The sequence below is a fragment of the Actinoallomurus sp. NPDC052274 genome, from assembly GCF_040679475.1.
Lineage (GTDB): Bacteria > Actinomycetota > Actinomycetes > Streptosporangiales > Streptosporangiaceae > Actinoallomurus > Actinoallomurus liliacearum.
Window position 1 is genome coordinate 55,765 of the sequence record NZ_JBFAUT010000007.1, and the last position, 56,653, is coordinate 112,417.

Sequence of the window (56,653 nt, forward strand, 5' to 3'; positions counted from 1 at the left end):
CACCGTCCGTCCGTGAGGCCGGGGCGCACGAAGAAACCGACGCGCCCCGCCCTTCGTGCGTAAAGAAGCCCACAACCTGGGCGTGTACGGGGCATCCGAGCGGTGTGCCGTGCCCCACGATGGCTCGCGTCATGGTCCTCACTGAAGAAGAACACCGGCCGCTGTACTCCGTCGGGCAGGCCGCCGAGATGCTCGAGACGCGCCGCCGGTTCCTGCACCGCCTCGACCGGTACGGCGTCGTTCAACCCCGGCGCACGCCGGGCGGCCACCGGCGCTACTCGGCGTACGAGATCGGCCGGATCCGCCGCGTCATCGAACTGGCCGACGAAGGCGTCACACTGGTCGGCATCCGCCACATCATGGGATTGGAGAAACGCGTCCGGGAGCTGGAGGCCCAGCTCGACGCCGCCTGGGACCGCGTCTTCCAGGTGGAGAAGCGCCCGGTGATCCCGCGGATGCGCCGCGAGCGGATCCCGCCGCTCTGACGGCCCACCGGCGGAGACCCGACCTCGACGGTTCACCCGGAGCGATCTCGCCGGTTCACCCGGAGGACGCGGCGGGAACTCGGCCTCGACGGCTCAGCCGGCGGGACGCGGGGGCCCGGTCTCGGCGGCTCAGCCGGCGGACCAGGGGCGGACCTCGATGTCGCCGAGCCGGGCGAGGTCCGCGCGGTCCTCCTCGGCGAGGACGCGGATCAGGTCCTCGGCCTCGGCCGACGTGACGTGGCGGCCGCGCGAGCTCTGCGTCGCGACGTCCGGGCTCTCCAGCCAGAGCCGTGGCCCGTCCTCCCAGATCATCTGCACGATGGCGCCGGACCGGCCCTCGAACGTCGCGAAGTTGCCCTTCCGCGGCGGCAGGTCGAGCAGCACCTGACGGGCCGCGGCGAGCGGCATCGGAACCGCGTCGTCCTCCCCACGCCCTCGCGCGTAGTCGCGGTAGGTCACCTTGAGCGGGCCGGCGTCCTCCGGCTCGGGACCGCCGGGCCAGGCGGCGAGCCGCCCGAAGCGCCGCCGCCGCCACGTCAGGGGCACCGCGATCCGCCGGCCGGAATCGCCGTTCCAGTCCGGCGCGAGGCCGTGGCGGCGCAGCACGGCGACGGTCTCCTCACCGATCCGGACGGTCGCGGCCTCGTCCCCGCCGAAGGCGCCGTACGACAGGTACACCCCGTGGCCGTCGACGGCGGCCTGGACGTCCTGGTGGTGGCAGAAGACGTAGCCGCGGGGCTCGGCGCCCTCCGGCGCCTCTCCGCCGATCTCGGCGGTGCCGCAGCTCTGGCAGCACGTGAAGTTCTCGCGGGCGATGACCCCGGCCGTCTCCAGCTCCCGGAACGCCCGGATCAGCCGGTCGGATTCGAGGACGTCCGGCCAGGTCTCCTGGTCGGACCGGTAGGCGGCGAACTCCTCCGCCGCGATCTCGGTGGCCGCCGCGCGCACCGTGTCGGCCTCCGCGACCCCGTGGAGGTACTCGACGCACTCCTCGATGATCGCGTCGAAGTCGAGATCCCCGATGGCGAGGGCCTCGCGGATGGTGTTCCGGAGTTCGTCCTGGTCCGCTGTGTCGATCACGAGGGCGATCATCGCAGAGCGGGACGACATCTCCCGCGCTCAGGACCTCATGCGGTCGTAGTGCCGGCGGGCCTTGTTCCGGTTGCCGCAGCGCCGCATCGAGCACCACTGGCGGTTCCGGCCGGGGGAGCGGTCCACGAACCGTACGCCGCAGTCGGGCGCCGCGCAGACGCGGAGTAGGTCGTCGCCGGTCAGCAGGCCGATCGCGTCGACGGCGAGGCGGGCCGTCGCGGCCGCCGTCGACTCCTCGCGCGGCGCGGCGACGGGACGCCCGGCGTCGTCCAGGGCCAGCCGGGGGACCGGCGGCGCGACCGCGATGGCCGCGTTGACGACGTCGACCGCCTCCCGCGCGGTCCGGGGGAGCGCGTCGTCGGCCTCCGTCACGGCCCCCCGGCCGGCCGCGCTCACGTCCGGGAACGCGAGGAGGTCGATCGCCTCGCGCAGCCGCCGTACGGCCCGCAGGTCGGCGTCGTCCGGATCGCCGGGCAGGCCCGCCAACCGCAGCCAGGCGGCCAGGTCGGCGGGCGTGCGCAGGGTCTCGCGGCCGCCGAGCCTGCGGTCGCGGATCGTGTTGACCAGGTCGACGCTCGGCCGGCCGCCGTCCCAGAGCCATTCCCCCATAACCCCATCATATGGTTAGATCGGCTCTAACCGTATAAGGGGGTTAGAGATGGCGATCGCGACGGTCAACGGCATCCGCATGTACTACCGGCAGGCGGGCGACGGGCCCCTGCTCGTCCTGCTGCACGGCTGGCCGCAGACGGGGCACTGCTGGCGGCACCTCGCCGGGCCGCTCAGCGAGGCGTACACGGTCGTCGTTCCCGACCTGCGCGGCTACGGGCGCAGCGACCTGCCGAGGGACGGGCACGACAAGCGCACCCGCGCCGAGGACCTGCACCGGCTGATCCGCGCCCTCGGCCACGAGTCGGCCACGGTGATCGGCCACGACCGGGGCGCCCGGGTGGCGCACCGCTGGGCGCTCGACCATCCCGGCGACGTCGAGCGGCTCGTCCTCATGGACATCATCCCGACGCGCGAGATGTGGCGGCGGATGGACGCCGGCCTGGCCCGTGGCACCTGGCACTGGCTGTTCCACCTGCGGCCCGACCTGCCCGAACTGCTGGCCGGGGCGAACCCCGAGGCGTACCTGCGGTACCTCATCGACGACTGGGCGCACGTGCCGCTCCCGGAGGAGGACATCGCGGAGTACGTCCGGACGTTCTCCCGGCCGGGCGCGCTGCGGGCCGGGTTCGACGACTACCGCGCCGCCGACGAGGACGCCGAACACGACGAGGCCGACGCCGGCCGGCGGATCCCGATGCCGCTGCTGGCGCTGTGGGGCGAGCACAGCTTCCTGCAGACGATCGACACCGTGGCGGTCTGGCGCGACTACGCCGAGGACGTCACCGGCACGATGATCGAGGACTGCGGCCACTTCCTCGCCGAGGAACGCCCCGAGGCCGTCCTGGCGGAGCTCCGCGGGTTCCTGCCCGGGCTCTGACGCCCGCCGTGGCCACCTGCTCCACCCGCGACGGACCGCGAATCGATCAACGGCAGAGCTCCGTCACGGCAGCTCCTGCCGCGCTGCAGGTCCTCCAGGACGGCGCCCCCAGACCCGTACGCCCGGCAGGGCGGTCGGGGGCGCCCGGACGACTCAGCGCGGAGCGGAGTCCGTCCAGCCCATCTCGAGGAAGAGCTGCTCCGTGTAGACGGTGCCCGGCTTGATCCCCGCCGTCTCGGCACCCCGGCCCGCGACCAGCACGGTCTGGGTGCCCAGCACGCGGTAGGTGCCGGGCTGCAGCAGAAGCTGGGTGTCGAACATGCCACTCGAATCCGTGGCGCGTGCGGTGAGCGCGATCGCGGTCCGTCCCCGAAGGTCCGTCACCGACCCGGCGTTGCGGATGCCCGGCGTGTCCGCCAGGACGCGGAAGACGGCCGCGTTGAGCTTCGGCGAGCCGGGCTGGGCGAGGAAGTCACCGGCCTGGGTGAGGACGTTGCTCGGACCGCCCTTGCCCGAGGTGGTGAGCAGCCGCTGCCGCAGCGCCGCAGGGTCGTCGGCGAGCGCCTCCCGCTGGGCCTGGGTGAGCTGCTGCTGCGGGCAGCCCTGCGGGTGACCGGCGCACTGCTCGCGTACGCGGGCGACCAGCTTCTCGTAGCTCCTCTTCTGGGCGGGTGTCATCCGGACGAGATCCCACCGGTCCGGAGTGGCGGTCTGCTGGATGTACTGGCCGTTCGAGAGAACGCGCCAGGCCTTCGGCGACCCCGCCCGCCGCCAGGCCGCCCGGTCGGCCGCCGTCTGGGGGACCGCGCCGGCGAACCGGCTGCGGAAGACGTCGGAGTCCTCGGCGCTGCGCGCGGTCCACTGGTCGAGCTCGTGCCGGGCGCCGTCGATCACGTAGTCGCCCTTCGCGACGTGGTACGCCTGGCCGCTGATCACGTGAGTGTGCCAGTACCGTCCGACCGGCTCGCTCGCCGCCTTCTCCGCGGCCGCGAGGAGCACCTGCCGTGCGCTCATCGGCTTCGGCGGCGCCTGCTCCGGCGCGGGCGGCGGGCCGCCCGCGGTGACGGCGACCACGGCGGCCGCGGCGGCGGCCGCCAGGCCCAGCCCGGCGAGGCCGAGCCGGGGTGCCCGCCACCGCCGCCGGCGCGGCGGCTCGGTGTACAGCCGGCGCCGGCCCTCGGCGACGACGTCGGCGGACGGCGGCGCCTCCTGCAAGAGGCCGCGGATCATGCGTGCGTCATCCATCGTTGTCCTCCCCGAGTGCGGAGCGCACCTTCTTGCGGGCCCGGCTCAGCCGCGAGCCGACCGTTCCGTACGAGATGCCGAGCGCCTGGGCGATCTCCTCGTGCGAGAGTTCGGAGACCGCGCTGAGCAGCAGGACGTCGCGCTGACCGTGCGGCAGGGCGGCCAGCGCCGTGGCGAGGCGGGGCTGGAGGCCCTCGGCGCGCACCCAGTTGATCACCCGGTTCTCGTGGCTGTCGGTGATCTCCTCGCGGCCGACCTTGGCCAGGGCGCGGTACCGGCGCGTCTCCTGCCGCCGGTGCTGCGCGACGAGCCTCGTCGCGATGCCGAAGAGCCAGGGCCGTACGGCGCCCCGCTCCGGGTCGTAACCCCCGTGCTTGCGCAGGGCGATGACGAACGTGTCGGCGGCGATGTCGTCGGCCACGTCGCGGCCCAGCCGGCTCGCGACGTAGTTGTAGATCGACGGGAAGTGCTCGTCGTAGAGCGCGGCGAACGCGTCGGGTGAGCGTTCGGCGGGTTCGGCGACCCGCACGCCCTTCATGGTCGGTCGTCCATCGTGGGCACCTTCCGGTGAGCGAGATCTGTCACCGGTACTCCGACGAAGTCCCGAACGCTTTCCCGCCACATGATCGATCCCCGGTGGCCGCCGCATCGTACGCGCGGCGGCCGGCCGGGGATCTCGGCGGATGCCCTCAGGCGACGGGGTGGTGGACGTTCGTGCGCCGGCTCGGGCCGGGTTCGGGCTCGGCGATCCACGGGCCGGGGATCGACGGGTCCAGCACGCCCTCCTCCATCCACGTGTAGCGGCCGTCCATGACCTTGCGGGCCAGCCGGCCGTCGAGGGCGTCGGTGTTGTGCCACAGCCGGTCGAACAGCTCGCCGATCCGGACGCGCGCCTGGGCGCAGAACGCCTCCGCCAGCTCGTACGCCTCGGGCCGGTCGTCGGCCTTCGCGCGGACGCACACGGCGCTCATCGCGAACAGCTCGGCGCCGATGTCGACCATGCGGCCGAGGAAGCCCTGCCGGCGTTCGAGGCCGCCCTGCCAGCGTCCGGCGGCGTAGAACACCGAGCGGGCGAGCTTGCGGGAGGAGCGCTCGACGTAGCGCAGGTGCCGGGCCAGCGGGCCGAACTCGGCGTACGACCCAGGCCGCTGCCCCGCCCCGGCGAGGAGCGTGGGGAACCAGGTGGAGTAGAAGCCGCCGGCGCGGCCGACGGCCTTGGCCTTGGCCTTCAGGTCGGCGTCGGGGTCGATGATGTCGCCGGCCACCGACAGGTGGGTGTCGACCGCCTCACGGGCGATGAGGAGCCGCATGATCTCCGAGGAGCCCTCGAAGATGCGGTTGATGCGCAGGTCCCGCAGGAGCTGTTCGGCGGGGACGCCGCGCTCGCCGCGCGCGGCGAGGGACTCGGCGGTCTCGTACCCGCGCCCGCCGCGGATCTGCACGAGCTCGTCGGCCACCCGGCAGGCCATCTCCGAGGCGTACAGCTTGGCCAGCGCGGCCTCGATGCGGATGTCATTGCGCTCGTCGTCCGCGAGGGCGCTGGACAGGTCGACCATCGCCTCCAGCGCGTACGCCGTCGCGGCGATGAAGGAGATCTTGGCGGCGACGGCCTCGTGCTTCCCGACGGGAAGGCCCCACTGGACCCGCTCCTTCGACCACTCGCGAGCGATCATGGTGCTCCACTTGGCCGCCCCGGCGCACATGGCCGGGAGGGACAGGCGCCCGGTGTTCAGCGTGGTCAGCGCGATCTTCAGGCCCTGACCCTCCTTGCCGACGCGGTTGGCCGCGGGCACGCGGACCTGGTGGAAGCGGGTGACGCCGTTCTCGATGCCGCGCAGGCCCATGAAGGCGTTGCGGTTCTCGACGGTGATGCCCTCGCTGTTCGCCTCGACGACGAACGCCGTGATCCCGCCGCGGTGGCCCTCCGACTCGGGTACGCGGGCCATGACGACGAGCAGGTCGGCGATGACGCCGTTGGTGGTCCAGAGCTTGACGCCGTCGATGACGTACTCGTCGCCGTCCGGGACGGCCGTGGTGCGCAGCCGGGCCGGGTCGGAGCCGACGTCGGGCTCGGTGAGCAGGAACGCGCTGATCTCGTTGCCGCAGCGGGGCAGGAACGTCCGCTTCTGCCGGTCGGTTCCGAACAGCTTGATCGGCTGCGGTACGCCGATGGACTGGTGGGCGGACAGCAGCGCGCCCAGCGCGGAGTGGACCGACCCGGCGAGCATGAGCGCCTTGTTGTAGTAGACCTGGCTCAGGCCGAGGCCGCCGTACTCCTCGGGGATCTTCATGCCGAAGGCGCCCAGGGCCTTCAGGCCCTTGATCACGTCGTCCGGGATGCGGGCCTCGCGCTCGATGGTCCGGGGGTCCACCTTGGTCTCGCAGAACTCCCGGAGCCGGGCCAGGAACTCCTCTCCCTTGCCCTGGGCCTCCTCATCCGCCCGTGGATGGGGGTGGATGAGGTCGAGCCGGAAGTCGCCGAGGAAGAGCTGCTTGCCGAAGCTGGGCAGACGCCACGCGGTCTCGCGGGCCTCTTCGGCGACGCGGCGGGCGGTGCGTTCGTCCACGTGCGCCATGAGGAATCACCTCCGTAGGAAGTTACTCCCTGGTTCTACCCGCCAGTAGGCCCGGTATGCGGGGGGTTGTCCGCAGCCCCCGGGACCGGTGCCAGCCGCGGCAGCTCCACCCGTACGACCGTGCCGGCCCCCGGCGCCGAGCGCAGCGCGGCATGCCCGCCGTGCGCCGCCGCGATCGCCGCGACGATCGCCAGGCCCAGCCCGCTGCCGTCGCTGCCCCGCGCGTGGTGGAACCGGTCGAACGCGCGCGCGGCCTCCTCCGCCGCCATCCCCGGCCCCTCGTCGGCGACCTCCAGGACGACCGTCGTGTCGGTCGGCGCCAGCCGTACGGTCGCCGGCGTGCGCGGCGGCGTGTGCGCGCGCACATTGGCCAGCAGGTTCGCCAGGACCTGCCGGATCCGGGCCTCATCGGCCACGGTGACCAGCGAGTCCGGCGCGTCGAGGGTGATCGGCCGGTCCGGCTCGACGACCGCCGCGTCCGCCACCGCGTCCCGCGCCGGCACGGCCAGGTCGACCGGCGCCGTGGCCAGCGCCGACCCCTTGTCCAGGCGCGCCAGCTCCAGCAGCTCGTCGACGAGGCGTCCCATCCGCGCGGCCTCCCCGGAGATCCGCCGCATCGCCTCCTCGGCGCTGACCGCGCCCTGCTCGTACAGGTCGGAGTAGCCGCGAATGGTCGTCAGCGGCGTGCGCAGCTCGTGCGACGCCTCCGCGGCGAACTCCCGTACCTTCGCCTCCGACCGCAGCCGCGCGAGGAACGCCTGCTCGATCCGGCCCAGCATGACGTTGACCGCCCCGGCCAGCCGGCCGACCTCCGACGGCGACTCCTCCATCCGGGCGCTCAGGTCGCCGCCGCTCGCGATGCCGTGCGCCGTGGCCGCCATCCGCGACAACGGCGCCAGTCCGCGCCGGACCAGGCCCCGGCCGAGCAGGGCCACCAGGCCGAGCAGGACCACCCCCGTGGCCGCCTCGACGACGAGGAGGCCCGCGAGGGCCGCGTGCACCTCGGTGAGCGGATCGACGACGACGGTGAGGTTCCCGCGCGCGTTGACGCGGGCGATCGCGCGCATCCCCCCGAAGCCGAACGGCCTGCCCCGCCGCCCCTCGGCGAACAGAGGGCCGGGGCCGAGCCGTACGGCGCGGTCGAGCGCGCGCGCCGGGTCGGGCCCGCCGGCGGCCGCGCGGACCCGGCCGTCTCGCGTCGCCGTGAGGACGATGTACCGGCCGGGGGCCACCGTGTCGGCGGCGTGCGCGGGGGCGGGCCGCCGGCGGACGTCCTCGAGCTGATTGTCGGCCCGGTGCAGCAGGTAACCGCGCAGCACGACCGCGCTGACCAGGCCCATCAGCGTCAGCCCCACCGCGGTCACGGCGAGCAGCCCGGTGACGAGCCGGGTGTTGAGCGATCTCATGCCCGCGGCCTCATGCCGGCGATCTCATGTCTGCGGCCTCATACCGTCGGCCGCAGGGCGTAGCCGACGCCGCGCTGGGTGTGGATCAGATCCGAGCCGAGCTTGCGGCGCAGGTAGCTCACGTAGGTCTCGACGACCGGGGAGCCCGCCGAATGGTCCCAGCCCCAGACGTTCTCCAGCAACTGCGCGCGGCTGAGCACCCGGCCCGGGTTGCGCATGAAGTAGGTCAGCAGCCGGAACTCCGTCGGCGACAGCTCGATCTCGGCACCGGCCCGGCGCACCGTCCAGTGGGCGACGTCGACCTCCAGGTCGGCGACGCGCAGCACCTCGTCGGCCGAGGAGGACGCGGCCGGCGGCCGGGCGCGCCGCAGTACCGCCCGCACGCGGGCGACCAGGGCGTCCACCGCGAACGGCTTCGTCACGTAGTCGTCCCCGCCCAGGGCCAGCCCGGTCACCGTGTCCGACGAGGTGTCCCGGGCGGTGAGGAAGATGACCGGCGTCTCGTCGCCGGCACCGCGCAGGCGGCGGCACACCTCGAAGCCGTCCAGGTCGGGCAGCATGACGTCGAGCACGATCAGCGTCGGCCGGTCCTCGCGCACCCGGCGCAGCGCCTCGTCTCCCGTCGCCGCCGTAACGACGGCGAACCCGTGGAAGCGCAGGGCGACTTCCACCAGATCACGGATGTTGGGCTCGTCGTCGACGACGAGCACTCGGGGATCGTCCATCGGCTCCATCATCGCGCCATGCCCGTCCCCGCACGGCCCACGGCCGTGCCCGCGGCCCGGGGCAGCAGCCATCCTCGTCCGGGGAGTGCCCACGGCCGTGCCGGGCCGCGCCTGCGGCTCGGGGGCAGCAGCCATCCTCGTCCTGGGGGTGCCCACGGCCGTGCCGGGCCACGCCTGCGGTCCGGGGGCAGCCGTTCCCGGCTCGGCGGACGGCCCCGGGCCGGGCGGGCGCGCGCCGCCGTTCCGGCCCGGGGCGCCGGTTCAGCCGTGCGAGGGGGTCGGCGAGGTCGTCGCCTTCGCCGGGACCTTCTTCGGCACGACCACCCGATTCGCCGTACGGGCGCCGCTCGCGTCCCGGCCGAGGATGACGACGAAGTCGCCCGAGGCCAGCTTCGACACGGCGGACTTGGCGCCGTCCTTGCGGACCTTCGTCGTGCCGTCGGTCTTCCACTGCCAGATCGTGCCGTCGACGCTGCGGACGCTGAGCGTTCCGCCGCTCGTCGCGGTCAGCGTGCCCCGCTGCCAGTCGACCTGCGCGAAACCCTTCTTCGTGCGGACCGTGGCCTGACCGTGGATCCCGCGAACGGCGCGGACGCGACGTGCGCGCTGCCCCGGATGCTGCTTCGCCGCCTTGGCGGTGGTGCTCGGCGACGAACCGGCCGACGCCGGAACCGCCAGGTAAACACCGGTGCCGACGACTCCGACGGCCAGCGCGGACACACCGCCCAGAATCTTCTTGTTCAACTCGGCCTCCTTCCAGGTTGCCGTTATCCAGTCAAAAGGAAGACCTTGAAGAACCTGGGGGAGGATTCTGGGAAATCCGTGGGAAGTGGCCAGGAACGGTCCAAGAGTGAGAGATTGAGCGAATCGCTTGACCGAGAGGTCAAGGCGGGGTTCGCTGTCCGTGATGAAAGAGACACGGAGGCCGACTCTCATCGTCTCGGTGCAGCGCGCGCTGCATCTCATGGAGGCGGTGGCGTCGCATCCCGGCGGCGCGCCCGCCAAACAGCTCGCCCGTCAGGTCGGACTGCCGCTGGCCACGACGTACCACCTGCTGCGCACCCTCGTCCACGAGGGATATCTGGTGCGCACGGCGGAGGGGGTCTACCTCCTCGGTGACCGGGTGGACCCCCTCCAGGACGACCGGCGCGCCCAGGACCGCGTCGCCCGCATCCGCGTGGAGCTGCGGACCCTCCGCGACGAGCTCGGGGTGGCGGCGTACTTCAGCCTGTACGAGGATGGTGAGATCCGCGTCGTCGAGGTCGCGGACGGTCCCCGGACGCCCCGGGTCGACCTGTCGGTGGGCCTCAGCCAGACCGCGCACGCCACCGCGATCGGCAAGTGCGTCCTGGCCCAGCTCCCGCCGCTCGCCCGTCGTGACCACCTGTCCCGGCACCCGCTGATCGGCCTGACGCCCCACACCATCACCCACCGGGGCGAGCTCGAACGCCGGCTCGACTCGCCACTCGCGCTGGACCGCGAGGAGTACCTCCTGGGCACCGGATGCGCCGCGGTCCCCGTGACCGACGCGGCCGGGGAGACGGTCGGAGCCGTCGCGGTCTCCTGCAGCCCGGCGAAACTGGTGAAGGTGGAGGCGTTCGCGCCGCGCATCCGGGACGCCGCCGCACGGATCAATCTGGCACTCACCATCTGAAAACAGTCATCTTGCGGCTATCGCCCGTTATCGTGAACCTTTGTGCAATGAGGGCGGCGGCCCCCCATAGATTCCCGTCCCGGGTCATGGTCCGACCTCGATGTGCTCATGGCCACGGCTGTCGAAGGGTCACGGCCTTCCGGCCATCATGGCCCGGGGCGGGGTACCTCCTCGACCGGTTCACGGTGCTCGGATGAGTACCGGCTGTGGATAGACTTCTCACCCACCTGGGCCCGTCGTCGACATTCAGCGAGTGATCGCATGCCACCAGTGCAGAAGAATTCCATCGCACGTTCCCTGCTCGGCCTGCTCGGCAGCGGCCGGCCGGCACCGGAGACCTTCGACGGTGACCAACCGGCCGCCGGCGAAGGCCAGTTGGAGAACCACCTCGGCGGCGATGAGGCGAAGAACTACCGCCAGTACGAGTACGACACGGTGGCCCCCCACGTCGGCCGGTCGCTCCTGGAGGTCGGGTCCGGCCTGGGCCACTTCTCCGAGCAGTTCGCGGGCCGCCTCGACTACCTGGTCGTCAGCGACAACGACCCCTACTGCGTCGAGCAGCTGACCAAGCGCTACCAGGGCAACGACGACGTCGAGGTGCTCGACCTCGCGCTGCCCGCCGAGATCAAGATCAAGCGCAAGGTCGACACCGTCGTCATGATGAACGTGCTCGAGCACATCAAGGACGACGTCCAGGCGCTGAAGGACCTCGCCGCCGTGGTCGAGCCCGGCGGGCGCATCGTCATCTGGGTGCCGGGCTACATGCAGCTGTACGGCGACTTCGACCGCAAGGTCGGTCACGTGACCCGCTACACGCCGAAGACCCTGGCCGCGACCGTCAAGGGCGCCGGGCTCGGCATCGACGTGCTCAAGCCGATCAACTTCCTCGGCGGCATCGCCTGGTGGGCCGCGGTCCGCCGCGGCGGCGCCGGCTACCCCGACCCGAAGCTCGTCAAGATCTACGACCGGACGGTCGTGCCGACCACCCGCCTCATCGAGCGCGTCGTCCGCCCGCCCTTCGGCCAGACCGTCTTCTGCGTCGCCCGCGTCCCGGAGTAGTTCGCAGCGCCTACGCCCAGGATTCCGGTCATTCTGACGACCGGAATCCTGGGCGTAATTCTTTGAGTGGCGGAAGTACGAATATCTGTATCCGTTGAGCGCCCCGAACGGGTGATCTACGTCGCATGGGGCGCTGGTTGCCGCCCGCGTTGCCCCCTGCACAGTCACTAACGATTGCCGGGCAGTGTCTCGAAAGGTCTCTGCCCCGAGATGAAGGCCCGGGCCCAACGCCGCTAAAGCGGCGGTAGGAACCAAAAACCAGAGAAGGTGAAAGATGAGCGTGGAGAATAGGCGCAAGCGCTCTTTATCGCTTGTGCAGAGTCGATTGCGCGGTCGAGTGTTCGGATGGGGAATCAGCCCCCATTCGACGGCGTGACGGAAGGTGCTTGCCGCAACGGGCCTGTTCTTTGCTTCTGCGGTTCTCCAGCGCACCGGATGGTTTCAGCTACAGCCGTTCGTTGCGTCGCACTACCTGACGCCGCTTGAGGCGAGTTCGGTGTCCGGAGCGATCTCCTGTATCGCCTACTGGGTGACATCGATAGTGGGGTACAAGAAGCGCGATGACGGATCGCTCGCAACAGCGGAACCAGGGCCCGGGCTACGGGAATTCGCGCTTCCCGTGCTGGGGAGGTTCCTGCCGGGAATCGTCGGCTTCGACCGGCGGTACCGTTGGATCGGAACCGTCGCTTCGGTGACGCTTCCCCTCTTGCTCTCGGGTTACCTCTCCCAGGTGTATCTGGCACGGCTGCCGGCTGCGACCGGCAGCTCCATCACCGCATTGGGAGCGGTGGCGTACGGCGTCACCGTGCGATCGAGGACCAGCAGAACCAGCCTGACGCTGCCGCTGTTAGCGGTTCTGGGGGTCGTGGCGATGATTCCGTGGGGGCGCGGCTACGATTCGATCGGCTTGGTCGCTGCTGTCGGCGGAGCCTTGTGCTCTGCGGCTACCGTGCGAGCCGTACAACGGCTCAACGTGGCGGGGATCCTCGTCAAGGGAATGGGTATCTCCCAGCTGGTCGGGTTGGGCGTGAGCCTCCCGATGCTTCTAAAGATCGGCAGTCACTGGAATGGTGCGATCGTCATTCACGGTCTAGTTGCCGGATTGCTTGCCGTACTCGGGACCGTCCTATACAACACGGCCATCGGGGCCTTCGGGCTGTCCCGTGAGATGGAGGGTTTTCTGGGTGCTTTTGGGTCGTTGTTGAGTGGGGTGGTGGCGTTCTTCGTTCTCCATCAGACTCCTAGTGGCCTCAGCCTTGCGGGGATGCTGACCGTACTCTGCGCGTTACTGCTTCTCGCTCTCCAGGGCAGCAAAGAAGAGCAACAAAAAAATAACGAACCCGACTGAAGCGTCACCGATTGGTGACGCTCTCGATCGCGGTGAGGGAGGCCGTGTTCTCCCTCACCGCACCACCCCAAGACCCTCCGCGTACGAGGGTTGTGACAGCCCGGCGACTAGCCCCTTCAGCGGTCCCAGGGCTCCCACTCGTCGGTCGGAATGTCCAGTCCGAACGGTTCCCGGAGCGTGATCGTCTCCCCGAACTTCCAGGCGGTCAGCACCTCGTACGTCCCCGCGTGCACGTCCGGGCGGGCGTACAGCGTGATGCGGGGCGTCCGGGGGTCGCGGTCGACGAGCAGGTAGTACGGGATTCCCGTCGCGGCGTACCCGCCCCACTTCGTGGGCTTACGGCCCAACCGGCCCGGTTCTCGGTCGTTGGCGGCGTTCGATGGAGACGTGACCTCCACGGCCAGGTCGACCTGCGGCGGCAGGAGGTAACGCGCGCCGGTCTGCCGCGCCTCACGCGCGACGTCCGCGTCGATCACCAGGAGGTCGGGCACGTATCCGTCACCGAGCCGGATGAGATTCAGGTCGGTCGTCTGCACGCAGCGCCAGGTGAATCCCGGCCGAGTGGCGCGGACCTCCGCGAAGCGATCACTGATATCGCTGACGATCAGGTTGTGCGCCAACGTCGGTCCGGGCGACACGACGATCTCCCCTCCGATGACCTCGACCCTCGTGCCGTCGTCAGGGAGGTGCAGGAAGCCGGCCAGCTCGCCGCGCACCCACAGGTCGTATGGGGTGTCCGGGAGCGTGTAGTAATGGGCCACAGCGCTCACGTTGTGTGACTCCTCCCTCACGATCAGCTCCGGTCATCGTAGGGAATCCGCTTACTGTCCGTACGCAGAACCGTACATTCTCTGGCGCTTCTTGTCGGCGGGCGGCGCGAACCTGCCGTGAGGTAACGACGGCGCCGCCCAGATCGTCCTCGCCCTGGCGGACGGCGTCGGCAGGAGTACCGAATGCCCGGTGATTGCGACCGTCGGCCCGGGCGAATGTCGCATACGGCGGGCCGAACGGCCGGTTCACCGAGCGTTCTGCTCGGGCGGTGGCCGCCATCACCGTCCCGCTCAATCCGGTCGCCGGATTTCGGCGAGTTCGGCGGTCGTCAGTTCGATGCCGGGCGCGACGACGACCACGTGCACGGTCTTGCCGCGTTCGACATAGGTCACCCACCGGGCGGTGGCCAGGTGGTCGACGATGGACAGGCCGCGCCCGTTCTCGGCGAGTTGCCCGCCTTCGTCGCTGCCGGGCATGGGTCGGTGGTCGGGATCGGTGACGGCCAGGTGCGCCCATCGGGCGGTGACGGTCATCTCCACGCCGATCGGCCAGAGGTCGTCCGGCCAGGTGCGTAGTGCGCAGGCGGCGCGGATCGCGTTCGTGACGATCTCGCTGGCGATTAAGCCGATCTCGTAAGCGTCGAAGGGGTGGCCGAAGACGGCGGTCGAGGCGAACGAACGCGCCTTGGCGACGCATTCGGGTCGGGCGCGCAGTGCCAGCCACGACGGCCGGGGCGGCGCGATGGGGGATGCGGCGGCGACGGTCGCCGCCGGTTCGGGTGTCACAGGGCGATCACTCCCTGTAGTGAGCGCCGGGCGTAATGACTCGGCGCACGGGTTGCGTGTCGCCTCAGCATGGACCTGCCATTCAGATTCTTCAAGCTGAAGAATCTTTTCTGAACGCTATGGCGCTAATGTCTGGTTCCACGGCGCCCGTCCCGCTGTCCCCCTACGATCGACCTCATGTCTCGGACCAGCCCCACCCTGCGACGACGTGAATTGTCGAAGCGGTTGAAAGAGCTTCGCGAAGCGGCCGGCGTTACCGCGCCCGAGGCCGCCGAGGCGCTCGGCTGTTCGATCGACAAGATCCACTGGATCGAACGGGGCGAATGGAACCGGCCGCGCTGGCGAGATGTCCGGGATCTGCTTGATCGGTACCGCGTCACCGACGAACGGCTCCGCGAGTACCTCATGCAGCTCGCCCGTGAGGGCGGCCAGAAGGATTGGTGGCATCCGTACCGGAAGATGCTGTCCGAGGCCTACTCGACGTACATCGCCTTCGAAGGTGACGCCGATGAGCTGCTGACCTTCGAACTCGCCGTCATCCCCGGCCTCCTCCAGACCGAGGACTACGCACGCGCCCTCATCAGAAAGGGCCCGGCAGAGCTCGACGATGCCGATATCGAGAAGCGTGTGCAGATCCGGACCGAGCGCCAGCGGATCCTCGTAGGCGATGATCCGGCCAGGCTGTTCGCCGTGATCGACGAGGCGGCGCTGCGCCGTACGGTGGGTGGACCGGACGTCATGCGCGCTCAGTTGCAGCATCTGATCAAGATGGCCGCCCAGCCGAACGTCACCCTGCAGGTGATCCCCTTCAGTGTCGGACCGCATCCCGGAACCGGCGGCCGGTTCACGATCATCAGCTTCCCGGAAGAAGGCTCCGACGCCGTCTACATCGAAACGATCGCTGGAGAGCTTCTGATCGAGAGCGAGGGTGTCGGCAGCTATCGCCGTGCCTTCCGCCGCCTGAACGCCGAGGCTCTGTCGTCCGAGGATACGATCGCGCTGATTGGCCGAATGGTCGATTCATGACCCCCATCGATGGGAGACGTGCACTTATGACCCAGCGTGAGCTTTCTGCCCTGGACTGGCGCAAGTCCCGGCGCTCGGATCAGCAGGGCGCATGTGTGGAAGTCGCCGTCGTCGACAGCTGAATTCGCCCGATGAGGAGGCCCCCGGTCGGTGACCGGGGGTTTTCCTGTTATTCGGTGAGGCGGAGGCGGTGGGCGGCGGCTGCGGCGGCACCTCGGGTGGGGACGTTCAGTTTGGCGAGGATGTTGGAGACGTGGACGCTGGCGGTCTTGGCGGAGATGAACAGCTCCTCGGCGATCTCCCGGTTGCTGCGTCCCTCCGCGAGGAGGCGCAGCACCTCCTGTTCGCGGGGCGTGAGGCCGAGCGGTGCCTGACCGGCCGTTCCGCCGTCCAGCCGGAGCCGGGCGCGCCGGGCGACCTGGTCGATGTCCGCGCGCAGCGGCCTCGCCTTCAGGCGGTCGGCGAGGTCCGCCGCGCGGCACAGGAGGATCGACGCCTCGTCGCGGTCCCCTTCGGCGACGGCGGCCTCGGCGGCCCGCAGGAGCGCCTCCGCCAACGGGTACGGCCGGCCGAGCGCGTCCCACGCGGCCACGGCGGCCGTCCACGCCGCCCGGTCGAGCACGCCGGCGGCCCGCGCGGCCTCGGCCTCGAAGGTCGTGCGCTGGGCGGCCGTCACCGGGCCGTGCCCCGGCGTCGCCGCGGCGAGCTCGCGCAGCCGGGCGGCGAGCGTGTCGGCGGGGTGCAGGGCGCAGGCGCGAATGCCCGCGAGAAGGATCGGCCAGCCGTGCCGCGGGTCCCCGGTCGGCTCGTGCTCGGTGACGGCGCGTTCGGCGGCCGCGACCGCGCCCGGGCCGTCGCCCTCGGCGAGGCGCCACTCGATCAGCAGACCGGCCAGCGGAAGGACCTGCTGCGGGTACGGATCGCCGACCGCGCACAATGCGGTCAGCTCGGTGACGATCGGGGCGACCACCTCGCGGTCCCCACGGGCGATGGCGATGCGCGCGCGGCTCAGCAGCAGTTGCCCGCGCAGGCCCGGGACGGGGGACAGCTCCTCGGCCCGCTCCAGTGTCTCGATCGCGTCGTCCCAGCGGCCGAGCGACACCTGCGACTCGGCCAGGTTGCCGGCCGCGAAGACACCCTGGGTACGGGCCCGGCCGAGGGATTCGGCCGTCGTGAGGGCCTGCTGCGCCGCCGCCACCGCGTCCTCGGACCGGCCCTGGGCCTGCAGGGCGTCGGAGACGTTGACCAGTGACCGGAGCCGCGCGTCATCGTCTCCGACGCGTTCGGCACGGGCGGTCGCCTTCCGCAGAGTGTCCGTTGCCTCGGCGAACCGGCCCTGATGGGCTTCGGCGATGGCCAGGTTGTTCAGGGCGTCTGCCGCGGCGCAGTCGTCGGCGAACCGCTCGGCGAGCTGCAGTGTCTCCTCGACGACCGGCCGGGCCTCGTCGTCCCGGCCCAGCAGCATGAGGATCCTGCCCAGGGGGGCGAGGACCGAGGCTCGGGCCGGCGAGGGCTCGGGGACCAGGCGCTCGGCGCGCCACAGGTCGTCCAGGCTGCCGGCGTGTCCCCGGTCCTGCTTGAGCCGCGCCCGGCGCAGCAGGATGAGCGCGACCTGCTCCGGGTCGCGTTCCTCGTCGACCTCGGCGAGGGCCGCGCGGACGAACGCCAGGCCACGGTCGGGTTCGCCGCTCGCGTCGGCCGCCTGGGCGGCCTTCCGGAGCACGCCGACGTGGTCGACGCCCGTCCGCTCCGCCGCGTCGGGCACCCGCTCCCACAGCTCCAGGACGCGTTCGAGCATCTGCAACTGCTCGGCGTAGGCGAACGCGGCCTCGGACTCGCGGGACGCCTGCCAGGCCGCCCGCAGGGCGCGTTCGGGGTCGTGCGCGTTCGCCCAGTGCATCGCGATCTCGACGGTGGGCCGGTCCCCGACGCTCCGCGCCGGGTCCGCCTCCAGCGCCTCCGCGAACCGCTGGTGGGCGCGGGAGTGCTCCCCGGGGAGCAGCTCGTCGTGCAGGGCCTCCCAGATCAGCGCGTGCCGGAAGGCGTACGCCCGCTCGTCGGCCACCAGGACGTTGCCGTCGACGGCCGGTCGCAGCAGCGATGACAGCGCCCCGTCGTCCAGCCCGGTGACCGCGGCGAGCAGCGCGTGCCCGAACCGTACCCCCGCCGTGGAGGCCAGCCGGAGCAGGTCCTGCGTCTCCTCGGGCAGCCGGTCGACGCCGACGAGGACGAGGTCCCGTACGGACTCGGACATGCCGCAGTCGGGGGAGTCGGCGGTCGCCTCGACGAGCAGGGGGATGCCGGCGCTGCGCTCGTACACCGCGTCGACGACCCCGGCTTCGGGCTCGCGGCCGAGGATGCCGGCGAGCTGCCCGGCGGTCTCCGTACGGGTCAGGCGGGGCAGGTCCAGCCGGACCACGCCCTCGATGCGCTCGAGTTCCGCGATCACCGGGCGCATGGGGTGGGAGCGGTGCAGCTCGTCCGAGCGGAAGGTGATGACGAGGAGTACGGCGGTGTGCCGGAGGTTGCGCAGCAGGAAGGTGAGCAGGTCGCGCGTTGACCGGTCGGCCCAGTGGGCGTCCTCGACGATGAGGACGAGGGGGCGGCGGTCGGCCAGCCGTTCCAGCAGCACCAGCATCTGCTCGAACAGGCGGACCCGTGCGTTGTCGGGGTCCGGGTCGGCGGCCGGCTCGCCGAACTCCGGGAGCAGGCGGGCCAGGTCGCGGGCGCCGTCGCGGGGCATGAGCGCGGCGATCTCCGCCGCGCCCGCCTCTCGTACGAGCTGGCGGAGCGCGGCGGTGAACGGGGCGTACGGGAAGCCGACGGTGCTGAGCTGCAGGCACGCGCCGCTGAGGATGAGGGCGTCGCGGCGTACCCGGTCGGCGAACTCGCCGACGAGGCGGGTCTTGCCGCCGCCCGCCTCACCGCCGATCAACACGGCTCCGGGAGTCCCGGCCTCGGCCCGCCGGAGGGCGTCGGTCAGAACGGCGATCTCCGGCTGCCGCCCGACGAAGGCGGGGCTGACCTCATGCGCGCGCACGCCGTCCAGAATGCCACGCATGTCCGAATCTCAGGCAGCCTTGAGGGTACGCGGCCGCGGCGTCCGGAGGGACAGCCGCCGGGCGCGGGGGAGACGCCGGACCCGGCGCTCCCGCGCCGCCTCGTACTGCCGGTCCCGCGAACGCTCGGTGCTGAGCGCGTACATGATGTCGGGGTGCATGGTGTCCTCCTGCGTGAGTCGCTGACACCATCCAGGTTCGTTCTAAGACGGGACCCGGCACATCGGGTGAACGTCCTATCCGGCCGCCCGCACCCGCCTATCCGGCGCAGACCCTTGTCCTAAGCCGTCCTAAGAGCCTCAGACGCTCAGACGATGCCCAGGCGGTGCGCGGCCGCGGCGGCCTCGCCGCGGCTCGCGACCTGCAGTTTCGCCAGGATGTTGGACACATGGACGCTCGCGGTCTTGGCGGAGATGAACAGCCGGCCGGCGATCTCGCGGTTGCTGCGGCCGTCCGCGACGAGCCGGAGGACCTCCAGCTCCCGTGGGGTGAGGCCGAGCACGGGGGCGTCGGTCCGGCCGCCCAGCGCGATCCTCGACCGCCGGGCCTGCGCCTCGATCCGCTCCCGCAGCGGCCGGGCGCCGAGGTCGTCGGCGATCTCGGCCGCCTGCCGGAGTCGCGCGGCGATGTCCTCCCGGCTGTCGCCGTCCTGCGGATCGCTCGCCTCGGCGGTCCGCAGCAGCGCGTACGCGAGGGGGTACGGCTCCTTGAGGGCTTCGAAGGCGTTCGCGGCGGCCTCCCACGCCGTCCGGTCGAGCACACCCTCGGCGCGGGCCGCCTGGGCTGCGAAGCGCAGCTTGTACGCCTGCTGGACGCAGCCTCCGTCGGGGGTCTTCTCGGCGGCCGCCCGGATCCGGGTCAGCAGGCCGGCGGCGCGCTCGCCGCCGGCCTCCGCGCATGCCCGCGCCGCCGAGCACAGCAGCGGCAGTCCGTAGCGGGCGCTGACCGACGGCCGCAGCTCCGTCAGGACGTACTCGACGGCGTCCAGGGCGCCGTCGAGGTCGCCCTGGGCCACCCGCAGGTCGATCCGGAGGCCTTCGGAGGGGAAGAGCTCCTGGGTACGCGAGAACGTGGGGGCGAGGACTGCGTCGAGGGTGGCGATGGCGCGGGCGGCGGCGTCGAGGTCGCCGCGCGCGACCGCGATGACGCCGATGATCTGGTGCAGCGAGGCGCGGGTGAGCGGTGGCGGAGAGAGCTCCAGCGCGTGCTCGACGACCTCCAGTGCCTCGTCCCAGCGGCCGAGCGACACCAGCGGCTCGGCCAGGTTGATGCTCAGGAACGCGCCGGAGGTGCGGGCCACGCCGTGCTTGCCGGCGAGCGCGACGCCGCGCCGTGCCACCTCGACGGCGCGCTCGTGCTCGCCCATCCCCTCGAGGACGTGCGACTCGTTCGTGGCGATGCGCAGCATCGCCGAGTCGTCCGCCCCGCCCCGCGCGTACACCGCCTCGGCCTTGGCCAGTTCGGCCAGGTGGCGTTCGCCGTCCGAGTCGGAGAAGTCGATGCCGGCGATCGTCGTCAGCGCGTGCGCCTCGACCGTGACGTCGCCGACCGCGCGGGCGGTGTTCAGGGCCTCGACGGCGAGCGCGCGTGCCTCCTCGGCACCGGTCGGCAGCAGGTAGAGCTGCTGGGCGAGGGTGGAGAGGACCCGCGCCCGCGCCCCACTGGGCGGGTCGGCGGGCACGAGCCGGGCCGCCTCCCGCAGGTCGTCCAGCGTCTTCGGATGGCCGAGGCGGATCTTGAGCCGGCCGCGCTGCTCCAGGACCCCGGCGGCCCGGATCGGGTCGTCGATCTCCTTCAGCGCCGCCTTCGCGAAGGCCACGCCGCGCTCGGTCTCCCCGGCGAGGTCGGAGGCGTCGATCGCCCGCTCCAGGACCGTGACGTGGTCGACGCCCAGCCGCTCGGCGGCGTCGGGCACCTTGTCCCACAGCTCGAGGACGCGGTCGAGCATGCGCAGGCACTCGGTGTACGCGGTGGCCTCCTTGGCGACCTGCGCCGCCTTCCACGCGCTGACCAGCGCCCAGGTGGCGTCGTGCGCGGAGTACCAGTGGTGGGCGAGCTCGGCGGCCGCGCGGCCCATCGGGACCAGCGAGGAATCCTTCTCCAGCGCCTCGGCGAAGCGGGTGTGCGTGCGCGTGTGCTCGCCGGGCAGCAGGTCGCCGTGGACGGCCTCGCGCATCAGGGCGTGCCGGAAGCCGTACGCCTCACCGTCGACGACCAGGACGTTCGCGGCGACGGCGGGCCGCAGCACCCGGGACAGCGCGCCGTCGTCCAGGCCGGTGACCGCGGCGAGCAGGGCGTGTTCGACGCGGTCGCCGCCGGCGCTGGCGACGCGCAGGACGTCCTGGGTCTCCTCCGGCAGCTTGCGCACGCTGCCGAGGATCAGGTCCCACAACGACTCGGGCAGCTCGCTGTTGATCTGGCCGTCGCAGCTCAGCAGGGCCTCGACGAACAGCGGGTTCCCCTCGCTCCGTTCGTAGACGGCGTCGAGGTTCGGCTGGTCGAGGTCCCGGCCGAGGATGCCGCGGACCTGCTCGGCCACGGCGCGGCGGGGGAGGCGGTCCAGGTCGAGCCGCCGGACCCAGTCGACCCGGCCGAGCTCGGCGAGCAGCGGGCGGAGCGGATGGTCGCGGTGCAGTTCGTCGGAGCGGTACGTCGCGATCACCAGCAGGCCGGCGGGGAGGTTGCGGATCAGGTAGCTGAGCAGGTCGCGGGTGGAACGTTCCGCCCAGTGCACGTCCTCGATGACCAGGACGGCCGGGTCCTTCTCGGTGAGCCGTTCGAACAGCAGCAGCACGTGGTCGAACAGCCGGATGCGCGCCTCCGCCGTGCCGCTCTCGGTGTCGGGCCGGCCGAACTCCGGGAGCAGCCGGGCCAGCCCCGCCGGCGTTCCGCCGGGCAGCAGCGCGGCGACGCCCTCGACACCGATCTCCCGGACCAGGCGACGCAGCATCGCGCTGAACGGAGCGAACGGCAGACCCTCCGCGCTGATCTGGAGGCAGCCGCCGCAGAGGGTCCGCACGCCGGGGTTGGCGTCCAGGAACTCCCTGATCAGCCGGCTCTTGCCCACGCCCGCCTCGCCGCCGACGAGCACGGCGCCGGGCGCCTCCCGCAGAGCCCTGTTCAGGAAGGCGAGCTCATCCCCTCTTCCGGCCAGGACGGCGCTGACCCCCTGCTGACTCTGCACTCCCCAAGAATGCCATCAGGGCAGGACAAAACAGACGCCATTTTTCCCTTGGCGTAGCCGAGACCGTCGCCGGCGCGTCGTGGCCGCCGCTGGGACGCAGGGCGCTCAGACGCGTTCGGGCGGCGGCTCCGGCCGCGCCCGCGCCCACCCGCGCGCGCCACCCAGGTCCGGAGCGCGGCCCGGGGGCGGCGGCGGGTCGAGCAGCGTCCGTACGGGAGTGCCGTCGAGGACGCCGCGCTCCCGGAAGTGGTCGACGGTCCTCATCTCGGCGGGGGACAGCACCGGCGCGACCGGCGCGCCCGCCTCGGTCAACCGGGCGACGACCGCGTCGCGGGGCAGCTCGGCGATCCGGCCGGCGAGGTCCCGGTCGAGCTCCCCGGCGCGACGCAGCCGCTCGGCGAAGGGCAGGCCGGCGTGGTGGTCGAGTCCGAGGGCCCGGCAGGTGGCCGCCCACAGCCGATCCTCCGACACGACGCCGAGACTCACCCGCGCGCCGTCCCGGGCCGGATAGACGCCGTAGCCCGGCACCGGTCCCCGGGAACCCGGTGCCTCCGCCGCCGTGGAGACCGGGACGGTGCTCATCCAGTTGGCCAGCACGTCGGCCATCCCGAGGTCGATGCGCTCGCCCCGCCCCTTGTGGCAGGCGGCCACGATCGCGAACGCGGCCATCATCGCGGCGGCCATGTCCGCCACCGGGAACTCGTGCCCGCCGTCGTCCGGCGGCGCGGTGCCCGCGTACGCGCGGTAGTTGACGTCGTGGCCGGGCAGCGCGGCGAGGGGGCCGCTCGCGCCGTACCCGGAGATCGAGCAGTAGACGATCCGCGGGTTGACCGCTCGTACGGCGTCGTAGCCCACGCCGAGCCGGTCGGCGACGCCGGGACGGTAGCCCTCGACGAAGACGTCCGCGCCCGCCGCGAGCTCCAGGCAGCCCGCCCCGCCGGCCGGCAGGTCGATGACGGTGCTGCGCTTGTTCCGGTTCAGCAGCTCGAAGTGGCTCGGGAAGGCGCGCATCGGCTCGCCGCCCGGCGGCTCGACCTTCAGCACGTCCGCGCCGAGCTGGGCCAGCAACTGCGTGGCGTACGGCCCCGGGCGCCATCGCGTCAGATCCAGCACCCGCAACCCGTCGAGCAGACCCATGAAACCGTTATACCAAGCACTTGCTCGGTTCGCTGCCCGGGGGTTTCGATGCACGCCGAATACCGTCGCCGTGAATGGTCGTTTCGCGTAGGTTGTGATCTCGCTCCGGCCTCCCCCTCTCGATCGGAAGGCTCTGCATGCGACGCTCCCTCGTCGTGGTCGGTACGGCCACGGCCCTTACGGCTGCCTTCACCTCGACGGCCGCCGCCGCGCCCGGCTGGCGGATCGCGGGCAGCCACGCCGACGCCGCGCTCCGCGCCGTCGCGACCGTCAGCGCCAATAACGTCTGGGCCGTCGGCAGCCAGACCGTCTCCGGCAAGAACCGCGCGCTCGTCCGGCACTGGAACGGCAAGACGTGGAAGACGGTGGCGGTCCCCTCCGCCGTCAAGGGCATCCACCTCGACCACGTGGCCGCCACGTCCGCCACGTCCGGCACGAACGTCTGGGTCACCGGCACGGACGGCCGCGACAAGGCCTACGCCCTCCGGTGGGACGGAAAGAAGTGGCACACCGCCCCCACGCGTACGACCTTCGAACCGGCCGGTGACGCGATCGCGGCCATCGGCAAGAAGGACGTCTGGCTCCTGGGCATGGGCGCCGGCGGCCTCGGGGCGGGCAAGGCCCGGCACTTCGACGGCAAGCGCTGGAAGACCGTCGCCGTGCCCGGTTACGTGTCCGACGTCAGCGCGGTGTCGAGCCGTGACATCTGGGCGATCGGCCTGGTGCACGGGAAGACACAGTACGAATCGGCCGTGATGCACTGGAACGGCAAGACCTGGCGCAGGGTGTCGATCCCCACCGACGACCCCATGCTGGGCGGCGTCCGGGCGCTCGGCGCGAAGGACGTCTGGGTGTCCGGAGCCATGAGCGGCGTGATCCTGCACTGGAACGGCAAGAAGTGGACGTCCGCCTCGCCCGTGTCCGGGGTCGGGCGCATCGGCTCCATCGTCTCCGACGGCTCGAAGGGCCTGTGGGCGGTCGCGGACGGGACCCGGCTCCTGCGCTACCGCGCGGGTCGCTGGAGCCTCGCCAAGCTGCCGCAGCGCACCGGCTACAAGACACAGATCAACGCGCTGGCCCAGGTGAAGGGGACGACCTCCGTCTGGGGCGTCGGCACGCTGGCCGTTGGCGATGACATCGACAAGGCCGACGTGATCGTCAAGTACGGCCGCTGATCCCGTCCGGATTCGGGGGCGTCCGCCGGGTACGGCGGGCGCCTCCGTCGGTTCGAATACCTACGGTCGGTGTGTGGATGGTCGCCGATTGTGGAATGCATCCCTTCGTACCTGATCAAAACCGGGGGGATGGATCAGTGCCCACGAACACCACGAAGCGGTCGACCGCCCGCCGTTCCACGGCGAGCTCGGGTCGCACCGCGAAGACCGGCACGGCAAAGGCCGGCGCCACGAAGACCGGCAGGGCCAAGGCCGGTGGCGCGAAGACCGCCGCCGCCAAGAAAACGGCCACCGGCAAACTCGCCGCCAAGAAACCCGCAGCCAAGAAACCGGCCACCAAGAAGCCCGCGCGCACGGCGAAGAAGCCTGCGCACAAGGCGAAGAGGCACGCGAGCGCGGCGAAGAGGAAATCGGCCACGCCGACCGCGAAGGCGTCGTCCGCCGCGTCGAAGATGACGACCGCCGCGGCCAAGGCGGTGGTCACCGTCGCCAAGTCGCCCGTCACGGCCATACCGGTGCGCGTCGTCGGGTTCCTGACCGGACGGGTCGGCGGTCGCAAGCGGCGGTGACCGGCCGAAACGGCGCAGCCCCCTCCTGAACACCACCGGCGACGCGGAACTGCCAAACTGTCGTCGAGAGGTGATGCAGGAATGCAGGACAACGAGATTCTCGGTCATATCAACGACCTGGTGGTGGAGGAGCACACGCTCCGTGAGCGGCTGCAGAAGGGCGAGCTGACCGCCGACGAAGAGCACCAGCGGCTGCGCACGGTCGAGGAGCAGCTCGACCAGTGCTGGGACCTTCTGCGCCAGCGCAGGGCGCGGCGGGACGCCGGAGACGATCCCGACGGCGCCCAGTCCCGGCCGCCCGGCGAGGTCGAGGGCTACCTCCAGTAAGCGGTCAGTCCTCGATCGGCCAGGTGTGCACGGGCGCGTTGGTGTGCATGTGGTCGACGTAGCGGCGCGTCATCAGCCGGAGCGCCTCCTCGCGGTCGCCGCCGGCCGCGCGGACGGCCGCGACCTGCCAGGTCGCGCCATTTCGGCCGGTGGCGCAGCGCTGTTCGATGATCCGGAGCAGCCGGTCGCGGACCACCGTGTCGACGCCCCATCCGTCGAGGCCGGCGGCGGCGAGGGGCAGCAGGTGGTCGAGCACCAGCTCGGTGACCGGCGCCTCGCCGACCCCGGGCCAGTAGAGCCGGGCGTCCAGGCCGTACCGCGCCCCCCGGCGCGCGTTGTCGGCGGCGGCCGCGAAGGACATCCGCTCCCAGACCGGGTGCTCCTCCTCCGCCAGGGCCCGTACCAGACCGTAGTAGAGGGCGGCGTTGGCCATGATGTCCGCGACGGTCGGGCCGGCGGGCAGGACGCGGTTCTCCACCCGCAGGTGCGGGCGGCCGTCGACGACGGCGTACACCGGGCGGTTCCAGCGGTAGACCGTGCCGTTGTGCAGCGACATCTCGGCCAGTTCGGGGGTCTCGCCGCGGGCGAGCGCCTCCATGGGATCCTCGTCCTCGCACATCGGCAGCAGCGCGGAGAAGTACCGCGAGTTCTCCTCGAACAGGTCGTACACCGAGTCGATCCAGCGTTCGCCGAACCACACCCGGGGCCGTACGCCCTGCGCCTTCAGCTCCTCCGACCGCGTGTCGGTCGACTGCTCGAACAGCGGCAGCCGGGTCTCCCGCCACAGCTCCTTGCCGAACAGATACGGGGAGTTCGCGCCGAGCGCGACCTGCACGCCGGCGATGGCCTGGGCGGCGTTCCAGCACGCCGCGAAGTGCTCCGGGCGGACCTGCAGGTGGAACTGGACGCTCGTGCACGCCGCCTCGGGCGCGATGCAGTCCGAAGAGGTCCGCAGCAGCTCGACGCCCTCGATCTCCAGCGGCAGGTTCTCCCCGCGGGCCGCGAGGACCTGCTCGTTGAGGAGCTTGTACCGCGGGTTCGAGGACAGCGTCGCCTCACTGACGTCGGACTCGCGCAGCGTCGGCAGAATGCCGATCATCGCCAGTTCGGCGCCCACCGCCCGCGCACGCCCGTCGGCGTGGTTGAGGTTGTCGCGGATCCTCTGCTCGAGCATCGCGAGGGACTTGCCGGCCAGTGACCCGGGCGGCATGTTGATCTCGATGTTGAACTGCGCGAGCTCGGTCGCCCACGAGCCCGGATCGGCGATCGACTCCAGCACCGGCGCGTTCAGCATCGCGGGCCGACCGGTCTCGTCGACGAGGTTGAGCTCGACCTCCATCCCGATGCTGGCACGGTCCTCCTCGAACCGGCCGTCGCGCAACATCGCCGACAGGGCCTCCAGACAACGCCGGACCTTCTCCCTGTAACGCCGCCGGTCTTCCTTGGTGATGGCGACCGCCGCCACGTCCCTGCCCATGCCAACCCTCCGGGCGTGTTCGTCCCACCATTCCCGAAGGAGGCATACCCCTAGTCGACGAAGGTATGGATCGACTCCTGGTCTTTCGCGGCAGACGTGGCGAGAGTCTCATACCGGGACCGATGCTCCCGAAGGGCGTCGGCGATCTGCCGCGCCTCGCGGACGAGGCGGTCCTTCTCCCGTACGGCGCCTTCCACGGCCGTTCGGCGAGCGAGCCGCTGCGTGATCCACAGGACCGTCCCGCTGACGGCGACCACGGCGGCGACGACCGCCAGGACGCCGAGACCGGCGGCGATCGTCCCGATGACGACCAGGACGCCGGCGCCGGCCAGGGCCAGGCCGGATCGTTCCGCCGTCGGGCTGGTCACGTACTGGGCGTCGATCCCGGCCTCGGCCTCCGCCGTCGAGTCCGGCCCGTCCGGGCCGATCGACAGGTCCCAGCCGCGCACCCGGACCTGTATCCGTGCGGGGAGCGGACGGGACGCCTTCTCCGCCAGGTCGTCGGCCACCTCGGCGATCCAGCGGCGTCCGGCGTTCAGGGCGAGCAGGCGCAGCGCCGGCGATCTCCCGTCGAACATGTCGCCGCGCAGCAGCGCCCGGGTCTCTCCGCCCGGGGCGTCCCATGCCTTCGGCGGTGCGGCCGCGCCGTTCTCGATGATCTGCCGCAGCTCCCGGGCCCGGGCGATGAGCGGCGCCTCGTCGGGGCTTCCCTCGTCGACGAGCGTGACCAGCAGCGCGGCGAACTCCGCCGAGCCGGCGTCATCCGCCGTACGAGGTGGGGGTTCGGCCGCGGGGAGGGTCTCCTCGATCCGGGCCCGCAGGCGGGCGAGGCGCGCGGCGTCCGCCGGCGGTGCGGTCAGGGCCGTCTGGTCCCGCAGGAGCCGCGGCAGCCGGGAGGTCTTCCCGCTCCCGTCCGCGGAGGACATCTTCTCCGCCCACGCCCGGCCCTCCGCGGTGGCGGCGGCGGCCGGAAGGCCCTCGACGAACTCGGCCAGGCGGCGTTCGACGTGGGACCGTCCCGGCTCGCCGAAGATCCCTTCGGCGCAGGCGACCCACAGCCGTCGCTGCACGTGGGTGACGGTCTCGCCGAGGGGCGGCAGGGTCCGCGCCAGCCACGGCACGACCTCGGCGTCCCGGCCCGCGACCGCGAGCGCCAGCGTCAGGAACAGGGCGGTCCGCGCCTCGTCGCGCCGGCTCGCCTCGGCGGCGTGCGTGCCCGCGGTCACCTCGTCCCCCCGGAGCAGGGCCGACAGGGCCTCGGCGGCCGGCCCCAGCCAGTAGCCGGGGCAGTCACCCGGGTCGAGGCGGGGCGGGTCGGCGGCGTCCCGAGCGAGCGAACGCAGCAGTCGCCGCGTCTCCTTGCGGATGGCGGCCTCCCGGTCGAAGGCCGCCATCTCCATCCGCAGGTCCGAGAGCTCCACGAACGCGTCGAACGACCGGGCCAGCCGGTCGATCCGCCGTTCGAGCGTGCCCTCCACCTCCGTGAGCTTCGACTGCAGCGTTCGCGACCTGCGATCGGCGTAGTGGTAGGCCTCGCTGACCTCCTCCTGCAGGCCGCGGATCTGCCGGGCCTGCCGTGCGTCGATCCACCAGTCGCTCACGCCGCCTCCCGCGTCTTCGAATCCCGTCGCCCGAAGTCCGACGTACGGCACCGCCCGCCCGTTCCTCGCGAACGAACGGGCGGGAGGAGAGGACCGCTACATTCGCTCCGGAGTCGCCACGCCGAGCAGTTCGAGGCCCTTGGTGAGGGTGCGCAGGGTCAGCGCGCACAGCGCCAGCCGCGACGCCTTCGTGGCCTCGTCCGGCGCCCGCAGCACGTGGCAGTTCTCGTAGAAGGTGGTGTACGCCGAGGCCAGGTCGAACAGGTACGCGCACAGCCGGTGCGGCTCGGTCGCCTCGCCGGTCTGCCGCAGCGCGGTGCCGAACCCCAGCAGGTGCAGGGCGAGCGCCCGCTCCGCCTCGTGGTCGAGCGCGATCGGCCCCGCCGCCTCCTCCGGGGACAGCCCGCCCTTGCGGAAGATCGACCGGATCCGCGCCGTGGCGTACTGGAGGTACGGCCCGGTGTTGCCCCGGAAGGAGATCATCCGGTCGAAGTCGAAGATGTACTCGCTGCCCCGGGCGACCGACAGGTCGGCGTACTTGACCGCGCCGATGCCGACGGCCTCGACGATCCGCCGCCGGGTCTCGTCGTCGAACTCTCCCTCGTGCGGCACCTCGTCGAACGCCGCGCCGGCCCGCTCGACGGCCTCGTCCAGCAGCTCGGTCAGCTTGACCGACTTGCCGCTCCGGGTCCGGAAGATCTTCCCGTCGGGGCCCAGGACGTTCCCGATCTGGGCGTGCTCGGCACTGACGCTCTCCGGCAGCCAGCCCGCCATCCGGGCCACCGCGAACACCATCTGGAAGTGCAGCGCCTGCTGCGAGCCGACAACGTAGATCATCCGGTCGACGTCCAGCTTGTCGACGCGGTACCGGATCGTGGCCAGGTCGGAGGTGGAGTAGTTGTAGCCCCCGTCGCTCTTGCGGATGATCACAGGCAGCGGGTCGCCCTCCCGGCCGGTGAACCCGGGCGGGAACACGCACAGCGCCCCTTCGCTGATCTCCGCGATGCCCTTGTCCCGCAGCTCGTCCGCGGTGAGGCCGAGCATGTCGTCGTAGAAGCTCTCGCCCCGGATGTCCTCGTCGGTGAGCGTCACGCCGAGCCGGCCGTAGACCTTGTGCAGGTAGATCTTTGACAGCTCGACCAGCCGCTCCCAGTGCCGGATGGTGTCCGGGTCGTGGGCCTGCAGCGTCACGACCCGCTCCCGGGACCGCTGGGCGAACTCGGGCTCGGAGTCGAACCGCTGCCGCGCCATCTGGTAGAAGGCGTTCGGGTCGGTCTCCAGGAGCCTGGCCTCCGCCGATCCCTCACCGACGTCGAGCAGCAGCTCGATCAGCATGCCGTACGGCGTGCCCCAGTCGCCGATGTGGTTGTCCCGGATCACGTTGTGCCCGAGGAACTCCAGCACCCGCGCGAGCGCGTCGCCGACGATCGTGGTCCGGAGATGACCGACGTGCATCTCCTTGGCGATGTTCGGCGAGGAGTACTCCACGACCGTGGTCTGCGGCGCCTCGGTCCGCTCCACCGACAGCCGCTCGTCGCCGTGCATCTCCTGCGCCTGCCCGGCGATCCACTCCGGGCTCAGCGTCAGGTTGACGAACCCCGGACCGCTGATCTCGACCTTCGAGCAGACGTCGGACACGTCGAGGTGCGCCACGAGCTCGGCGGCGATGTCACGCGGCTTGCGGCCGAGCCTCTTGGCGAGCGGAAGCGCGACGTTGGCCTGGAAGTCGGCGAACTGCGACGGGCGGATCACCGGGTCGGCGTCGGGCTCTCCGAACGCCGCCCCGAGGGCGGCCTGGACGCGGGCGGCGAGAACGTGCTGCGGGTCGGACATCGGGATCCTCATGGAGTACGGCTTCGGCAGCTGTGGCTGCGACGTCTTCAAAGCCTATCGGCGAGCGACCGCAGCCCCATCCGAATATCCCCTACGGCCGGGTGGCGCGTCGGTGATCGTGCGACCTGCGCCACAGTCGGCGTGGGCCGCTTCACGAAGCCCGGCGCGCGCGGTAAGCAAGCAGGTACGTCCGACGGAGGGAAACCCATGGACCGGCCGTACGACATCGTCCTCTTCGGTGCGACCGGGTTCACCGGCGCCCTCACCGCCGAGTACCTCGCGGCCCACGGAACCGGGACGTGGGCGGTCGCCGGGCGGAACCCGGCCAAGCTGGAGGCGCTGCGCGACCGCCTCGGCGTAGACCTGCCGCTGCTGCGCGCCGACGTGACCGACCCGGCCTCGCTCCGGGAGATCGCCGCGGCCGCCCGTGTGGTGATCAGCACGGTCGGCCCGTACCTCACCTACGGCGAGCCGCTCGTGGCCGCGTGCGCCGAGGCCGGCACCGACTACGTCGACCTCACCGGGGAGCCGGAGTTCGTCGACCTGATGTACCTCAAGTACCACGCGCGAGCGGTCGAGACCGGCGCGCGGCTCGTGCACGCGTGCGGGTTCGACTCGGTGCCGCACGACCTCGGCGTCTACTTCACCGTCCGGCGGCTCCCCGAGGACGTCCCGCTCAGCGTGCGCGGGTACGTCCAGGCCGGCGGCGCGCCGTCGGGCGGAACCGTCCACTCCGCGATCACCGCGATGGCCCACCTGCGTGAGGCGGCCAGGGTGCACCGCAGACGGCGAGCGGCGGAGCCGCCCGTGCCGGGCCGCCGGATCCGCGCCGTCCAGGGGCGCCCGCACCGCAACGCCGGGCTCGGCGCCTGGGCGCTGCCGTTGCCGACCCTGGACCCCGACGTGGTCCGGCGCTCCGCGGCCGCCCTTGACCGGTACGGGCCCGACTTCTCCTACAGCCACTTCGCCGCGGTACGGCACCTGGCGTCCGCCGTCGGCCTGGCCGCCGGGACGGCGGGGGCCGTGGCGGCCGCCCAGATCGGGCCCGTACGGGATCGGCTGCTCGACCGCTTCACCCCCGGGGACGGGCCGTCGCCGGAGAGACGGGCCAGGAGCTGGTTCAGTGTGCACTTCGTGGGAGAGGGCGGCGGGCGGAAGGTCGTGACCAAGGTCTCCGGCGGTGATCCCGGCTATGACGAGACCGCCAAGATGCTGGCCGAGTCCGCCCTGTCCCTGGCCTTCGACGACCTGCCCGAGACCGCCGGCCAGGTCACCACCGCCGAGGCGATGGGCGACGCCCTCCTGGGCCGCCTTCAGCGCGCCGGACTGGAGTTCACGGTCGTCGGCTCGACCGGCTGACGAAGCGCGAAGACCGCAGGCCGCAGCGCCGGCCGCCGATCCGGCGTGCGAAACGCTCGGCGAACGACCCCACACGAGCCGCCGAACCACCCGAAAGCGGCCTGGAACCACGGGCACCACCGAGCATCGTGCTCCGGAAGGCCCTGGGCCCCGGCGCCGACGGTGGCGTCGCACGAAGTGCGACCGACTGACAACCGGCGCGCTGTCGCGGGCGTCCTGTGTCGCGGACGGTCGGTTCGCCCGGAGGAGGCGCACGGTGAACGAGGTCGTACTGCGTAGGCGGGGACTCGGGTTCTCGCCGGACCGGCCGTTGCAGCTCGCCGGGTACGCTCTCGCCTTCGTCGGGGTGGCCGGCCTGGCCTACCTCATCGGCGGGCGGAGCGGACTCCCCATCATCCCCGCCTGGATCGTCGTGATCGCCGCCTTCTCGCTCTATCCGCAGAAGGTCCTCACCGCGGACCGCGACGGCGTCTCGATCCTGAACCGAAGCAGCCTGAGCTGGGACCGGATCACCCAGATCGTCGTCTTCAGCGGGAACCGAGGCAGGGCCACGGTCGGGATCCGCGCCGAGCCGGACGACGCGCCGCGCGCCCGTACCTGGCCCCGGTTGCCGGAGTCGCTGCGGCGGATCACGCCGGTCCCGCGGCTGCGGGTCCCGGGCCGCGACGAGCCGTTCGCGTTCGCCTTCGAAACAGCCTGCGGGGGAACGCCGGCGGGCGAACTGGCCGACCGCTTCCGGAGCCTGACGTCGGTGCCGGTCGTCGAGGTCCGCCGCGGAGACGCAGAGCCCTACGCCGTACGCGCGCCGTTCCGGTCGGTAATGCCGGGCGCCGCCTTCCTGCTGGTCTGGAACGGCGTGATCGGCGGCGCCTGGGCCGCCCTCATGGTGCGGCAGGACCCACGCGCCGGGATCCCGCTGGGCGTCATGCTGGCCGGGTTCTGCCTGGTCCTGGCCGACCAGCTCATCCCGCAAGCGGCCCTCACGGCGGACGGAGCCGGCCTCCGGTTCAAGGAGGAGTTCCTGGCCTGGAACGAGATCGAGGCCATCGGGCTGACCGCCGCGCCGGACGGCACCGACCTGATCATCCGGACGGCCGCCGCTGCGGCGTTCGTGGAACCGGAGGTGCGGCGCCGGCTCGCCGGAACGCGCGTCGACCCGGCACGTCTGACGGCGATCGCACCCTCCCACGTCACCGTCGCCTGACCCGCTGCCGAGCTCCCCGATTCAGCTCTGGCAGCGTGCGAAACGCTCGGCGAAGGCCACCACGCGAACGGTCGAACCGCCCGAAACTAGCCCACGGCCACGGACATCGCCGAGCATTGTGTCCACACTCCCGCTTCTGAACGGCAGGAATCCGAACATCCGCGGATCAAGGGGCCGGATGCCCTCCGGCTCACGCGCTCGTACTCCGCCGGGACCTGCTCGGCGCGGCGCCGGGTGCGGGGCGGGTCAGGGGTCGGGGTGGTCGGGAGGGGCGCCGGGGTCCGAGTCGGCGTGGGGGCGGCGGGAGAAGCGGTTCTGGCGGGTGGCGGCCAGGCCCTCGCCGATCTGCTCGACGATGCGGTCGGCGGCCAGGTCGCGGGCGAGGACGCAGGCCGCGGCGATCCCGGGCGCGCGGGAGGCGCCGTGGGCGATGACCACGGTGCCGTTCAGGCCGAGGAGGACGCCGCCGCCGTGCGTCTCCGGGTCCAGGTGGTCCCGCAGCCGGCGCAACTGGCGGCGCTGCAGCAGCGTGCCGACGCGGGCGAGCAGGCCGGAGCCGATCGCGGAGCGCATCTCCGTCACCGCGAGCCGTACGGCCCCTTCGACGGTCTTGAGCGCGACATTGCCGGTGAACCCGTCCGTGACGACCACGTCGACCGCGCCCGCCATCAGGTCGCCGCCCTCGATGTTGCCGACGAATTCGACGCCCGGCAGGTCCCCGGACAGCAGCTCATGGGCGCGGCGGGTCAGCTTGTTGCCCTTGCCGGCCTCCTCGCCGATCGTCAGCAGCCCGACCCGCGGTGCGGGCACGCCGAGCCGGATGCGGGCGTACGCGGTGCCGAGCGTGGCGAACTGGACGAGCATCTCGGGCTTGGCGTCGGCGGTCGCGCCGGCGTCGAGGAGCACCGTCGGGCGCGGGCGCGTGGGCAGGACCACGGCGAGCGCCGGCCGCATGACCCCGGCCTGCCCGCGCAGGCGCAGTCGCGAGGTCGCCACCACGCCGCCGGTCGACCCGGCCGACACCAGCGCGGCGGCGTGCCCGCGCCGGATCAGGTGGCAGGCGACCGCCACGGACGAACGCGGCCGCCGCCACCCGGCCAGCGCGCCCGCGTCCATGGCGAGGGCGTCCTCGGCGTGCGCGATCGGGACCTCGCCCAGCGCGTCGTGCTCGCGGAGCAGGTCCCGGACGCGGCGGGCGTGGCCGACCAGGACGACGCGGACGCCGTGCTCGCGGACCGCGGCCACGGCGCCGGCCACCACCTGCTCGGGGGCCTCGTCGCCGCCCATCGCGTCCACCGCGACCCGCGGGCCCCCGGCCGGCTCGCCGGGCCGGTCGGCCCGCGCGTCCGGCCGGCCCTCGCCCGGCGCGTTCGGCCGCTTCCCGGCGCGCCCCTCGACCGGTCCCGTCATCGCGGGTCCTGGCAGCCCTGGCCGAGGCAGGGTTTGCGTACGACCTCGCGGCCGCTCACCGTGATCACGTACTCCTGACGGGGATGAGGGGAGTTCGCCTGGTAGGCGACGGCGTTCACCCGGACCGGCTCGCCGCGGTGGGTTCGGCCGACGCACTGCACCCGGACGACCGACAGCGTGTCGGCCGACAGCGTACGGCAGCGCATCCCCGCGCGGATCGTGTACCCGAGGCCGCGCAGTTCGTCGGCCGCGCCGCGGGCCGTCGCGTTGCGCAGTGAGCTCTCCGCGACCTTGCGGACGGGGTTCTCGCACGCCGCCACCATGAGGAGCGGGATGAGGGCGAGGATGACGGCCTTCACAGATCCCGGACCGCCTGTGCCACGACCTCGGGCCGGTCGATCTGCACGAGATGCCCGACGTCGGGCAGGACGACCTGCCGGCCGCGCGGGCTGAGCGCCGCGAGGTCGGCGTGCGCGCGTCGCCACGCGTCCCGGCCGCCCCGCATGTCGCCCAGGGCGGTGATCACTCGCAGCGGGATGTCGGGGAACCCCCGGTGGCACCGCAGCGTGAGCAGGTCCGCGGCCATCTGGCGGTAGACGGAGTCCTCGGCGAGGAGAGTGCCCAGGACGTGCCCGCGCGTGCACACCGCCTGGACGTACTCCGGGGGAGCGACGTTCCCGCGCGTGGTCAGCAGCCGCATCGCCAGGCGGTACGCGGCGGGGCCCGCCAGCCGGGCGACGCCGGTCGCGCCGGCGACCGTGCCGGCGAGGCGCGCGAGGGGCTCGAGGCGGGTGAGCGGGCGGGAGTACTTCGGCGGGCGCGGCTCCGCGCTGGGGTCGACCAGCACCATGCCGCCGACCAGCTCCGGGTGGAGCCGGGCGAACGCCTCGGCGTGGAAACCGGCGAACGAGTGCGCGACCAGGATGACCGGCGCCCCCGCCCACCGGGTCAGCGCGGCCAGCCGGTCGGCCTCCGCGCGGAGGGTCGCGGCGCGCCGTACGGGCGGGCTGCCGCCGAGGCCGGGCCGGTCGAAGGCGATCACGCGGTACGCGTCGCGCAGAAGCGAGACGACCGGGATCCAGTCGAACCAGGCGCCGCCGAGCCCCGCGCTGAGCAGCAGGGGAGGCTTCCCCGTACCCTCCGCGACGACGTGCAGGTGGTCTCCGCCGACGGTCATGAGATCGCCGGGCAGGCGGTCTTTCACGGGCTGGCGGCCTTCTCCCGTACGGCGCTCCGATCGTCGGGCGGCCCGACCGGGCGGAGGGCGGTCCACGCGGCGCGGGCGCGCCGCCGGCCGGTGTACAGCTCGACGGCGATGACGAACAGCCACACCGAGATCACCGTCACCTGCACGCGCTCCATGACGCCCAGCATCAGGCCGAAGTACATCAGCGGCAGCGTGCCCAGCGCGGTGCTCGTCTCCACGACCATGACGGGCCAGCTCCAGCGGGCGAGCACCGGCCAGCGGCCGTACCGGCGGGCGGCGATGGTCAGGGCGATGAGGCTGACGATGCCGCTGGTGACGACGAGCGTGCTCGTCACGGAGTGGAACTCGTGGGCGAACGACACGGTCCCGGCCCGCTCGCGTAGCGCGCAGGTCGGGTCGGAGTTCGGCGCGCAGTCCATGGCGAACAGGGAGTCGCCGATCGAGAAGACGCCGAACAGCAGCAGGGCCGTCCAGCCGACGAGCGCCCAGCCGCGGGGCCGCAGCCGGCGCAGCACGACGGCCGCGACCACGATCGCCAAGGTGCCCGCGAGGAAGTCACAGCCAGAGAAGAACCGGTGGTACGGCTGGTCGGTGGCGGACAGCTCGCTGACGTACCCGTTGACCGCGTCCAGCTTCGGGTCGATGAGGAACTGCAGGACCCAGGAGCTGTAGACGACGCCTGCGACGGCGGCGAGGACCGGCAGGAACGCCGGAATCATCGCCGGATCACGTGCAGGTGTCGCCGAAGTCACAGCTTCCAATCTAGGCGTCCCGAGCGGGTCCATGGGACTACCCAACGGCGGTGGACTTAAGCCGTAGAGCTGCAGGTTCTTACGATCCTTGCAAGATTCTGGAGAAGACTCCGGGGTCCTCGTCGAGCCCGCTGCACGTGTCGTTCTGCGCGGTGGTGTCCGCGGTGCAGGGCGTGTCCCGGGTGATCGACCACATCGACAGGCGGCCCAGGTGACGGGCGGCGGCCCACGTACGGATCTGCCGGGCGTCGGCGGGCTGCACCCCCGCGCCGGCGCCCGTCACCCCGATGACGGGCACGACGCCCATCCGCCGCCACACCGTGTCGGCGTCCTGGTGGTACAGCCGCTGGAGCTGGCCGTGGGCGGCGGTCGCGGAGGCGATCACGGTCGATCCGGTCCCGCCGGCGGGGACGAGGTTCACGATCGAGACGTCGACGCCGGCCGTCATCGCCGACCGCAGCGCGGCGAGCGCGCCGTCGGCGAGACCGGAGCGGCGCAGCGGAACGGTGAACGACACCCGCAGGCCGGGCCGGTCGTGCTGCAGCCGGGCCAGCGCCTCGGCGCGGCGGCCCGCCGCCGCGCCGTCGGCCAGCGCCTTGTCGGTGAGGTAGAAGTCGATCCGCTCGGCCTTGGTGGTGGTCAGCACCGAGCGGTACGCCGTGGTGAGCGCGTCGGTGTCCGCGCAGCCGCCGGCGAGTTCGGTGGCGTGCGGGCCGCCGAAGGACACGATGGTCTCGCCGGGGACCTTCTTGAGCTGCTTGCGGACGACCGCGTCGTCGAGCGGCGTCAGGCCGCCCCAGGTCGGCGTGCATCCCTGGGCGGCCGCGACGAACCCGAGGGTGTAGTCCCGTACGCCCGTCCGCGCCGAGGTCTTGGCGAAGTCGAGCGGCGGCCAGCTCAGCACGTCGGCGTACGGCGCGAAGGGGACGTCGGCGGCCGGAGCGGCCGAGGCGGTCGGATCCGGAGCCGTGGTGGTCCGGGAGGCGGTGGGCGCCGGGCGCGCGGCGGCCGGGCGCGGGCTCGAGCCGGGCACCTCCCTGATCGCCGCACCGGGCCGGGAGGCGGCGCGCGAACGGGCCGACGGGACCGCGTGCTGGTCCAGGTCGGTCGTCGCGGCGAGTACGGCGGCGCCGCCGGTGCAGGGAATGAGCAGGCCGGCCGAGAGCAGCGCGATCCTGCGGCTCAGCCGGGGTGCCGCGCGGCGCTTACGGTGTCTGCCCACGACCTCTCCTCGTGGGGCGGCAGGGACACCGCTGACCACGGGTGGCCCCTGTCGCTGCTGGGATTCGTCACCCGCAGTATGGCGTAGCCCTCCGACACGATCACTAACGGGGGTCGCGTGTCGGCCTGACACTTCCGCGCCTTGTCGAACGTTGATCATTTAGGGGGACCCACGCCTGCGCATCGGTAAGCCTCTCTGCGGGTATCAAATTCGTAAGAAACGGGGCTCAACAGGTTCAATGGGGGTGGGGAGCGTGGCATGCCGCGACGCGATGGCGTCGCGGTCCGACCGTGAAGGAGGAGATCTCCACCAGCGAGTCGCCTGCGGAGGGCCCTTCGGCCCGGTCCGCGCGACTCTGCTTGCGCGTTTCCCGTCGACTCGGAGGAGTAATGTCAACGTGACCTTGGTCAATGACGCGGCGCCCGCCGCGGTGAACACCACCGGCCGCAGGTTCCGCGCCTTCACGGCGAAGCATCTGGACGAGCTCACCGCTCGCGCCGGGCTGACCACCGAGCAACGCCTGGCGATCCAGGCGGTCGCCACGGTCCTGCCGTTCCGCACCAACAGCTACGTCGTCGATGAGCTGATCGACTGGTCCGCCGCCCCGGACGACCCCATCTACCGGCTCGTCTTCCCGCAAGAGGACATGCTCCCCGCGGAGGACGTCGCCCGCATCTCCGACCTGCTGCGCCGGGGAGCGCCTCGCGCCGAGGTGAACGCCGCCGCCCACGAGGTCCGGCTGAAACTGAACCCGCACCCGGCGGGACAGTTGCAGCTCAACGTCCCGACCCTCCACGAGGAGCCGATGCCCGGGGTGCAGCACAAGTACCCCGAGACCGTGCTGTTCTTCCCCAAACAGGGCCAGACCTGTCACGCCTACTGCACCTACTGCTTCCGGTGGGCGCAGTTCGTCGGCGAGCCCGACCTGAAGATGGCGGGCGATGACGTCGACCGGCTCAAGCGCTACCTGCGCGCGCACCCGGAGGTCACGAGCGTCCTGATCACGGGCGGCGACCCGATGATCATGGGTGAGCCCGTCCTGCGGCGCTACCTCGAGCCGCTGTTGGAGCTCGAGCAGCTCGAATCCATCCGGATCGGCAGCAAGGCCCTGGCCTACTGGCCGCAGCGCTGGGTCACCGACCCCGACGCGGACGACACGCTTCGCCTGTTCGAGAAGGTCGTCAACGCGGGCAAGAACCTCGCGTTCATGGCCCACTTCACCCACCCGCGCGAGCTCGAACCGCACCTGGTGTCCGAGGCGACCAGGCGCATCCGCTCCACCGGCGCGGTGATCCGTACTCAGGCCCCGCTCATCCGCACGATCAACGACGCGCCGCTGACGTGGGAGACCATGTGGCGGCGACAGCTGCGGATGGGCATGATCCCCTACTACATGTTCGTGGAACGTGACACCGGGCCCCAGGACTACTTCGCCGTGCCGCTCGCCCGCGCCTACGAGATCTTTCGGGACGCGTACAAGAACACCTCCGGGCTCTGCCGCACCGTTCGCGGTCCGTCCATGTCCGCCACGCCCGGCAAGGTCTGCGTCGACGGCGTCGTCGAGATCGGCGGCGAGAAGCTGTTCATGCTGCACTTCATCCAGTGCCGCGACCCGAAGTTCGTCAACCGGCCGTTCTTCGCCAAGTACGACCCGGAGGCCGTGTGGCTGACCGATCTGCGGCCGGCCTTCGGCGACCGGTTCCCGTTCGAGGGGCACGTCCCGGGCGGAGACGTGACGGCGCACGACGTCGTCGCTGCGGGCCCGTCCCTCTGACCGACCGGTTCGCATGACCGGTGACCAGTGACCGTGGGGCCGTACCCCTGGTGCGGCCCCACTGACAAGCCCCGCTCAGTACGCCGAGACCTCGATGAGGTTGCCGTCCGGGTCGCGGAAGTACACCGAGGTGATCGGCCCCTGCGCGCCGGTACGCCCGACGGGCCCCTCCTCGATCGGCACGCCGCAGTCCTCGAGGTGGCGCACCACGGCGTCGATCGGCGTAGCGGTGATCAGGCAGAGGTCCGCCGAGCCCGGCGTCGGGCGGGCGGCCTTCGGCTCGAACTCCGCTCCCCGCCGATGCAGGTTGATCTTGTGCGGCCCGAAGTTCAGTGCTCTGCGGCCGCCACCGAAGGTGACCGGCTCCATCCCGAGGACGCGGGTGTAGAAGCCGACGGTCCGTTCGACGTCCTCGACGGTCAGCACCAGATGGTCCATGCGCACCAGTTCGATCACGGGCCGAGTCTAGGGGGGACACCCCCTACGCCGCCGTGGCGGGCCGGGCGTGGGTGCCGGCCCGCCACGGCGGGCGCGGAGCCGTCAGCTCTCGTACTCGGGGACGATCTGCGCGCGGCCCAGGGTGTGCCCGGTGATGTTGAAGCCGACGACGGCGGGCGACGCGTCCTCGGGGACGCCGAGGTTCTCGACGTCCAGGGCGTGCACGGTGAAGGCGTAGCGGTGCGGCGCTCCCGGAGGCGGAGCGGCCCCGCCGAACTCCTTGTTCCCGTAGTCGTTACGGGCGTGCCGGGCACCCTCGGGAAGTCCCTTGAAGTCACCGCCGCCCGCACCGGCCGGCAACTCGGTCACGGACGCGGGGATGTCGTACAGGACCCAGTGCCAGAAGCCGCTTCCGGTGGGGGCGTCCGGGTCGTAGCAGGTGACCGCGAAGCTCTTGGTCTCCGCGGGGGCGCCCTCCCAGCGCAGGTGCGGGGAGCGGTTCTCGCCGTTGAACCCCCAGTCGTTGAACACGTGCGCGTTGGACAACCGCTCGCCGTGCGCGACGTCGTCGCTGGTCACGGTGAAGGACGGGACCTCGGGCAGGAATTCGTGCGGCAGCGGTGGCCGGCCTGCCATGGCAACCTCCTCGGTCGGTTCGACGGATACGCCTAAGTCCTACCAGCCATGCCCACCGAGGTGGCGATGATCCTCCCCGTACGAGACGGCGACCGGTGCCGCCCCGGCCACCGAGCCGGGGGCTATCGCCATTTTTCGCGGATTCCGGCTGATTCGGAGTTCAATCTGCGGCATGTGGCCCTGTGCCATCCGCCGCCACGTAGAGAGTGCGCAAAGGCCGCATGGGATTCGTGCCGATGTCGAGGTCAGGGGTATTCAACCTTCCGCGTGGCGATGCGACCATCACCGACAATCGAAGGAGGGAGCGGCGTTCTCTCTCCGGCTTGAGGGCCGGGCTTTCCACGCCGCGCGACTAATGAACCTAAAGGCGATCGTCTTGGCCGGCGCCGTGCTGACGGCCGTGCTCGGCACGGCCGCAGCGCCCGCGTACGCCGCACATCCGCAGCCGAACACCGGCCAGTCGGATTCAGGTGGCCTGCCGGGAACGGGGAATGACGACGGTTCGGGCTCCGGCCTCAGCGCCGTCCGGCCACCGAAAGGCGTTGACGAGTCGGCGGAGTCGGCTCGGGCCAAACGCGAGTCCGCTGTCACTAACGACGAGTTCGGCCTGAACCAGATTCGCCGGAATCGTTCGAAGATAAGCCCCGATTTCAACCCGTTCCAGGGGCGCCACACCAAGCTCCCTGAGATCGACGACGCGGGAGCCTGAGCCGATAGTGAATCGGGGGCGCATGTCCGGCGTGCCGCCGCTGCGCCCCCGATTCGGCGGCTACGTCCGGTCGGCGACGGCCGCCGACGCCGCGATGACCCTTTCCAGTACGAGGCCGGCCGCCGCCGCGAGCGGAACGGCCACCAGGACGACGCCCGACTGCAGTGCCCGCCACAGGGGCACCGTGCCGTGGTCGAGTCGGGCGGGGACGCCGGCGGCCACCGTGGAGTGCGTCCCGGCCAGCGCCCGCGCGTACACGAAGTCACCGGCCGCCAGCGTGAACGCCAAGACCGCGACGGCGGCGATGGCGGGTCGCAGCAGCGGCACGACGACCCGCAGGAACGCCGCGAGACGGCTGTGCCCGTCCACGAGCGCCTGTTCCTCGAGGTCCACGGGGACGGCCCGCAGGAAGCCGCCGAACAGCAGTACCGCCACCGGGACGGTGACCACCGGCTCGACGAGCACGAGCGTCCACAGGGACCCGCCGAGCCCGAGCGCGTCCGCGGTCCATGACAGCGGCAGGGCGAGCAGTACGGACGGCGCCAAGGCGAGGACGGCGACGATCCGGCCCACCGTGCCGCCCCGCCGCCGCCGGCTCAGCGCGTACGCGGCCGGGAGCGCGAGGAGCAGCGTCGCGACGGTGACGAGCGCGCCGACGACCAGCGTGTGCGCCACCCATGATCCGTACGCGGTCGTCCGCAGCAGGCGCACGCTCTCCTCGACCGGGACCTCCCGGGCGGCCGTCCACAGGCTCCACAGGAACGGCGCCGCGCAGAGCACCGACGCCCCGGTCGCCAGCGCGTAGAGCACCGAGCGCGCCAGGACGTGGCGCACGGTCTGGCGCCGCCGCTGCCGGGCGAGTTCCCGCGCCGCCGTACGCGCGGCCAGCCCACCGACGTTCATGGGCCCTCCTCTGTCGGGGAAGTGACCAGACGTGCTGTGCTCATGGTTCGCTCGCTCCGCTCACTCACGGACCCTCCGAATCCGCCCGCCGGCGTGCGAGCCGGAGCAGGCCGACCATTCCGGCCAGCGGTAGCGGCAGGAGCAGGACGGCGATCGCCGCGCCGCGGCCGAGCGCGCCGCCGTCGACGCCCTGTGCGAAGGCGAGCACGGCGAGTGGCCGCGGCTGGCCGCCCAGGCCGGTCAGCACGGCGCCGATCACCGCGTCGGCGCAGGTGAGGACCGCGGTCAGCAGCGCGGCCACCGTGATCGACGGCAGTGCGAGCGGGAGCGTCACCTCGAGTGCCCGCCGTACCGCGCCCGCGCCGTCGACGCGCGCGGCGTCCCGTACGTCGCGGGGCACGGCGGCGAGCCCGGCCGTCAGCACCACGGCGGCCAGGGGCGTCAGCCGCCAGACGTGCACGGCGACGACCGCGCCCAGGGCCACGGCGGGCCGGCCGTGCCAGGACGCGACGCCGGCGGCCCGCAGCAGCGGGCCGGCCGGGGAATTCGGGGAGTCCAGCAGCCACCGCCAGGAGGTCGCCGACAGCGCGGCCGGCGTCGCCCAGGGCAGCAGTACGAGCGGCCGGACCGCCCACCGGCCGCGGAAGCGGGCCGCCAGGACGTGGGCGAGGGCCTGCCCGCAGGCCAGCACGAGGACCGTGGTGACGCCGGTGATCAGTAGCGTGTCGCCGAGCGCCCGCCAGAGCGCGCCGTCCCCCAGCAGCGAGCCGAATTGCCGGACACCGGTGAACCGGTACGCGGGGGCCGCCGCCGTCACCCCGGACAGCGCCAGCGCGACCGCGAGCGCGACCGGCAGGAGGACCAGCGCCGTCAGGTAGACGACCGACGGCAGCAGGAACAGCCAGGTGAGCAGGCCCTCCCGGTCCGCGAGCGCGCCCCGCCGGCGGGCGCGCGGCGCGGTGTTCGCCGTCATCCGGCTCACCCGCCGATCCGTACGGGCGCCGTGCGGTTGCCGTACTCGGCGTCGAAGAAGCGCACACGGTCACCCGGCACGGCGAACTCGTGGGTCTGCCCGGCGGCGAGCGGAGTGGTCACGGTGGCGGGCAGCCGTGCGATCACCCGTGTCTCGCGGCCGATCCGCGTCACCGAGCCGTACACGTGCCGGTCGCCCGACAGGTGCTCGATCCGGTCGATGCGCAGCGGCATCGTGACGCGTCCCTCCGGCGGAACCTCCTCCGCGGGCAGCAGGTGCTCGGGGCGGAGGCCGATGAGCCGGTCGCCGCGCGGCACGAGGTTCATCGGGGGCGTGCCGATGAGGGTCGCGACGAAGGTGTCGACCGGCTCGTCGTAGAGGTCCTGGGGCGTGCCGACCTGGCGAAGCCGTCCGGCGTCCAGGATCGCGACGCGGTCGCCGAGACCGGTCGCCTCGGCCTGGTCGTGCGTCACACAGATCATCGCGGTGCCGAGCCGCCGCTGGAGGGCCCGCAGTTCGTCGCGGGCGGCGGCGCGCAGGCGGGGGTCGACGCCCGAGAGCGGCTCGTCGAGCAGCAGCACGGCCGGTTCCCGGACCAGGGCACGGGCCAGGGCCACCCTGCGGCGCTCGTCCGCGGACAGTCGGCCGGGGCGGCGACCCAGCAGACCGGGGACGCCGAGCAGGTCGGCGGCCCACCGCGCCTTGCGCTCGCGCATCGCGCGCGGCACGCGCTCGGCCTTGAGCGGGAACTCGATGTTGCCGCGCACGCTCTTGTGCGGATACAGGGCGTACGACGGGACCACGAGCCCTACCCGGCGGGTCCTCGGCGGCAGGCCGTTCATCAGGTGGCCGCCGAGGTAGACCTCGCCCAGGGTCGGGGACTCCAGGCCGGCGATGGTGCGCAGGAGCGTGGTCTTGCCCGCGCCCGCCGGGCCGAGCAGGGCGAGGCACTCGCCCTGCTCGGTGGCCAGGTCCACGCCGTCCAGCGCGCGCACGTGCTGCTTGCGGGGGCCTTCGTACACCTTCACCAGGCCCCGCGCCTCGAGGACCCTCACCGGTGGGTGGGCGCGGACGGAGTGACGGAAGTGACGGAACGGAGGAGACGGCGGGAGAGGAAGTCGTGTCGGGACAGCGGACGTCGATCCGGCATGGGACCTTCCCCGTGCAGAGGTTCCTCCCTCGAAAGTAGATCGATCTTGGCCGGGCTTCCAGCGGCAGTTGCCGCACAGGTCCCCATCCGTGGCTTTTCTTGGGTAACCCGTGTGTCCTGTGTGACCAAGGCGCTACAGTGCGTGATCTACATCAGTCGAGCTCTGGGCGGCGTACGGGGTAGGCCGTTCGCCCAGGAAACGGGGAGAAGTCAGGACATGCGTGGACTTGCCATTGCCGCGGTCAGTGCGGTCGCCATCGCCAGTGCCTCCTCGCCGGCCCGGTCGATAGCACCGGTGGCCGCGGCGGACACGGCGCGGGGCACCGCCGTGCCGGGAGCCCTAGGGGCCGACCCGGGGATCGCCCCGACGGCCGCCCTGCGGCCCTCCGCGGTGTTCAACGTCCCCTCCGGGTCGGCGGCGGAGCAGAACGCCATCGCCCACCACGTCAACCAGTTGACGGCCGGCGCGCCCCGGGGCGCGGTGATCCGGATCGCGGTGTTCATGTTCACGTCGCAGGCGTTCGCCCGGACCCTGATCGACGCCAAGAAACGCGGCGCGCACGTCCAACTGGTCGTCGACGCGAGCACCCGCGACAACGACGCGTACCGCCGCGTCGAGCGGGCCCTGGGCACCAGCCGCAAGAGCTCATCCTGGGTGGTGGCCTGCCACAAGGGCTGCGTCGGCGACACGATCATGCACAACAAGTTCTTCCTGTTCTCCCGCACCGGGCGGGCCCGGAACGTCGTCGTGCAGTCCTCGGCCAACCTGACCACGCGCAACCGCGTCAACGCCTGGAACAACGCCTTCACGATCAGCGACGCGCGGCTCTACAACGCCTACGTCCGCTACTTCGGCGCGCTGGCCGCCCGGCACCACGAGCAAGACCATTACCGGGTGACCCGCAGCGGGCGTGTCACCGCCTACACCTTCCCCCGCGCGGGCGACTCGGCCAAGACCGACACCCTGTACGAGCTGCTCGGACACGTCGGCTGCGCGAGCGGCACCGCGGTGCGCGTCACGACCTTCAACCTCAGCCGTACGGACGTCGCCGAGCGGCTCTGGTCGCTGTCCCACCAGGGCTGCGACGTCCGGGTCATCTACACGAACCTGAGCGACCGGGCCCGCGAGATCCTCGAACAGGACGGCGGGCCGGACCTACTGAGCAGCCACTACGTGTACGACGACGAGGAGACCGGCGACGAGGTCGACGCCTTCGCCCACTCGAAGTACGTCCTGATCAACGGCACGTACGCCGGACGGCCCCGCAAGGTCGTCATCACGGGCAGCCCGAACTACACCGAGCCGGCGCTGCGGCACAACGACGAAACGATGATCACTATCGAGGGGGCCGACATCTACGGCGCCTACCAGGGCAACTTCACCCGGCTCTGGAATGCCGCCCAGTCGCACTTCCAACTGCGGGGCAGCGTGCCGGACCCCGGATGATCCGGCGAGAGCCCGCCTCGGAGGTCGCTTCCCCGGAACGTCCGACCTCCGAAGCGGGCTTCGATCACTTACCGGTGGCCTCGACGTAGGCGTCGACGACCGTGTCGGTGTCACCGTCCATGATGAGCCGGCCCTCGTCCACCCACAGCACCCGGTTGCACATCTCCCGGATCGAGTCGAGCTGGTGGGCGACGAGGAAGACCGCACCGGCCTCCTTGCGCAGCTCGTCGATCTTGGCGGCGCTCTTGCGCCGGAACTTCGCGTCGCCGGTGGCCAGCGCCTCGTCGATCAGCAGCACGTCGTGGGACTTCGACGCGGCGATCGCGAACCGCAGCCGCGAGCCCATGCCGGAGGAGTACGCCCGCATCGGCAGCTGGATGAAGCCCTCCTTCAGCCCGGCGAACTTCACGATCTCGTCGTACTTCGCCTTGACCTCGTCCGGAGTCATGCCCATCGCCAGGCAGCCGAGCACGATGTTGCGCTCGCCGGTCAGGTCGTTCATCAGCGCGGCGTTGACGCCGAGCAGCGACGGCTGGCCTTCGGTGTAGACGCCGCCCTGCTGCGGCGGGAGCAGCCCGGCGATCGCCTTCAGCAGCGTGGACTTGCCCGAACCGTTGGTGCCGATGACACCGATCGCGTCGCCCTTGTAGGCGACGAAGGACATCCCGCGGATCGCGTGGACCTCCTTCATCGACGGGCGGTTCTGCCGGCGCAGGATGCGCATGATGGCGTTGTTGGCGTTGCCCTTGCCGCCCGCGCCGTACACGCGGTAGATGATGTGCAGGTCGTCGACGATGACGATGGGCTCGCGGGTCTGGTCGATCACCACCGGGGGAGCCGACCCGTCGGGGGCTGCGGACACCTTGACCTTCTCCTTGACGGCGTCAGCCACGACCGTACCTCTCCTCCGCGCGGTGGAAGAACCAGAAGCCCACCGCGAAGGCGACCACGGCCCAGCCCACGGCGTAGATCCAGATCATGTGGTTGGTCGAGACCAGCTCGGCGTGCTGCTTGCAGGCGTTCGCCGCCGCGACGATCTGCTTGTGGGTGGTGCCGCCGGCCGCGCACTTCTCGGCGTACTTCGCCTTCATGTGGGCCAGGTCGTGGCGGTAGGAGCCCATCAGCGAGCGGCGGGCGAGCTCGACGTACACCGATCCGGGGTTGGCCTCCATGACCCGCATGGCCCACGTCGGGACCTTGGAGCTCAGGGTGTACATCGAGAACATGATCCCGGAGAAGTAGAGCCAGGTCCGGAGGATGAACGGCAGCAACTGGCTGAGGTCCGGGACGAACGCGCCGATCCTGGCGACCACGAGGCTCACGCCGATGTTGAACATCAGCTGGAGCAGGAGGATCGGGATGATCAGCGCCCACTGCCAGGTGGGCCACTCCTGGAAACCGAGCATGATCACCAGCAGCACGCCCATCGCCGCGAACAGCTGCTGAAGCTCCACGATCGTGTAGGAGAACGGCAGCGTGGCCCGCGGGAAGTGCAGTGCCCTGATCAGCGACATGCTGGTCTGCACCGACTTGGCACCCGAGGTCACCGACCGCTGGGTGAAGTGGAAGAGGAAGATGCCGGTCACCAGGTACGGGATGTACTTCGACACGTCCCCGCTACGGCCCAGCAGCAGACCGAAGATCAGGTAATAGACCAGGGCGTTCAGCAGGGGAGTGAGAACCTGCCAAAGCTGGCCGAGACGCGACTCGGTGTACATCGCGACGCTCTTGGCCGAGGCGAACGCCCAAATGAAGTGACGTCGCTGCCAGAGCTGGCGGATGTACTCACCGAGGGGGGGACGAGCGGCGCTCTGCTTGAGCCCATGGCGCGCGGCGAACTCGGCCAGCGGGGGGTTCCCGGTCATGTGAGGGGGCTCCGCGATAGTGCTGACCTGCCCGCCACCCGAGGCTCCGAGCCGTTCCGGGTGACTCATGCCGAGCAGCCTATTGCAGACGGGCGCGCGGCAACGACCAACCGCGAGATGCGATGCCAAGAATGTGATCATTGGCGTGATCCGGTGCGCAACGGGGATACACCGGTTCATGTCCCTGTTGAATCGAGCGAGAGTGCTGGACCAGCGCGCTTTCGACGCGGTCGCGGCGGCCAAGCTGCCCGGCCTCGAATACATCCTGCCGCGACTGTCCAGAATCGCGAACCATTCGGTGCTGTGGGGCGGCGTCGCCGGGACGCTCGCCCTCACCAGCCGGCCGCAGATGCGCCGGGCGGCGCTGCGCGGGGCCATCGCCATCGGCCTGGCCAGCCCGCTGGCGAACCTCGTGGGCAAGCAGGCGTTCCGGCGGTCCCGCCCGCTGATCGAGCTGTTCACCCCCTCGGCGCGCCCCCTGTCCCCCCGGGCGGGGGTCACCCTGATCCCCTCGATCCGCTCGCCGTGGCGGCTCCCGACCTCCCCGTCCTTCCCGTCGGGCCACTCGGCGTCGGCCGCGGCGTTCGCCACGGCGGTCGCGATGGAGGCCCCGGCGGCCGTGGCGGTGCCGGTCGGCGTCGCCGCCGGCGCCGTGGCCTTCTCCCGGATCTACACCGGCGCGCACTACCCGGGCGACGTGCTCGCCGGGCTCGCGCTGGGCACCGCGGCGGGCCTCGGCACCCGCCTGCTGTGGCCCACCATGCCCGGCCCGGCGAGCTCCCGCTGGTCGAAGCCGGTCGAGGCGCTCCGCGGCGTGTCGGAGGACGGCGAGGGCGTCGTCGTCGTCGTGAACCCGGGCGCCGGCGGCAACAACGACGTGACCCGCGGGCTCAAGGAACGTCTCCCCGCCGCGGAGATCGTCGAGGCGGACGGCGACCTCGAGACGACGCTGAAGGACGCCGCCGGGCGCGCGGCCGTGCTCGGCGCCTGCGGCGGCGACGGCACCATCCGGGCCGCGGCGGCCGCCGCCCTCGACCAGCGCGTCCCCCTCCTCGTGATCCCCGGCGGCACGCTCAACCACTTCGCGCGCGCCCTCGGCCTCGAGACGGTCGCGGACGCGGTCGCGGCGTACCGGTCCGGCTGCGTCGCGCGTGTCGACGTCGGCCGGGCCGGTGACGAGATCTTCCTCAACACCGCGAGCTTCGGCGCCTACACCGAGCTCGTCCAGCGACGGGAGCGGCTGGAGGGCCGGCTGGGCAAGTGGCCCGCCCTGGCCGTCGCCGCCGTCCGCGTGCTCCGCCACACCGAGCCGGCGGACGTGTACGTCGACGGCCGCCACCGGCGCGTGTGGTTCGCGTTCATCGGCAACTGCCGGTACGGCGCCCGCGGCGTGGCCCCGACCTGGCGCGAGCGGCTCGACGACGGGGTGCTCGACATCCGGCTCATCGGCGCCAAGCGACACATCAGCCGGAGCCGCGCGGTCGCCGCCCTGCTGCTCGGGCACCTGCGGCTGATGCCGGACTACAGCGCCTGGTCGGCGGGCAAGCTCGAACTGAAGGGCGGCCACGGCGCGCTGCGGCTGACCCGGGACGGCGAGGTCGGCGCCTCCGAGGGCAACGTGATCGTGTCCAAGGAACCCGCCGCGCTCGCCGTCTTCGTGCCCTCGAAGACCACGACCCGCATCCACTGAGACGCGTGCCCGGAGGGCCTCTCCGCGCGTCCCGTCCGGGGTCGGTCACGCGTCCCGTCCGGGGGGCGCCAGGGTTCGCGACCGCTCTGGTCGGGTAGGGCGGCTGGAGGGTGGTCACGCAGCGCGACCACCCGATTCCAGTCGAGGATCTCGGGCGTTCCCCTGCCGGGGGGTCGGACCGGAACGCCTGTATGCCCGGGGGAGCGTCCGAGAGGGGGCTACGCGAAAGGTGAGGTCATCCATGCAGCGCGAGAGCGACAAGCAGGGTACGGCCCAGGACGAGCACCTCCGGAAGGAGACGAACAACCTCATCAGGGGGAGCGGGACGACGCGGTCGGAGCACGGCGGGACGGGCGGAGACGCCACGGCACGGCCCGCGCGACCGGCACGCGGCATGTCGCCCGCCGAGGTCGCGCGCCGGGCCGAGCTCAGCCGACACCTGCCGCCCAGCGAGTTCCCCGCCGATCGGCGGCGTCTACTCGCCCACCTGCGGAGCAAGGGCGCGCCCGACTCGGTGGTCGAGGCCATCTCGGGGCTGCCCGAGGGCAAGGAGTTCCACACGATCGGGGACATCGTCCGTGAGATCGGCCTGCCCGCGCGCCACTGAGACGTCGGATCGGTGCACCTGAGCACGTCGAGCCGGAGGCGCCCGGCCGGGCGCCTCCTCCTGACCGCCGAACAGCAGCACCCGACCGAAGCGGACGCCCGGCACCCCGTAGAGCGGATGGCCGGCACCCCGGTAGAGCGGATGGCCGGTGCCCAGAGGAGCGATGGCCGGTGCCCAGGGGAGCGGGCGGCCGGTGCCCTGGCGGAGGGGATGGCCGGTGCCCTGGCGGAGCGGACGGCCGGGCGTACTCTGGAACCATGGCGCTGAGGACGGGCACTTACGCGCTGGGGCCGGAGTCGGGAAGCCTCCTGCTCCGCACGTCCCGCAGCGGGGTCGGACGCAAGGTCGGGCACGACCTGACGATCGAGGTGACCCGCTGGTCCGGCCAGGCGGCCGTCGACCCGGCGGACCCCGCGAGCCTGTCGGTGAACGTCGACGCGGAGGTCGACTCGCTGCGCGTGCGCGAGGGCACCGGAGGCGTCAAGCCGCTCACCGACTCCGACCGTGCGGAGATCGAGAAGAACGCTCGCGAGAAGATCCTCCACGCCGGTGCCCATCCGCTGATCACCTTCCGATCGAGCGGGGCCCAGGGTACGCCCGAGTCGTTCACTCTCACCGGAGAGCTGACGATCATGGGCCGAACCCACCCTCTCACCGTACGGGGAGGTGTGGCGGACGACCGGGTCCGAGGCAGCGCGACCGTCGTCCAGACACAGTGGGGGATCAAGCCCTACTCGGCCCTGCTCGGCGCCCTCAAACTCGCCGACGAGGTCGAGGTCGAGTTCGACCTGGCGCTCCCCGCGGCCGACTGACGCCGCGCGCATTCCAGTCCCCGGCACTCGGCGCCTCCCGGGATGGGCCTGGGAAGTCGAGCGTCGTCCACGCGTAGGGCACCGTAGGCTGCCACGCCTGCCCGGCCGGGATGGGCCTGGGGAGTCGAGCACGGCCACGCGTCCGGCATCGCAGGCCGCCACGCCCGCCCGGGGTGGGTCCGGTGAGTCGTGCGTTGCCGTGGGTGGGGTCGTTGGGTGGTGGGCGTCGCGGGGCTGTGCGGAATGCTCGGTGAAGCGGCGCGGGCGCGGGCCATCTGTCCGAGTAAGGCAAGTTTGTGATGTGCCTGAACGGGCTTTTACCGAGACTTTGGTCCGGACGGCCCGCTGGAGCGGGTCTGTGCACGGCGTAGGCGTGTCTGCACGGCATTCGCTCCGAGCGCCGGCCACACGTAGGGCACCGCAGGCTGCCACGCCCGCCTGCCCGGCTGGGATGGGCCTGGGGAGTCGAGGGTCGCCCCGCGTACGGCATCGCAGGCCGCCACGCCCGCCCGGGGTGGGTCCGGTGAGTCGTGTGTTGCTGCGGGTGGGGTCGTGGGGGCGGGCGTCGCGGGGCCGTGCGGAATGTTCGGTGAAGCCCTGCGGGCGCGGGTCATTCGTGCCAATAGGGCCGGTTCGCCCGGCGTGGAGCGAGCCTTTACCGAGAGTGTGGTCCGCGTTGACCGGGCAGGGCGACCTGCGGCCGCCTGCCCCGGCGCGCGTCCCCGTCCGCCGGCACTCGACGCCTCTTCAACGGTTGACCACCCCGGCCGATCAACGGCGGCCGAGACCCCACCGGTCTACACCGGTCGGCACCGCGCCGGTCTACGGTGGCGGGCACCGCGCCGGCGCACGGTGGCGGGCATTGCGCCGGTCTACGGTGGCGGGCACCGCGCCGGCGCACGGTGGCGGGCACCGCGCCGGCGCACGGTGGCGGGCACTGCGTCGGTCTGTGGTGGTAGGTACCGCGCTGGTCTGCGGTGGGCGCCGCGCCGGTCTATGGCGGTGGGCACCGCAGGCCGCCACGTACGCCTGGGGGTCGGCGGGTCGAGTGTCGCCGTGGGTGGGGTCGTGGGGTGGTGGGCGTCGCGGGGGCGTGCGGAATGCTCGGTGAAGCCGCGCGGGTGCGGGTCATTCGTCCCGGTAAGACCGGTTCGTGAGGTGCCCGAGGGGGCTTTTACCGAGACTTCGGTCTTCGCCGACCGGGTAGGGCGGCCCGCCGGAACGGGCCGGGCCACGGCGGCTGAGACCTCTGCGGGTCAGCGGGGGCGGATCACTCGCGTTTCGTCCCATACCGGTTCGGCGGCCTCGTAGACCGATCCGTCGGCGCCGAAGACCACGAAGCGGTCGAACGATCGGGCGAACCAGCGGTCGTGGGTGACGGCGAGCACCGTGCCCGCGTACGCCTCCAGGCCCTCCTGCAGCGCCTCCGCGCTGGCCAGGTCGAGGTTGTCGGTGGGCTCGTCGAGCAGCAGCAGCGTGCAGCCGCTCAGCTCCAGAAGCAGGATCTGCAGCCGGGCCTGCTGGCCGCCCGACAGCGTCTCGAACGCCTGATCCCCGCAGTACTGCAGCTCGTACCGTGCCAGCGCGGCCATCGCCTCGTCGCGCAGCCGCGCGTGCTCGGTCATCAGGATCTCGGCCGGGGTACGGCCGCGCAGGTCGGGCCGGGCGTGGGTCTGGGCGAACAGTCCGGGGACCACCCGCGCGCCCAGGCGGCCCGCGCCGGTGTGGGCGACGTCCTCCCCGGCCAGCAGCCGCAGGAAGTGGCTCTTGCCCGAGCCGTTCGAGCCGAGCACCGCGACGCGCTCGCCGTACCAGACCTCCAGGTCGAACGGCCGCATCAGGCCGGTGAGCTCGAGGCCCTCGCAGATCACGGCGCGCTTGCCGGTCCGGCCGCCGCGCAGGCGGACCTTGATGTTCTGGTCGCGCGGGGGGACCTCCGGCGGCCCGGCCTCCTCGAAGCGCCGCAGCCGGGTCTGCGCGGCCTGGTAGCGCGAGGCCATGTCGGAGTTGTACGCGGCCTTCTGCTTGAACATGCGGACGAGCGCCTTCAGCTTGGCGTGCTCCTCGTCCCAGCGGCGGCGCAGCTCCTCCAGGCGCTCGTTGCGGTCGCGGCGGGCCCGCGCGTACGTGGCGAAGCCGTCGCCGTGCACCCAGACGTTCCCGGCCTCGACCGTGATGATCTGCCGGGCGGCGCGAGCCAGGAGTTCGCGGTCGTGCGACACGAGCAGCACGGTCTTGGGCGTCTCGCGCAGCCGGTCCTCCAGCCAGAGCTTGCCGGGCACGTCGAGGTAGTTGTCCGGCTCGTCCAGCAGCAGGACCTCGTCGGGGCCGCGGAACAGCGCCTCCAGGACGAGGCGCTTCTGCTCCCCGCCGGACAGCGTCTTCACGTCCCGCCAGCGGGCCCGGTCGTACGGGACGCCGAGCGCGGCGACGCAGCAGGCGTCCCACAGGACCTCGGCGTCGTAGCCCCCGGCGTCGCCCCATTCGGCGAGCGCCCCGGCGTAGCGCATCTGGGTGGGCTCGTCGTCGCGCTCCATCATGGCGAGCTCGGCCTGTTCGAGGGCCTTCGCGGCGTCGCGTACGCGCGGGACCGCGGTGGAGACGAGCAGGTCGTGGACGGTCGACTCGTCGCGGATGTTGCCGATGAACTGCCGCATCACCCCGAGCCCGCCGCTGCGGGTGATCGTGCCGCCCTGCGGCTCGAGGTCACCGGCGACGAGCCGCAGCAACGTGGTCTTGCCCGCGCCGTTCGGCCCGACCAGGGCGGCGACCGCGCCGTCCGCGACCCGGAACGAGGCGTCGTCCAGCAGCACCCGCCCGTCGGGCAGGACGTGACCGAGATGCGCGACTTCGACGTGACCCACGATCGGCCAGTCTCCGCCATCCCGCCGGAGGCGCCAACGGGTTTTCCGTCGCGCCGGCGTCAGCCCTTGCCGAGGGTGTTCCAGCGGGAGGGCGGCCAGACGATCACGAAGGCGCGGCCGATGACGTTCTTCACCGGGATGGTCCCCTGGTAGCCGTCCTCGAGGTGGAAGCGGGAGTCGGCGGAGTCCGACCGGTGGTCTCCCATCACCCAGAGGCGGCCGGCCGGCACCTTGATCGGGCCGAAGCTCTTGTGGTCGTCCTGATAGAGGTACGGCTCGTCGAGCGGCTTGCCGTCGACCAGCACCCGGCCCTGGGCGTCGCAGCACTGCACCGTCTGACCGCCGACCGCGATGACGCGCTTGACGAGGTCCTTCTCGTTCGCCTGAGGCATCCCGAACAGGCCGCCCACCCAGTTCAGCCCGCGCCGCAGCGGATTGCTCGGCTTGGCGATCCGCGTCTCCGGCTCCCAGGACGCGGGGGCGCGGAAGACGACGATGTCCCCGGGGTGCGGGTCGTGGAACCGGTAGCCGGCCTTGTAGACGAGGATCCGGTCCCCCGTGCAGCCCGCGCAGCCGTGCAGCGTCCGCTCCATCGACTCGGAGGGGATGAAGAACGCCTGCACCAGGAACGTCTTGATCAGCAGCGACAGCACGAGCGCGATGCCGATCAGGATGGGCAGCTCTCGAAGGAACGACCGTTTTTTCGCGGGCTTCTTCTGCTCCGCCTCGGGCGGGGTCTCGTCAGACACGCCTGTACGGTAAACCGAACGGCGATGTGATCGGCGTAAGCCCCCACGACCGCGGTCGTCCCCCGGGGATCCGGTGGCCGCCGCCGACATCAACACCCCGGCTCCGCCGGGCGTTCGTGATCGTCTTCCGGCGGCCGTACCCCCAGGTTGTCCACGCGAGCGTCCGGAGGCCGGTACGCTCGGCTGCGTGAGTCGGGAAGGCGTAACTCCTCAGTCCGAAGACTTCTCCGCCTGGTACAACGAGGTCGTCGTCCAGGCCGAGCTGGTCGACCGCGGCCCTGTCCGCGGCACGATGGTCATCCGGCCGTACGGCTACCGCATGTGGGAGCTGCTGCAGGCGGACCTCGACGGCCGCATCAAGGAGGCCGGGCACGGCAACGCCTGCTTCCCGATGTTCATCCCGGAGTCGTACTTCAAGCGCGAGGCCGAGCACGTCGAGGGGTTCTCTCCCGAGCTGGCCGTGGTCACGGTCGCCGGCGGCAAGGAGCTGGAGGAGCCGCTGGTCGTGCGGCCCACCTCCGAGACCGTCATCGGCGAGTACATGGCCAAGTGGATCGACTCGCACCGCGACCTGCCGCTGCTGCTGAACCAGTGGGCCAACGTCGTGCGCTGGGAGCTGCGCCCGCGCATGTTCCTGCGCACCACCGAGTTCCTGTGGCAGGAGGGGCACACGGCGCACGCGGACGAGGACGACGCGATGCGCGAGACCATGTGGGCGCTCGACGCCTACGCGGGGGTCGCCCGTGAGCTGGCCGCGATGCCGGTCATCGAGGGCGAGAAGACCCCGAGCGAGCGGTTCGCCGGAGCGGTCCGCACCTACTCGATCGAGGGCATGATGCGCGACGGGCGGGCCCTGCAGGCCGGCACCTCGCACTACCTCGGCACCAACTTCGCCAAGGTCTTCGACATCCAGTACCAGGACGCCCAGGGCGAGCTGGTGCACGCCCACACCACGTCCTGGGGCATGAGCACCCGCATGCTCGGCGGCGTGATCATGACGCACGGCGACGACAAGGGGCTCGTGCTGCCGCCGCGCATCGCGACGTACCAGGTCGTGATCGTGCCGATCGGCCGTGACGAGACCGCCGAGCGCACGGTCGCGGCGGCGAGCGAGCTGGCGGCCCGGCTGAAGCAGGCCGGCGTCCGCGTGCACGTCGACGAGCGCACCCAGCTGCGGCCGGGCTTCAAGTACAACGACTGGGAGATGCGCGGCGTCCCGATCCGGCTGGAGCTCGGCCCCCGCGACCTCGACGCCGGGGTCGTCACGCTGGCCCGCCGGCTCGGCGACCAGGGCAAGGAGCAGATCCCGCTCGACCGCGTGCCCGAGGTGCTGCCGGAGATCCTGGAGGAGTTCCAGGCGTTCCTGTACGCCCGCGCGGAGCGCTTCCGCGACGAGCACACCGCCGAGATCGACGACTGGGAGTCCTTCCGGTCCCAGGTCGGCGGCGGCTGGGCGCGGGTCCTGCACTGCGGCCGTACGGAGTGCGAGGACGAGATCAAGGCCGACACGGCCGCGACGCCGCGCGTGATCCCGGCGGAGGCGCCGGCGGAGACGGGCGCCTGCTTCCGCTGCGGGCAGCCGTCGGCGTACGGCAAGCGGGTCATCTTCGGCCGCTCGTACTGACCTCGATACGTACGAGGAACGGCCCCCGCGCCTGGGCCCTGTCCAAAGTGGACAGGCCCTCGCACGGGGGCCGTTCCTCGTCGTTCAGTCGATGATCGTGCGCAGCTCCCGCCGGCCGGTCCCCGGCCGCTCGCCGTCGTCCTCGCGGCCGGCCTCGATCCGGCGGCGGGTCAGCATGGGCTGTACGAACCACGCCCACGCGGCCACCCCGACGATCGCCGCCGCCGTCACGGCCGCCAGCCCGGAGGAGAAGAACCCCTGCGCGGCGACCGCCACGGCGCTGGACATCGACACGGTGAGCGCCAGCGTTCCGGCGATGCCGTACCGGTTCGACCGGTTGACCAGCAGGTCCTTACGGCCGGACCGGAACAGCATCCGGTGCTGGGCGGCCGGGGCCATCAGGCAGATGGACGCGCACGCCGCCGTGATCAACGACAGGTAGAACACCCACTGCCCGACGTGGCCGACCCGCTTGAAACCGTTCGAGAACGGCAGGGTGAGCAGGAACGCGAACAGGAACTGCACCCCGGCCACGATGACGCGCAGCCCTTGCAGCATCTCCACGAGTTCGCGGTCGAACCGCTCCCGCGGCGTCTCGTCCCGACGTGGATCAGGTTCGGTGTCGTCCGTGCCCATCGACGCCGTCAGAGATCCTCGTCCTCGTCCGCGGCGCCCGCGCCGACGCCCGCGAGAACGGGCTCGGGCTCGGGCACCGGCTGCAGGGACTCGTAGATCTTGACGGTCTCGTGCGCCACGCGCTCCCAGGAGAACCGGGACCGGACCCGGTCGACCGCGCCGATGCTGAGGGCCGTACGGATCGTCGGGTCGGCCAGCAGCGCGCGGACCCGGCGGGCGATCTCCATGGGACGGTCGGCCGGGACGTGGATGCCCGTGACGTTCTCGATCACCGAGTCGAGGTGACCGCCGACGGGGGAGACGACGACGGGGGTCCCGCAGGCCATCGACTCCAGCGGCACCCGGCCGACGTTCTCGTACGCGGGGACGCTGATCGTCAGGTCGGCGGAGCGCAGCAGCTTCGGCGCGTCGTTCGCCGAGACGCGGCCGATGAAGGTGACGCGGTCGGCGACCCCGGCCTCCTTGGCCTTTATCCGCAGCTGGTGGACGGTCTCGTCGGTCTCCAGGTCCTCACGCGCCGGGCCGCCGGCCACCACGAGCTCGGCTTCGGGGATCCGGGCCAGGGCCTGGATGACGGAGGCCACGCCCTGGTGCCGGCC

52 protein-coding genes (1 of these 52 cut by a window edge) are annotated in these 56,653 nt (G+C 72.0%); 18 read left to right on the plus strand and 34 right to left on the minus strand.

What is annotated here, in order from left to right:
• Positions 1–131: 131 nt before the first annotated feature.
• Positions 132–485 (plus strand): MerR family transcriptional regulator, encoded by a 354-nt coding sequence (locus tag AB0K82_RS08430; protein WP_364394356.1) that lies wholly within the window; start codon positions 132–134, stop codon positions 483–485.
• Between the two features lie 129 nt (positions 486–614).
• Here AB0K82_RS08430 and AB0K82_RS08435 read toward each other — a convergent pair whose 3' ends face one another.
• Entirely contained in the window at positions 615–1,565 is a 951-nt protein-coding gene (locus AB0K82_RS08435) for a hypothetical protein (RefSeq protein WP_364394357.1), read from the minus strand.
• A gap of 39 nt (positions 1,566–1,604) precedes the next feature.
• A complete protein-coding gene (locus tag AB0K82_RS08440) occupies positions 1,605–2,186 on the minus strand; it encodes an ABATE domain-containing protein (RefSeq protein WP_364394359.1) in 582 nt (193 codons plus the stop codon).
• Positions 2,187–2,235: 49 nt separating this feature from the next.
• Between AB0K82_RS08440 and AB0K82_RS08445 the strand changes: the two genes are divergently transcribed.
• Positions 2,236–3,066 carry an alpha/beta hydrolase gene (locus AB0K82_RS08445; RefSeq protein WP_364394361.1) on the plus strand — a complete coding sequence of 277 codons (831 nt, stop codon included), beginning with the start codon at positions 2,236–2,238 and terminating at the stop codon, positions 3,064–3,066.
• Between the two features lie 153 nt (positions 3,067–3,219).
• On the opposite strand, the gene AB0K82_RS08450 is transcribed toward AB0K82_RS08445, so the two are convergent.
• From AB0K82_RS08450 to AB0K82_RS08475, 6 genes are all read right to left on the minus strand, one after another.
• Complete coding sequence (locus AB0K82_RS08450; RefSeq protein ID WP_364394363.1) at positions 3,220–4,311, minus strand: CU044_5270 family protein; 1,092 nt, start codon at positions 4,309–4,311, stop codon at positions 3,220–3,222.
• Positions 4,304–4,849, minus strand: coding sequence for an RNA polymerase sigma factor (locus tag AB0K82_RS08455; protein WP_364394365.1), 546 nt, complete (start codon positions 4,847–4,849; stop codon positions 4,304–4,306). Before AB0K82_RS08455 ends, AB0K82_RS08450 begins: the two co-directional genes overlap by 8 nt.
• Positions 4,850–5,000: 151 nt before the next feature.
• Entirely contained in the window at positions 5,001–6,887 is a 1,887-nt protein-coding gene (locus AB0K82_RS08460; protein WP_364394367.1) for an acyl-CoA dehydrogenase family protein, read from the minus strand.
• Between the two features lie 35 nt (positions 6,888–6,922).
• Positions 6,923–8,293, minus strand: coding sequence for a HAMP domain-containing sensor histidine kinase (locus AB0K82_RS08465; protein ID WP_364394369.1), 1,371 nt, complete (start codon positions 8,291–8,293; stop codon positions 6,923–6,925).
• Positions 8,294–8,331: 38 nt separating this feature from the next.
• A complete protein-coding gene (locus tag AB0K82_RS08470) occupies positions 8,332–9,018 on the minus strand; it encodes a response regulator transcription factor (RefSeq protein WP_364394371.1) in 687 nt (228 codons plus the stop codon).
• 261 nt (positions 9,019–9,279) lie between these two features.
• Positions 9,280–9,762, minus strand: coding sequence for a hypothetical protein (locus tag AB0K82_RS08475; protein ID WP_364394373.1), 483 nt, complete (start codon positions 9,760–9,762; stop codon positions 9,280–9,282).
• Between the two features lie 163 nt (positions 9,763–9,925).
• Between AB0K82_RS08475 and AB0K82_RS08480 the strand changes: the two genes are divergently transcribed.
• The 3 genes from AB0K82_RS08480 (at position 9,926) to AB0K82_RS08490 (ending at position 13,079) form a co-directional block, all read left to right on the plus strand.
• Positions 9,926–10,672 (plus strand): IclR family transcriptional regulator, encoded by a 747-nt coding sequence (locus AB0K82_RS08480; protein ID WP_364394375.1) that lies wholly within the window; start codon positions 9,926–9,928, stop codon positions 10,670–10,672.
• A 270-nt stretch (positions 10,673–10,942) separates the two neighbouring features.
• Positions 10,943–11,731, plus strand: a complete 789-nt coding sequence (locus AB0K82_RS08485) for a class I SAM-dependent methyltransferase (RefSeq protein WP_364394376.1) — start codon at positions 10,943–10,945, stop codon at positions 11,729–11,731.
• Positions 11,732–12,113: 382 nt separating this feature from the next.
• Positions 12,114–13,079: a hypothetical protein gene (locus tag AB0K82_RS08490; protein ID WP_364394378.1), complete on the plus strand. Its 966-nt coding sequence runs from the start codon at positions 12,114–12,116 to the stop codon at positions 13,077–13,079.
• A 116-nt stretch (positions 13,080–13,195) separates the two neighbouring features.
• On the opposite strand, the gene AB0K82_RS08495 is transcribed toward AB0K82_RS08490, so the two are convergent.
• Complete coding sequence (locus tag AB0K82_RS08495; protein WP_364394380.1) at positions 13,196–13,849, minus strand: Uma2 family endonuclease; 654 nt, start codon at positions 13,847–13,849, stop codon at positions 13,196–13,198.
• Positions 13,850–14,140: 291 nt separating this feature from the next.
• Entirely contained in the window at positions 14,141–14,635 is a 495-nt protein-coding gene (locus AB0K82_RS08500; RefSeq protein ID WP_364394382.1) for an ATP-binding protein, read from the minus strand.
• Positions 14,636–14,812: 177 nt separating this feature from the next.
• On the opposite strand from AB0K82_RS08500, the gene AB0K82_RS08505 reads away from it, so the two are divergent.
• Together AB0K82_RS08505 and AB0K82_RS08510 are read left to right on the plus strand one after the other, a co-directional pair.
• Positions 14,813–15,661 carry a helix-turn-helix transcriptional regulator gene (locus tag AB0K82_RS08505; RefSeq protein ID WP_364394384.1) on the plus strand — a complete coding sequence of 283 codons (849 nt, stop codon included), beginning with the start codon at positions 14,813–14,815 and terminating at the stop codon, positions 15,659–15,661.
• 26 nt (positions 15,662–15,687) lie between these two features.
• Positions 15,688–15,783 (plus strand): DUF397 domain-containing protein, encoded by a 96-nt coding sequence (locus AB0K82_RS08510; protein WP_364394647.1) that lies wholly within the window; start codon positions 15,688–15,690, stop codon positions 15,781–15,783.
• Positions 15,784–15,830: 47 nt separating this feature from the next.
• Here AB0K82_RS08510 and AB0K82_RS08515 read toward each other — a convergent pair whose 3' ends face one another.
• The 4 genes from AB0K82_RS08515 to AB0K82_RS08530 form a co-directional block, all read right to left on the minus strand.
• On the minus strand, positions 15,831–18,722 hold the full coding sequence (locus AB0K82_RS08515) for an AAA family ATPase (protein WP_364394386.1): 2,892 nt from the start codon (positions 18,720–18,722) through the stop codon (positions 15,831–15,833).
• A 9-nt stretch (positions 18,723–18,731) separates the two neighbouring features.
• Positions 18,732–18,881 carry a hypothetical protein gene (locus AB0K82_RS08520; RefSeq protein WP_364394388.1) on the minus strand — a complete coding sequence of 50 codons (150 nt, stop codon included), beginning with the start codon at positions 18,879–18,881 and terminating at the stop codon, positions 18,732–18,734.
• Positions 18,882–19,027: 146 nt separating this feature from the next.
• Positions 19,028–21,904 (minus strand): AAA family ATPase, encoded by a 2,877-nt coding sequence (locus AB0K82_RS08525; RefSeq protein ID WP_364394390.1) that lies wholly within the window; start codon positions 21,902–21,904, stop codon positions 19,028–19,030.
• Between the two features lie 105 nt (positions 21,905–22,009).
• Entirely contained in the window at positions 22,010–23,041 is a 1,032-nt protein-coding gene (locus AB0K82_RS08530) for a CoA transferase (RefSeq protein WP_364394392.1), read from the minus strand.
• A gap of 137 nt (positions 23,042–23,178) precedes the next feature.
• On the opposite strand from AB0K82_RS08530, the gene AB0K82_RS08535 reads away from it, so the two are divergent.
• Positions 23,179–24,216: a hypothetical protein gene (locus AB0K82_RS08535; RefSeq protein ID WP_364394393.1), complete on the plus strand. Its 1,038-nt coding sequence runs from the start codon at positions 23,179–23,181 to the stop codon at positions 24,214–24,216.
• A gap of 115 nt (positions 24,217–24,331) precedes the next feature.
• Here AB0K82_RS08535 and AB0K82_RS08540 read toward each other — a convergent pair whose 3' ends face one another.
• Positions 24,332–24,727, minus strand: a complete 396-nt coding sequence (locus tag AB0K82_RS08540) for a hypothetical protein (protein WP_364394394.1) — start codon at positions 24,725–24,727, stop codon at positions 24,332–24,334.
• A 139-nt stretch (positions 24,728–24,866) separates the two neighbouring features.
• Here AB0K82_RS08540 and AB0K82_RS08545 point away from each other — a divergent pair, with 139 nt between their 5' ends.
• A complete protein-coding gene (locus AB0K82_RS08545) occupies positions 24,867–25,112 on the plus strand; it encodes a DUF2630 family protein (RefSeq protein ID WP_364394395.1) in 246 nt (81 codons plus the stop codon).
• Between the two features lie 4 nt (positions 25,113–25,116).
• On the opposite strand, the gene AB0K82_RS08550 is transcribed toward AB0K82_RS08545, so the two are convergent.
• The 3 genes from AB0K82_RS08550 to argS form a co-directional block, all read right to left on the minus strand.
• Positions 25,117–26,589, minus strand: a complete 1,473-nt coding sequence (locus AB0K82_RS08550) for a glutamate--cysteine ligase (RefSeq protein ID WP_364394397.1) — start codon at positions 26,587–26,589, stop codon at positions 25,117–25,119.
• Positions 26,590–26,639: 50 nt separating this feature from the next.
• Positions 26,640–28,190 carry a hypothetical protein gene (locus AB0K82_RS08555; RefSeq protein WP_364394399.1) on the minus strand — a complete coding sequence of 517 codons (1,551 nt, stop codon included), beginning with the start codon at positions 28,188–28,190 and terminating at the stop codon, positions 26,640–26,642.
• A 96-nt stretch (positions 28,191–28,286) separates the two neighbouring features.
• Positions 28,287–30,023 carry an arginine--tRNA ligase gene (argS, locus tag AB0K82_RS08560; RefSeq protein ID WP_364394401.1) on the minus strand — a complete coding sequence of 579 codons (1,737 nt, stop codon included), beginning with the start codon at positions 30,021–30,023 and terminating at the stop codon, positions 28,287–28,289.
• Between the two features lie 207 nt (positions 30,024–30,230).
• Here argS and AB0K82_RS08565 point away from each other — a divergent pair, with 207 nt between their 5' ends.
• Positions 30,231–31,382: a saccharopine dehydrogenase NADP-binding domain-containing protein gene (locus AB0K82_RS08565; protein ID WP_364394403.1), complete on the plus strand. Its 1,152-nt coding sequence runs from the start codon at positions 30,231–30,233 to the stop codon at positions 31,380–31,382.
• A 256-nt stretch (positions 31,383–31,638) separates the two neighbouring features.
• Positions 31,639–32,586: a hypothetical protein gene (locus tag AB0K82_RS08570; RefSeq protein ID WP_364394405.1), complete on the plus strand. Its 948-nt coding sequence runs from the start codon at positions 31,639–31,641 to the stop codon at positions 32,584–32,586.
• Positions 32,587–32,832: 246 nt separating this feature from the next.
• Here the strand turns inward: AB0K82_RS08570 and plsX are convergent, their stop codons facing one another.
• From plsX to AB0K82_RS08595, 5 genes are all read right to left on the minus strand, one after another.
• Complete coding sequence (gene plsX / locus AB0K82_RS08575; RefSeq protein ID WP_364394407.1) at positions 32,833–33,996, minus strand: phosphate acyltransferase PlsX; 1,164 nt, start codon at positions 33,994–33,996, stop codon at positions 32,833–32,835.
• Positions 33,993–34,355: a hypothetical protein gene (locus AB0K82_RS08580; RefSeq protein WP_364394409.1), complete on the minus strand. Its 363-nt coding sequence runs from the start codon at positions 34,353–34,355 to the stop codon at positions 33,993–33,995. The genes plsX and AB0K82_RS08580 overlap by 4 nt, the downstream gene beginning before the upstream one ends.
• Positions 34,352–35,200, minus strand: coding sequence for an alpha/beta hydrolase (locus tag AB0K82_RS08585; protein WP_364394411.1), 849 nt, complete (start codon positions 35,198–35,200; stop codon positions 34,352–34,354). Before AB0K82_RS08585 ends, AB0K82_RS08580 begins: the two co-directional genes overlap by 4 nt.
• On the minus strand, positions 35,197–35,922 hold the full coding sequence (locus AB0K82_RS08590) for a DUF998 domain-containing protein (RefSeq protein WP_364394413.1): 726 nt from the start codon (positions 35,920–35,922) through the stop codon (positions 35,197–35,199). Before AB0K82_RS08590 ends, AB0K82_RS08585 begins: the two co-directional genes overlap by 4 nt.
• Positions 35,923–36,034: 112 nt before the next feature.
• Entirely contained in the window at positions 36,035–37,177 is a 1,143-nt protein-coding gene (locus AB0K82_RS08595) for a hypothetical protein (protein ID WP_364394415.1), read from the minus strand.
• A 397-nt stretch (positions 37,178–37,574) separates the two neighbouring features.
• Between AB0K82_RS08595 and AB0K82_RS08600 the strand changes: the two genes are divergently transcribed.
• The gene (locus AB0K82_RS08600) at positions 37,575–38,951 is read left to right on the plus strand and encodes a lysine 2,3-aminomutase (protein WP_364394417.1); all 1,377 of its coding nucleotides are present in this window, start codon (positions 37,575–37,577) and stop codon (positions 38,949–38,951) included.
• Positions 38,952–39,026: 75 nt separating this feature from the next.
• Here the strand turns inward: AB0K82_RS08600 and AB0K82_RS08605 are convergent, their stop codons facing one another.
• On the minus strand, positions 39,027–39,407 hold the full coding sequence (locus AB0K82_RS08605) for a VOC family protein (RefSeq protein ID WP_364394419.1): 381 nt from the start codon (positions 39,405–39,407) through the stop codon (positions 39,027–39,029).
• A gap of 84 nt (positions 39,408–39,491) precedes the next feature.
• Positions 39,492–40,025, minus strand: a complete 534-nt coding sequence (locus tag AB0K82_RS08610; protein ID WP_364394421.1) for a YbhB/YbcL family Raf kinase inhibitor-like protein — start codon at positions 40,023–40,025, stop codon at positions 39,492–39,494.
• Positions 40,026–40,401: 376 nt separating this feature from the next.
• Here AB0K82_RS08610 and AB0K82_RS08615 point away from each other — a divergent pair, with 376 nt between their 5' ends.
• Positions 40,402–40,734 carry a hypothetical protein gene (locus AB0K82_RS08615; RefSeq protein WP_364394423.1) on the plus strand — a complete coding sequence of 111 codons (333 nt, stop codon included), beginning with the start codon at positions 40,402–40,404 and terminating at the stop codon, positions 40,732–40,734.
• Positions 40,735–40,794: 60 nt separating this feature from the next.
• Here AB0K82_RS08615 and AB0K82_RS08620 read toward each other — a convergent pair whose 3' ends face one another.
• The 3 genes from AB0K82_RS08620 to AB0K82_RS08630 all read right to left on the minus strand — a co-directional run bounded on the left by AB0K82_RS08620 (position 40,795) and on the right by AB0K82_RS08630 (position 43,665).
• Positions 40,795–41,637, minus strand: a complete 843-nt coding sequence (locus AB0K82_RS08620) for an ABC transporter permease subunit (RefSeq protein WP_364394425.1) — start codon at positions 41,635–41,637, stop codon at positions 40,795–40,797.
• Between the two features lie 64 nt (positions 41,638–41,701).
• Positions 41,702–42,610: a sugar ABC transporter permease gene (locus AB0K82_RS08625; protein WP_364394649.1), complete on the minus strand. Its 909-nt coding sequence runs from the start codon at positions 42,608–42,610 to the stop codon at positions 41,702–41,704.
• A gap of 5 nt (positions 42,611–42,615) precedes the next feature.
• The gene (locus AB0K82_RS08630) at positions 42,616–43,665 is read right to left on the minus strand and encodes an ABC transporter ATP-binding protein (protein WP_364394427.1); all 1,050 of its coding nucleotides are present in this window, start codon (positions 43,663–43,665) and stop codon (positions 42,616–42,618) included.
• A gap of 312 nt (positions 43,666–43,977) precedes the next feature.
• Between AB0K82_RS08630 and AB0K82_RS08635 the strand changes: the two genes are divergently transcribed.
• Complete coding sequence (locus AB0K82_RS08635; RefSeq protein WP_364394429.1) at positions 43,978–45,207, plus strand: phospholipase D-like domain-containing protein; 1,230 nt, start codon at positions 43,978–43,980, stop codon at positions 45,205–45,207.
• Between the two features lie 64 nt (positions 45,208–45,271).
• Here AB0K82_RS08635 and AB0K82_RS08640 read toward each other — a convergent pair whose 3' ends face one another.
• Together AB0K82_RS08640 and AB0K82_RS08645 are read right to left on the minus strand one after the other, a co-directional pair.
• Positions 45,272–46,069: an ABC transporter ATP-binding protein gene (locus AB0K82_RS08640; protein ID WP_364394651.1), complete on the minus strand. Its 798-nt coding sequence runs from the start codon at positions 46,067–46,069 to the stop codon at positions 45,272–45,274.
• 22 nt (positions 46,070–46,091) lie between these two features.
• Entirely contained in the window at positions 46,092–47,072 is a 981-nt protein-coding gene (locus AB0K82_RS08645) for an ABC transporter permease (RefSeq protein WP_364394431.1), read from the minus strand.
• A gap of 178 nt (positions 47,073–47,250) precedes the next feature.
• Here AB0K82_RS08645 and AB0K82_RS08650 point away from each other — a divergent pair, with 178 nt between their 5' ends.
• From AB0K82_RS08650 to AB0K82_RS08660, 3 genes are all read left to right on the plus strand, one after another.
• Positions 47,251–48,762, plus strand: coding sequence for a diacylglycerol kinase family protein (locus tag AB0K82_RS08650; protein WP_364394433.1), 1,512 nt, complete (start codon positions 47,251–47,253; stop codon positions 48,760–48,762).
• A gap of 241 nt (positions 48,763–49,003) precedes the next feature.
• A complete protein-coding gene (locus AB0K82_RS08655) occupies positions 49,004–49,369 on the plus strand; it encodes a DUF2795 domain-containing protein (protein WP_364394435.1) in 366 nt (121 codons plus the stop codon).
• A gap of 257 nt (positions 49,370–49,626) precedes the next feature.
• On the plus strand, positions 49,627–50,181 hold the full coding sequence (locus AB0K82_RS08660; RefSeq protein WP_364394437.1) for a YceI family protein: 555 nt from the start codon (positions 49,627–49,629) through the stop codon (positions 50,179–50,181).
• Between the two features lie 1,256 nt (positions 50,182–51,437).
• Here the strand turns inward: AB0K82_RS08660 and AB0K82_RS08665 are convergent.
• Together AB0K82_RS08665 and lepB are read right to left on the minus strand one after the other, a co-directional pair.
• Entirely contained in the window at positions 51,438–53,045 is a 1,608-nt protein-coding gene (locus AB0K82_RS08665; RefSeq protein ID WP_364394439.1) for an ATP-binding cassette domain-containing protein, read from the minus strand.
• A 59-nt stretch (positions 53,046–53,104) separates the two neighbouring features.
• On the minus strand, positions 53,105–53,794 hold the full coding sequence (gene lepB, locus AB0K82_RS08670; protein WP_364394441.1) for a signal peptidase I: 690 nt from the start codon (positions 53,792–53,794) through the stop codon (positions 53,105–53,107).
• Between the two features lie 187 nt (positions 53,795–53,981).
• Between lepB and proS the strand changes: the two genes are divergently transcribed.
• Complete coding sequence (gene proS, locus AB0K82_RS08675) at positions 53,982–55,418, plus strand: proline--tRNA ligase (protein ID WP_364394443.1); 1,437 nt, start codon at positions 53,982–53,984, stop codon at positions 55,416–55,418.
• Positions 55,419–55,502: 84 nt separating this feature from the next.
• Here proS and AB0K82_RS08680 read toward each other — a convergent pair whose 3' ends face one another.
• Both AB0K82_RS08680 and AB0K82_RS08685 read right to left on the minus strand, forming a co-directional pair.
• Positions 55,503–56,054: a DUF6328 family protein gene (locus tag AB0K82_RS08680; RefSeq protein WP_364394445.1), complete on the minus strand. Its 552-nt coding sequence runs from the start codon at positions 56,052–56,054 to the stop codon at positions 55,503–55,505.
• An 8-nt stretch (positions 56,055–56,062) separates the two neighbouring features.
• On the minus strand, positions 56,063–56,653 hold the 3' portion of the coding sequence (locus AB0K82_RS08685; protein WP_364394447.1) for a glycosyltransferase. It continues 648 nt past the right edge of the window; the window shows 591 of its 1,239 coding nt (coding positions 649–1,239); its start codon lies beyond the right edge, outside the window; it ends in the stop codon at positions 56,063–56,065.

Bases quoted from the DNA above. Each gene is read 5' to 3' on its own strand.
- AB0K82_RS08430 (WP_364394356.1), top strand. From the start codon at position 132: ATGGTCCTCACTGAAGAAGAACACCGGCCGCTGTACTCCGTCGGGCAG.
- AB0K82_RS08440 (WP_364394359.1), bottom strand. From the start codon at position 2,186: ATGGGGGAATGGCTCTGGGACGGCGGCCGGCCGAGCGTCGACCTGGTC.
- AB0K82_RS08445 (WP_364394361.1), top strand. From the start codon at position 2,236: ATGGCGATCGCGACGGTCAACGGCATCCGCATGTACTACCGGCAGGCG.
- AB0K82_RS08450 (WP_364394363.1), bottom strand. From the start codon at position 4,311: ATGGATGACGCACGCATGATCCGCGGCCTCTTGCAGGAGGCGCCGCCG.
- AB0K82_RS08455 (WP_364394365.1), bottom strand. From the start codon at position 4,849: ATGAAGGGCGTGCGGGTCGCCGAACCCGCCGAACGCTCACCCGACGCG.
- AB0K82_RS08460 (WP_364394367.1), bottom strand. From the start codon at position 6,887: ATGGCGCACGTGGACGAACGCACCGCCCGCCGCGTCGCCGAAGAGGCC.
- AB0K82_RS08465 (WP_364394369.1), bottom strand. From the start codon at position 8,293: ATGAGATCGCTCAACACCCGGCTCGTCACCGGGCTGCTCGCCGTGACC.
- AB0K82_RS08470 (WP_364394371.1), bottom strand. From the start codon at position 9,018: ATGGACGATCCCCGAGTGCTCGTCGTCGACGACGAGCCCAACATCCGT.
- AB0K82_RS08480 (WP_364394375.1), top strand. From the start codon at position 9,926: ATGAAAGAGACACGGAGGCCGACTCTCATCGTCTCGGTGCAGCGCGCG.
- AB0K82_RS08505 (WP_364394384.1), top strand. From the start codon at position 14,813: ATGTCTCGGACCAGCCCCACCCTGCGACGACGTGAATTGTCGAAGCGG.
- AB0K82_RS08510 (WP_364394647.1), top strand. From the start codon at position 15,688: ATGACCCAGCGTGAGCTTTCTGCCCTGGACTGGCGCAAGTCCCGGCGC.
- AB0K82_RS08515 (WP_364394386.1), bottom strand. From the start codon at position 18,722: ATGCGTGGCATTCTGGACGGCGTGCGCGCGCATGAGGTCAGCCCCGCC.
- AB0K82_RS08520 (WP_364394388.1), bottom strand. From the start codon at position 18,881: ATGCACCCCGACATCATGTACGCGCTCAGCACCGAGCGTTCGCGGGAC.
- AB0K82_RS08530 (WP_364394392.1), bottom strand. From the start codon at position 23,041: ATGGGTCTGCTCGACGGGTTGCGGGTGCTGGATCTGACGCGATGGCGC.
- AB0K82_RS08535 (WP_364394393.1), top strand. From the start codon at position 23,179: ATGCGACGCTCCCTCGTCGTGGTCGGTACGGCCACGGCCCTTACGGCT.
- AB0K82_RS08540 (WP_364394394.1), bottom strand. From the start codon at position 24,727: ATGGCCGTGACGGGCGACTTGGCGACGGTGACCACCGCCTTGGCCGCG.
- AB0K82_RS08545 (WP_364394395.1), top strand. From the start codon at position 24,867: ATGCAGGACAACGAGATTCTCGGTCATATCAACGACCTGGTGGTGGAG.
- AB0K82_RS08550 (WP_364394397.1), bottom strand. From the start codon at position 26,589: ATGGGCAGGGACGTGGCGGCGGTCGCCATCACCAAGGAAGACCGGCGG.
- argS (WP_364394401.1), bottom strand. From the start codon at position 30,023: ATGTCCGACCCGCAGCACGTTCTCGCCGCCCGCGTCCAGGCCGCCCTC.
- AB0K82_RS08565 (WP_364394403.1), top strand. From the start codon at position 30,231: ATGGACCGGCCGTACGACATCGTCCTCTTCGGTGCGACCGGGTTCACC.
- plsX (WP_364394407.1), bottom strand. From the start codon at position 33,996: ATGACGGGACCGGTCGAGGGGCGCGCCGGGAAGCGGCCGAACGCGCCG.
- AB0K82_RS08590 (WP_364394413.1), bottom strand. From the start codon at position 35,922: ATGATTCCGGCGTTCCTGCCGGTCCTCGCCGCCGTCGCAGGCGTCGTC.
- AB0K82_RS08610 (WP_364394421.1), bottom strand. From the start codon at position 40,025: ATGGCAGGCCGGCCACCGCTGCCGCACGAATTCCTGCCCGAGGTCCCG.
- AB0K82_RS08620 (WP_364394425.1), bottom strand. From the start codon at position 41,637: ATGAACGTCGGTGGGCTGGCCGCGCGTACGGCGGCGCGGGAACTCGCC.
- AB0K82_RS08625 (WP_364394649.1), bottom strand. From the start codon at position 42,610: ATGACGGCGAACACCGCGCCGCGCGCCCGCCGGCGGGGCGCGCTCGCG.
- AB0K82_RS08635 (WP_364394429.1), top strand. From the start codon at position 43,978: ATGCGTGGACTTGCCATTGCCGCGGTCAGTGCGGTCGCCATCGCCAGT.
- AB0K82_RS08645 (WP_364394431.1), bottom strand. From the start codon at position 47,072: ATGACCGGGAACCCCCCGCTGGCCGAGTTCGCCGCGCGCCATGGGCTC.
- AB0K82_RS08650 (WP_364394433.1), top strand. From the start codon at position 47,251: ATGTCCCTGTTGAATCGAGCGAGAGTGCTGGACCAGCGCGCTTTCGAC.
- AB0K82_RS08655 (WP_364394435.1), top strand. From the start codon at position 49,004: ATGCAGCGCGAGAGCGACAAGCAGGGTACGGCCCAGGACGAGCACCTC.
- AB0K82_RS08660 (WP_364394437.1), top strand. From the start codon at position 49,627: ATGGCGCTGAGGACGGGCACTTACGCGCTGGGGCCGGAGTCGGGAAGC.
- AB0K82_RS08680 (WP_364394445.1), bottom strand. From the start codon at position 56,054: ATGGGCACGGACGACACCGAACCTGATCCACGTCGGGACGAGACGCCG.